52 protein-coding genes, 1 pseudogene and 1 other annotated feature are annotated in these 57,671 nt (G+C 60.1%); of the genes and pseudogenes, 36 read left to right on the top strand and 17 right to left on the bottom strand.

Annotation, left to right across the window (positions count from 1 at the left end):
• Positions 1–152: 152 nt before the first annotated feature.
• The 3 genes from RBR25_RS04455 to RBR25_RS04465 are packed head-to-tail and all read right to left on the bottom strand — an operon-like array spanning position 153 to position 1,798.
• Complete coding sequence (locus RBR25_RS04455) at positions 153–449, bottom strand: YkgJ family cysteine cluster protein (protein WP_432818332.1); 297 nt, start codon at positions 447–449, stop codon at positions 153–155.
• On the bottom strand, positions 446–1,300 hold the full coding sequence (locus tag RBR25_RS04460) for an SPFH domain-containing protein (RefSeq protein WP_432818333.1): 855 nt from the start codon (positions 1,298–1,300) through the stop codon (positions 446–448). The genes RBR25_RS04455 and RBR25_RS04460 overlap by 4 nt, the downstream gene beginning before the upstream one ends.
• Before the next feature lie 54 nt (positions 1,301–1,354).
• Positions 1,355–1,798, bottom strand: coding sequence for an NfeD family protein (locus RBR25_RS04465; protein WP_432818334.1), 444 nt, complete (start codon positions 1,796–1,798; stop codon positions 1,355–1,357).
• Positions 1,799–1,953: 155 nt separating this feature from the next.
• On the opposite strand from RBR25_RS04465, the gene RBR25_RS04470 reads away from it, so the two are divergent.
• Positions 1,954–2,652, top strand: a complete 699-nt coding sequence (locus RBR25_RS04470; protein WP_432818335.1) for an arginyltransferase — start codon at positions 1,954–1,956, stop codon at positions 2,650–2,652.
• A gap of 262 nt (positions 2,653–2,914) precedes the next feature.
• Here the strand turns inward: RBR25_RS04470 and RBR25_RS04475 are convergent, their stop codons facing one another.
• Entirely contained in the window at positions 2,915–4,888 is a 1,974-nt protein-coding gene (locus tag RBR25_RS04475) for a cation:proton antiporter domain-containing protein (protein WP_432818336.1), read from the bottom strand.
• A 266-nt stretch (positions 4,889–5,154) separates the two neighbouring features.
• Here RBR25_RS04475 and RBR25_RS04480 point away from each other — a divergent pair, with 266 nt between their 5' ends.
• Genes RBR25_RS04480 through RBR25_RS04490 form a run of 3 tightly spaced genes read left to right on the top strand, consistent with a single transcriptional unit; the run spans position 5,155 to position 8,155 of the window.
• Entirely contained in the window at positions 5,155–5,532 is a 378-nt protein-coding gene (locus RBR25_RS04480) for a thioredoxin family protein (protein WP_432818337.1), read from the top strand.
• Positions 5,533–5,544: 12 nt separating this feature from the next.
• Positions 5,545–6,207, top strand: coding sequence for a cytochrome c biogenesis CcdA family protein (locus RBR25_RS04485; protein WP_432818338.1), 663 nt, complete (start codon positions 5,545–5,547; stop codon positions 6,205–6,207).
• A 31-nt stretch (positions 6,208–6,238) separates the two neighbouring features.
• Complete coding sequence (locus RBR25_RS04490; protein ID WP_432818339.1) at positions 6,239–8,155, top strand: S8 family serine peptidase; 1,917 nt, start codon at positions 6,239–6,241, stop codon at positions 8,153–8,155.
• A gap of 105 nt (positions 8,156–8,260) precedes the next feature.
• Here the strand turns inward: RBR25_RS04490 and RBR25_RS04495 are convergent, their stop codons facing one another.
• A complete protein-coding gene (locus tag RBR25_RS04495; RefSeq protein ID WP_432818340.1) occupies positions 8,261–9,880 on the bottom strand; it encodes a fumarate hydratase in 1,620 nt (539 codons plus the stop codon).
• Between the two features lie 232 nt (positions 9,881–10,112).
• Between RBR25_RS04495 and ilvA the strand changes: the two genes are divergently transcribed.
• Positions 10,113–11,621 carry a threonine ammonia-lyase, biosynthetic gene (gene ilvA / locus RBR25_RS04500; protein WP_432818341.1) on the top strand — a complete coding sequence of 503 codons (1,509 nt, stop codon included), beginning with the start codon at positions 10,113–10,115 and terminating at the stop codon, positions 11,619–11,621.
• 50 nt (positions 11,622–11,671) lie between these two features.
• Here ilvA and tnpA read toward each other — a convergent pair whose 3' ends face one another.
• On the bottom strand, positions 11,672–12,112 hold the full coding sequence (gene tnpA, locus RBR25_RS04505; RefSeq protein ID WP_432818342.1) for an IS200/IS605 family transposase: 441 nt from the start codon (positions 12,110–12,112) through the stop codon (positions 11,672–11,674).
• Positions 12,113–12,135: 23 nt separating this feature from the next.
• Between tnpA and RBR25_RS04510 the strand changes: the two genes are divergently transcribed.
• The 15 genes from RBR25_RS04510 (at position 12,136) to RBR25_RS04580 (ending at position 25,178) form a co-directional block, all read left to right on the top strand.
• Positions 12,136–13,533 (top strand): RNA-guided endonuclease InsQ/TnpB family protein, encoded by a 1,398-nt coding sequence (locus RBR25_RS04510; protein ID WP_432818343.1) that lies wholly within the window; start codon positions 12,136–12,138, stop codon positions 13,531–13,533.
• A gap of 150 nt (positions 13,534–13,683) precedes the next feature.
• A complete protein-coding gene (locus RBR25_RS04515) occupies positions 13,684–15,744 on the top strand; it encodes an ATP-binding protein (protein WP_432818344.1) in 2,061 nt (686 codons plus the stop codon).
• 126 nt (positions 15,745–15,870) lie between these two features.
• Positions 15,871–16,560, top strand: a complete 690-nt coding sequence (gene cysE / locus RBR25_RS04520; protein ID WP_432818345.1) for a serine O-acetyltransferase — start codon at positions 15,871–15,873, stop codon at positions 16,558–16,560.
• Positions 16,557–17,000: an RrF2 family transcriptional regulator gene (locus tag RBR25_RS04525; RefSeq protein ID WP_432818346.1), complete on the top strand. Its 444-nt coding sequence runs from the start codon at positions 16,557–16,559 to the stop codon at positions 16,998–17,000. Before cysE ends, RBR25_RS04525 begins: the two co-directional genes overlap by 4 nt.
• Before the next feature lie 56 nt (positions 17,001–17,056).
• Complete coding sequence (gene nifS, locus RBR25_RS04530; RefSeq protein WP_432818347.1) at positions 17,057–18,271, top strand: cysteine desulfurase NifS; 1,215 nt, start codon at positions 17,057–17,059, stop codon at positions 18,269–18,271.
• Between the two features lie 62 nt (positions 18,272–18,333).
• Positions 18,334–18,705, top strand: coding sequence for a Fe-S cluster assembly scaffold protein NifU (gene nifU / locus RBR25_RS04535; RefSeq protein WP_432818348.1), 372 nt, complete (start codon positions 18,334–18,336; stop codon positions 18,703–18,705).
• A 148-nt stretch (positions 18,706–18,853) separates the two neighbouring features.
• Positions 18,854–19,086, top strand: a binding site (T-box leader).
• A 174-nt stretch (positions 19,087–19,260) separates the two neighbouring features.
• A complete protein-coding gene (locus tag RBR25_RS04540; RefSeq protein WP_432818349.1) occupies positions 19,261–20,799 on the top strand; it encodes a 2-isopropylmalate synthase in 1,539 nt (512 codons plus the stop codon).
• Between the two features lie 152 nt (positions 20,800–20,951).
• Positions 20,952–22,232 (top strand): 3-isopropylmalate dehydratase large subunit, encoded by a 1,281-nt coding sequence (locus RBR25_RS04545; protein WP_432818350.1) that lies wholly within the window; start codon positions 20,952–20,954, stop codon positions 22,230–22,232.
• A gap of 95 nt (positions 22,233–22,327) precedes the next feature.
• Positions 22,328–22,858 (top strand): 3-isopropylmalate dehydratase small subunit, encoded by a 531-nt coding sequence (locus tag RBR25_RS04550; protein ID WP_432818351.1) that lies wholly within the window; start codon positions 22,328–22,330, stop codon positions 22,856–22,858.
• A gap of 172 nt (positions 22,859–23,030) precedes the next feature.
• Positions 23,031–23,360 carry a CBS domain-containing protein gene (locus RBR25_RS04555; RefSeq protein ID WP_432818352.1) on the top strand — a complete coding sequence of 110 codons (330 nt, stop codon included), beginning with the start codon at positions 23,031–23,033 and terminating at the stop codon, positions 23,358–23,360.
• Complete coding sequence (locus RBR25_RS04560) at positions 23,294–23,605, top strand: putative nucleotidyltransferase substrate binding domain-containing protein (protein WP_432818417.1); 312 nt, start codon at positions 23,294–23,296, stop codon at positions 23,603–23,605. The genes RBR25_RS04555 and RBR25_RS04560 overlap by 67 nt, the downstream gene beginning before the upstream one ends.
• Before the next feature lie 39 nt (positions 23,606–23,644).
• Positions 23,645–23,962, top strand: a complete 318-nt coding sequence (locus RBR25_RS04565; protein WP_432818353.1) for a hypothetical protein — start codon at positions 23,645–23,647, stop codon at positions 23,960–23,962.
• Between the two features lie 74 nt (positions 23,963–24,036).
• The gene (locus RBR25_RS04570; RefSeq protein WP_432818354.1) at positions 24,037–24,261 is read left to right on the top strand and encodes a hypothetical protein; all 225 of its coding nucleotides are present in this window, start codon (positions 24,037–24,039) and stop codon (positions 24,259–24,261) included.
• Positions 24,262–24,270: 9 nt separating this feature from the next.
• Positions 24,271–24,585: a peroxiredoxin family protein gene (locus tag RBR25_RS04575; protein WP_432818355.1), complete on the top strand. Its 315-nt coding sequence runs from the start codon at positions 24,271–24,273 to the stop codon at positions 24,583–24,585.
• Positions 24,582–25,178 carry a hypothetical protein gene (locus RBR25_RS04580; protein WP_432818356.1) on the top strand — a complete coding sequence of 199 codons (597 nt, stop codon included), beginning with the start codon at positions 24,582–24,584 and terminating at the stop codon, positions 25,176–25,178. Before RBR25_RS04575 ends, RBR25_RS04580 begins: the two co-directional genes overlap by 4 nt.
• Positions 25,179–25,307: 129 nt before the next feature.
• Here the strand turns inward: RBR25_RS04580 and purB are convergent, their stop codons facing one another.
• From purB to RBR25_RS04600, 4 genes are all read right to left on the bottom strand, one after another.
• Positions 25,308–26,663 (bottom strand): adenylosuccinate lyase, encoded by a 1,356-nt coding sequence (purB, locus tag RBR25_RS04585; protein ID WP_432818357.1) that lies wholly within the window; start codon positions 26,661–26,663, stop codon positions 25,308–25,310.
• A gap of 97 nt (positions 26,664–26,760) precedes the next feature.
• Positions 26,761–27,660 (bottom strand): DMT family transporter, encoded by a 900-nt coding sequence (locus RBR25_RS04590; RefSeq protein WP_432818358.1) that lies wholly within the window; start codon positions 27,658–27,660, stop codon positions 26,761–26,763.
• 36 nt (positions 27,661–27,696) lie between these two features.
• Complete coding sequence (locus RBR25_RS04595; RefSeq protein ID WP_432818359.1) at positions 27,697–29,940, bottom strand: potassium/proton antiporter; 2,244 nt, start codon at positions 29,938–29,940, stop codon at positions 27,697–27,699.
• Between the two features lie 16 nt (positions 29,941–29,956).
• Positions 29,957–30,835 carry a universal stress protein gene (locus tag RBR25_RS04600; RefSeq protein WP_432818360.1) on the bottom strand — a complete coding sequence of 293 codons (879 nt, stop codon included), beginning with the start codon at positions 30,833–30,835 and terminating at the stop codon, positions 29,957–29,959.
• Between the two features lie 303 nt (positions 30,836–31,138).
• Here RBR25_RS04600 and RBR25_RS04605 point away from each other — a divergent pair, with 303 nt between their 5' ends.
• The 6 genes from RBR25_RS04605 to RBR25_RS04630 all read left to right on the top strand — a co-directional run bounded on the left by RBR25_RS04605 (position 31,139) and on the right by RBR25_RS04630 (position 37,198).
• Positions 31,139–33,082, top strand: a complete 1,944-nt coding sequence (locus RBR25_RS04605; RefSeq protein WP_432818418.1) for a recombinase — start codon at positions 31,139–31,141, stop codon at positions 33,080–33,082.
• Between the two features lie 132 nt (positions 33,083–33,214).
• A complete protein-coding gene (gene rplM / locus RBR25_RS04610) occupies positions 33,215–33,643 on the top strand; it encodes a 50S ribosomal protein L13 (RefSeq protein ID WP_432818361.1) in 429 nt (142 codons plus the stop codon).
• A gap of 25 nt (positions 33,644–33,668) precedes the next feature.
• Positions 33,669–34,061, top strand: a complete 393-nt coding sequence (gene rpsI / locus RBR25_RS04615) for a 30S ribosomal protein S9 (RefSeq protein ID WP_432818362.1) — start codon at positions 33,669–33,671, stop codon at positions 34,059–34,061.
• A 104-nt stretch (positions 34,062–34,165) separates the two neighbouring features.
• A complete protein-coding gene (argC, locus tag RBR25_RS04620) occupies positions 34,166–35,203 on the top strand; it encodes an N-acetyl-gamma-glutamyl-phosphate reductase (protein WP_432818363.1) in 1,038 nt (345 codons plus the stop codon).
• 19 nt (positions 35,204–35,222) lie between these two features.
• Positions 35,223–35,393, top strand: a complete 171-nt coding sequence (locus RBR25_RS04625; protein ID WP_432818364.1) for a hypothetical protein — start codon at positions 35,223–35,225, stop codon at positions 35,391–35,393.
• A 29-nt stretch (positions 35,394–35,422) separates the two neighbouring features.
• Positions 35,423–37,198, top strand: coding sequence for a YgiQ family radical SAM protein (locus RBR25_RS04630; protein WP_432818419.1), 1,776 nt, complete (start codon positions 35,423–35,425; stop codon positions 37,196–37,198).
• Between the two features lies 1 nt (position 37,199).
• On the opposite strand, the gene RBR25_RS04635 is transcribed toward RBR25_RS04630, so the two are convergent.
• Positions 37,200–39,413: a diguanylate cyclase gene (locus tag RBR25_RS04635; RefSeq protein WP_432818365.1), complete on the bottom strand. Its 2,214-nt coding sequence runs from the start codon at positions 39,411–39,413 to the stop codon at positions 37,200–37,202.
• 72 nt (positions 39,414–39,485) lie between these two features.
• Positions 39,486–41,609 (bottom strand): HD domain-containing phosphohydrolase, encoded by a 2,124-nt coding sequence (locus RBR25_RS04640; protein WP_432818420.1) that lies wholly within the window; start codon positions 41,607–41,609, stop codon positions 39,486–39,488.
• Positions 41,610–41,899: 290 nt separating this feature from the next.
• Between RBR25_RS04640 and RBR25_RS04645 the strand changes: the two genes are divergently transcribed.
• The 10 genes from RBR25_RS04645 to RBR25_RS04690 all read left to right on the top strand — a co-directional run bounded on the left by RBR25_RS04645 (position 41,900) and on the right by RBR25_RS04690 (position 50,633).
• On the top strand, positions 41,900–42,085 hold the full coding sequence (locus RBR25_RS04645; protein WP_432818366.1) for a DUF2065 domain-containing protein: 186 nt from the start codon (positions 41,900–41,902) through the stop codon (positions 42,083–42,085).
• Positions 42,086–42,164: 79 nt separating this feature from the next.
• On the top strand, positions 42,165–43,196 hold the full coding sequence (gene queA, locus RBR25_RS04650; RefSeq protein WP_432818367.1) for a tRNA preQ1(34) S-adenosylmethionine ribosyltransferase-isomerase QueA: 1,032 nt from the start codon (positions 42,165–42,167) through the stop codon (positions 43,194–43,196).
• A 51-nt stretch (positions 43,197–43,247) separates the two neighbouring features.
• On the top strand, positions 43,248–44,363 hold the full coding sequence (tgt, locus tag RBR25_RS04655) for a tRNA guanosine(34) transglycosylase Tgt (RefSeq protein WP_432818368.1): 1,116 nt from the start codon (positions 43,248–43,250) through the stop codon (positions 44,361–44,363).
• Between the two features lie 73 nt (positions 44,364–44,436).
• Positions 44,437–44,754, top strand: a complete 318-nt coding sequence (yajC, locus tag RBR25_RS04660) for a preprotein translocase subunit YajC (RefSeq protein ID WP_432818369.1) — start codon at positions 44,437–44,439, stop codon at positions 44,752–44,754.
• 63 nt (positions 44,755–44,817) lie between these two features.
• Complete coding sequence (secD, locus tag RBR25_RS04665) at positions 44,818–46,416, top strand: protein translocase subunit SecD (RefSeq protein WP_432818370.1); 1,599 nt, start codon at positions 44,818–44,820, stop codon at positions 46,414–46,416.
• A 13-nt stretch (positions 46,417–46,429) separates the two neighbouring features.
• Positions 46,430–47,368, top strand: a complete 939-nt coding sequence (secF, locus tag RBR25_RS04670; protein WP_432818371.1) for a protein translocase subunit SecF — start codon at positions 46,430–46,432, stop codon at positions 47,366–47,368.
• On the top strand, positions 47,365–47,931 hold the full coding sequence (locus RBR25_RS04675) for a tetratricopeptide repeat protein (protein WP_432818372.1): 567 nt from the start codon (positions 47,365–47,367) through the stop codon (positions 47,929–47,931). Before secF ends, RBR25_RS04675 begins: the two co-directional genes overlap by 4 nt.
• A 100-nt stretch (positions 47,932–48,031) precedes the next feature.
• The gene (locus RBR25_RS04680; RefSeq protein WP_432818373.1) at positions 48,032–48,247 is read left to right on the top strand and encodes a hypothetical protein; all 216 of its coding nucleotides are present in this window, start codon (positions 48,032–48,034) and stop codon (positions 48,245–48,247) included.
• 14 nt (positions 48,248–48,261) lie between these two features.
• Complete coding sequence (gene recJ / locus RBR25_RS04685; RefSeq protein WP_432818374.1) at positions 48,262–49,971, top strand: single-stranded-DNA-specific exonuclease RecJ; 1,710 nt, start codon at positions 48,262–48,264, stop codon at positions 49,969–49,971.
• Between the two features lie 104 nt (positions 49,972–50,075).
• Positions 50,076–50,633: a thioredoxin family protein gene (locus RBR25_RS04690; RefSeq protein ID WP_432818375.1), complete on the top strand. Its 558-nt coding sequence runs from the start codon at positions 50,076–50,078 to the stop codon at positions 50,631–50,633.
• A 204-nt stretch (positions 50,634–50,837) separates the two neighbouring features.
• Here the strand turns inward: RBR25_RS04690 and RBR25_RS04695 are convergent, their stop codons facing one another.
• From RBR25_RS04695 to RBR25_RS04715, 5 genes and pseudogenes are all read right to left on the bottom strand, one after another.
• On the bottom strand, positions 50,838–52,868 hold the full coding sequence (locus tag RBR25_RS04695) for a diguanylate cyclase domain-containing protein (RefSeq protein ID WP_432818376.1): 2,031 nt from the start codon (positions 52,866–52,868) through the stop codon (positions 50,838–50,840).
• Between the two features lie 234 nt (positions 52,869–53,102).
• A pseudogene (locus tag RBR25_RS04700) lies at positions 53,103–54,980 on the bottom strand (monovalent cation:proton antiporter-2 (CPA2) family protein).
• Complete coding sequence (locus RBR25_RS04705; protein ID WP_432818377.1) at positions 54,977–55,585, bottom strand: NAD(P)H-dependent oxidoreductase; 609 nt, start codon at positions 55,583–55,585, stop codon at positions 54,977–54,979. The pseudogene RBR25_RS04700 and the gene RBR25_RS04705 overlap by 4 nt, the downstream one beginning before the upstream one ends.
• A complete protein-coding gene (locus RBR25_RS04710; RefSeq protein WP_432818378.1) occupies positions 55,582–56,394 on the bottom strand; it encodes a formate/nitrite transporter family protein in 813 nt (270 codons plus the stop codon). Before RBR25_RS04710 ends, RBR25_RS04705 begins: the two co-directional genes overlap by 4 nt.
• Before the next feature lie 6 nt (positions 56,395–56,400).
• Positions 56,401–57,588, bottom strand: a complete 1,188-nt coding sequence (locus RBR25_RS04715; RefSeq protein WP_432818379.1) for a pyridoxal phosphate-dependent aminotransferase — start codon at positions 57,586–57,588, stop codon at positions 56,401–56,403.
• Between the last annotated feature and the right edge of the window lie 83 nt (positions 57,589–57,671).

Raw genomic sequence — 57,671 nt, forward strand, 5'->3', positions numbered from 1 at the left:
ATCATTGCCGCTCCGTCTGTGGTGATAATTCACCCTCTCACGGTTTGGATAGCTGTCAACACGTTAATTTGCGCTTCGCGCAAAAACGCGTTCATCCCGGAATTGAAATCCCGGGAATTCCCGCTTGGTGTCTTAATCGGATACCTAGGAAATCATCTCTTTCCCTGCATCCACCGCACATAGGCACAATCGGGGGGGAGCCACTGCACGGTTTCAACCAACGCGGGGGTCAGTTTGACGCATCCTTCATCCACTTCGAAACGCTTGTGGTAGACCTTGCACTCGCGGGTGACGATGTCGAGAAAGCGGCAGGGGATCGTGGTCGGGCGGATGGTGCCGTCTTCTTCCACCCATTTTTCAAAACAGCATTGCCCGCAACGTTTGCAGAGGGCTTCCCACTCCTCGGGGGAGAGCTCTTCCGGCGTTGCCCCCGACTTTTTGGGCCTCATTTGTTCAGATGCCCCATCAGGCCGCGCACCGCCGCCGGAATGTCGGCGGGGAGCAGGACGATCTTGGCGTTGGGCGCGCCGGAAACGTTCTTTACAGCGTCGATGTATTTTTCGCCGAGCAGATACATGACCGGGAGTTCGTTGGTCTGGATCGCCTCCGTCACCTTGGTGATCGCCCGCTGGCTTGCCTCGGCCAGAACCACCTGGGCCTGGGCGTCACGCCTGGAGGCTTCGAGGCGGCCGTCGGCCTGGAGGATGGCGGCGGATTTTTCTCCTTCGGCACGGGTGACGGTGGCGCGCCGGCCGCGCTCGGCGGCGGCCTGTTCCTCCATGGCCTTCTGCATGGTCGGGGAGGGATTGATATCCTGAATCTCCACGGTCTTCAGGGTAATCCCCCAATCGGCGATGTCGTCGGAAATGGCTTCCTTGAGTTTGGCTTTAATCATGTCGCGGGAGGAAAGGGCGTCATCCAGGTCCATTTCCCCGACGATGGAGCGCAGCGAGGTTTGCACCAGGGTGCGGATAGCGATGCGGTAATCTTCAATGCCGTAGACCGCTTTTTCCGGCGAGACGATATTGATGTAGGCGACGGCGTTGGCGACAATGACGGCGTTGTCCTTGGTGATGACCTCCTGGGAGGGGATGTCGAGAACGATGTCCTTGGTCGTGACCTTGTAGGAAACCGTGTCGATGTAGGGGATAATGATGTTCAAGCCCGGGCCGAGGGTGGCGTGGTATTTGCCGAGGCGTTGCACCACATGCTTGTATCCCTGGGGAACAATGCGTACCCCAAGAGAGATGGTTACGGCCACCAGCACCAGAAAAACGACGACAACCACCAATCCTTCCATACTTTCAATCTCCTTTATTGATTGAAGCGTTTGTGACACAGTTTCCTTCAGCCTTCAGCTTCGCCTCTCTACAATCAACGTATTCCCCGAGACATCCTTGACGAAGACCCGGTCGCCGATGGCGACCGTTTGCTCGCAGATGAAGGGCCATTCGTCGGAACCGAGCAGGGGCTTGGCGAAACGGACCGTGCCCCGTCGTCCTTCTTCCGGGGGGTGAATGACCTGGCCGCTCTCTCCGATAATGGCTTCGCGGGAGAGACCGGCTTTGGTGCGGTCGGTCATGCGCGGTTTGAAAAAGCGGAACCATAAAAAAGTGAAGAGGCAGGAGGCAATGGCCCAGATGAAGATCTGCCAGTTCAAGGCCAACTCGCCGAGAAGCAGGAGCAGCCCGCCGACCAGCAGGGCGCCGAGGCCGAACCAGAAGATGGTGAAGCTGGGGATGAAAAGCTCGGCCAGGATCAGCAGCAGTCCCAGGGTCAGCCAGTGCCAGTAAAGCATCGTATCATCCCTCCTTGTTATGAAAAATGAACCCCTTGCCTAGCGGCGGCGGTTTGGTCTCGGCCGGCATGGTTGACGCGCGGCCGAGACCTGTGCGATGCTGACCGCCCTCATCAAAATGACCAATCTTTGGGTTTCTGTCAAGGCGGCCGTCGATGCGTTTAATCCAACCTCCGCAGCTCGAAGAGCCGAGTGACTGCCCCTATCTTCCGGGGCGGAAAAAACGCTATGAATTCTTCCTTGCCGGTCGGCTCGACGGGGTCGAACTTTCCCGCTATCTGGCCGCAGGCTGGCGCAAGTTTGGGCTCTACTATTTCCGTCCCGCCTGCCCCGACTGCCGCGCCTGCACCCCTTTAAGGATCCCCGTCGCGGAATTCACCCCTAGCCGGGAACAGCGCCGGGTACTGAAAAAAGCCGCCGCCCTTTCGGTACGCTTTGGCCCCCTGAAGCTGAGTGACCGCGCTTTCACCATTTACCGGGAACATGCTCGGCAACGCTTCGGGCTGGAGGCTCAGTCCGAGGATTTCCTCCTTAATTTCTACATGCCTTCCTGCCCCGCCATGCAGTCGGAACTTTTCGTGGAAGAAGAACAGGCCGGAATCGGTATCCTCGATGTCGGCGCCGACTGTCTGAGCAGCGTCTATTTTGCCTTCGATCCCGCCTATGCCGCCTTCAATCCGGGAACCTTCAGCATTCTCAAGGAGATCGAGCAGGCCCGCGCACTCGGTTTGACCTGGTATTATCTCGGCTATTATGTGGCCGAATGTCGTTCCCTGGCCTACAAGGATCGGTTCCGTCCTCGTCAGCATCTGGACTGGCGGACGGGGCAGTGGCGGACGATCGGCGATCCTTAAGCTTCCATTCGCCGTTACACGTGGCCATCCGCTCTTTGCCCCAGCCCGGAGCCTCCCCAACTGCGGGTCGGGGAAGCCCTCAGCGGGAAAATCCTCCGTTGCGATGCGAGATTCGGGAGGTATCGGCTACCGACGGAGCTGATATAGAGGGGACCATGAACAGGAGCGGTCTTGACGGTGGCCAAGAGTCGGCGAAAGAATGCCTGAGCCTGTTCACGATCTCTGGTAGCAAAGGGGTTGTTCATGGATGACCGTCGTTGTATCAAGGGGTTAAAGGTCGTCCTTCAGCCAGATTCTGAAAGGCGGTCAGCTGTTCCGGCTCGCCCATGACGCCGACCAGGTCGCTGGCGGCGAAGCGGAAATCGGGGGAGGGATTGGTCTGCATCTCCCCCCGACGCAGGATACCGACGATGGAGGCGCCGGTCTGGCTGCGAATCCGCAGTTCGCCGATGTTCTTGCCGAGCAGGGGGCTGTCGCCGTCCAGAGCCACCCAGGACAGTTCCAAGAGGCGGGTGGCATCCTGTAACTGGGTGATCGCCTCGTAACCCAATTCCCCTTCGTAGAGGGGGGAGTAGAGTTCGCGGCGCACGGCGTCGGTATACCATTGGATTTTGTTGACCGGCATGTTTAGGTAGAGCAGGGCCTGGCGGGTGAATTCGAGGCTGGCTTCGAATTCCGGCTGGACCACCTGATAGACCCCTTCCTCATGGAGCAGTTGCATCTCCTCGATGCTGGAAGCGCGGGCGATAATGCGCAGATCCGGGTTCAACGTATGCACCTGGGTGGCGACCGCCGACGCGGTCACCGCCACCGGGGTGGTGATGAGCATCAGCTTGGCCCGATGGATTTCCGCCGCTTCCAGCACCACGGCGTGGGTGGCGTCGCCGAAGACGGTGGGAAAGCCGTCGTCCTTGGCCTGCTCGACCCGCCAATGGTTGAGTTCGATGATGACGAAAGGGATATCGAGGCGTTGCAGAACGTTGGCCAGATAACGTCCGACGCGGCCGCCGCCGGCCAGCACCACATGGTCGCGCAGACCCTGATCGGGAATGTTCATGGTCTGCAGGGGTTCATGCTTGAAGCGACTCTTGCGCAAAGCGTAGAGCGGGGCGGTGAGGGAGGAGAGCAGGGGAGTGAGGAGCATGGTGACCACCGCCACCGTCAGGGTCAGGGAATAGAGTTCCTGGGAGATCGAGTCGGTGGCGACCCCGACCCGGGCGAGGACGAAAGAGAACTCCCCGACCTGAAAGAGGCCGAGACCGGCGGCCAAGGGGACGACGTTGACGTAGCCGAAGGCGCGGGTGATGGTGGCGAAGATGCCGGCCTTGGCGACGATGACCAGAAAGACGATGGTCAGAACCTGGCCGATGTGCGAGAGCAGAAAGGCGGGATCGAGGAGCATGCCCACCGAGGTGAAGAAGAGCAGGCCAAAAATATCGCGCAGGGGGATGATATCGCTTAAGGCCTGATGACCGTAATCTGATTCACTCAGGATCATCCCGGCGACGAAGGCGCCGAAGGCGAAGGACAAGCCGAAGAGGAAGGTGCCATAGCCGATACCCAGCCCCATGGCGGTGATTGCCAGGGTGAAAAGTTCCCGCGAGTTCCAGCCGGCGACCCGCTTCATCAGCCAGGGGATCAGGCGGGTGCCGACGACGACCATCAGCACCAGAAAGATCGTCGCCTTGACCGCCGCGACCCCGAGAATCGGCAGTCCCGCCGCCGGATTTTTCAGCTGCGGCAGCACGATCATCATCGGCACGATGGCCAGATCCTGGACGATGAGCATGCCGATCATCACCCGGCTCGACAGGGTGCCGAGAATCCCCTGGTTCATCAGGGTCTTGAGCACGACCATGGTGCTCGACAGGGAAATCAGTCCGCCGAACCAGAGGGCGGCATTCCGTTCCCAGCCGAAAAGGAGGCCGATGGCATAACCAAAGGCCATGGTCAGCAGAATCTGGATCGGCGTGCCGATAAGGGCGACCTTGCGTACCGGTTGCAGCTCTTTCAGGGAGAATTCCAGGCCGAGGGCGAAGAGGAGCAACGCCACACCGATTTCGGCGAGCAGTTCGATGTCGTGGGAGTCGGAAATGGAGATGCCCCCGGTATGGGGACCGACCAGCACCCCGGCGAGAATGTAACCGAGAATCAGCGGCTGCTTGAGGCGCTGGGCGACGAGGCCGCCGGCCAGGGCGGCAACGACGATGATGACGATATCTGCGGCAATGCCCATAACAATTCAGGATCTCATAGAAAATTAGCGGGATTTGGAAGCCGTGACTTGTCGGTGCGACGGCATCGCATTTCGTGATGCTAGCATTTTTTCTACCCGGAAGCACCCCGGTTTTAGCCTTAATTCTTGCCGGTGGCCGTCCTGTCCTTTCCGGGCACTCAAAGTGTGGATGACGCAGGATCGGCCCTGATTAACCGGCTGATCGTCAATCTTGACATGGAATATGATAATTAATATATTCAAGAAAATTTTTTCGGAGGTTGTTCATGCTCAAAAACGTATTCGGTTTTTTTCTGCTCATGTTCCTTCTGGGTTGTTCCGAAGGGGAAAAAGTTACCGCGGACACGGCCATTTTGGGCCAGGACGGCACTCCCCAACTGCTCTTTTTCCTTGATCCGAACGGCGGGCCTTGTATGATGCAAGGGCGCATTCTGGCGGGGATGGCGGATGAATTGCGTGGCCGGGTCGGCATTCGTGAAATTCGTACGACGCTCCCCGAGGATCGTCCGCTCTTCGGGCAATTCGGCATACGTGGCTTGCCGTCGCTGATTCTTGTCGACGGCGGCGGCAAGGAGATTCGTCGCCTGACTCCCGGGGTGAAGAATGTCGAAGAAATTCGTTTTCTGCTCAACGAGCTGAAGTAGGGGAGAATTTCCATGCCTCTCCTGGATTTATCCCTGTCTTCCGTCTTGCTGGCGACGGCGGCCGGACTCGCCAGCGTCGCCTCCCCTTGCGTCCTGCCGGTCGTGCCCATTCTCGTGACCGGCAGCGCCGAGGACCATCGCCATCGCCCGTTGCTCATCGTTCTCGGCCTGAGCGCCGGATTCATGGCCATGGGCGCGTTGACCGCCCTCTTCGGCGGAGCCATGGCCTCGGTCATGCCCCTCTTCGAGAAGATCTCCGGTGTCACCATCATCCTCTTCGGCATTCTGCTGCTATTCGGCGTGAATCTGTTCAAGAACATCCATGTTTTCAACCGCATCCAGTCGAAAAGCGGGGGCCGCTGGTCGGGGCTGATTCTTGGGCTGACCTTGGGTCTGGTCTGGATCCCCTGCGTTGGTCCCATGCTTTCGGGGGTGCTGACTCTGGTGGCGACCCAGGGAAAAATCATCACAGGGCTGGTGCTGCTCGCTTTCTATTCCCTGGGTTTCGCTATTCCCATGCTGCTGGCCGGTTATGCCTCCCAGTCCGTGCGTCAGAAGATTCGCCTCGTCAACGCCTATCCCCTGGCGGTGCGTATCGTCAGCGGCCTGGTACTGGTGGCCTTCGGTATCGCCATTCTTAATTCCGGCATGCTGGTGATCGGCATGTCTTCCTGAGTCAACCCGCAAACAAGGACAGGGGGGTATTATGAGGCGCTTTCGACTTCATTGGCTGCTTTTGACGGCTGTCTGCGTTTCTTTGCTGGGATTTTCGCTCCCGGCAACGGGTGCGACCCTCAACCCCCGACTCCAGTCCCTGATCGACTCTTCCTCACCGGATGAGATGATTTCCGTCATTGTCACCTTCCGGGGCGGGGTCGAACCGATGGCCTTGCGCGACCAAGCGGGGCAGCGCCGGCCGCGACTGGCGAGCCTGCTCAAGGAGCGGGCTGCTTCTTCGCAAAAGGCGGCCCGGGATTTCCTGCGCTCGCGCAATGTTCCCAACATTAAGGATCTCTACATAATTAACGGTCTGGCCTTTACCGCCAGTGCCGATACCTTGCGTGAACTAGCCGCCCGTTCCGACGTCGTCGCCATGACCTACGACGAGGTACTCTACCCCCCGGAAATAGTCCCTGCCCTTACGGCCGGTCCGGCCGAATCGAATATCAGGCTGATCAAGGCTCCTGAGCTTTGGAACCTGGGTTACGCCGGCCAGGGGGTTACCGTTGCCACCATGGATACCGGCGTCGATATCATCCACCCCGACCTCGGCTCCCGCTGGCGCGGAGGGACCAACAGTTGGTTCGATCCCAACGGTGAGCATCTCACGCCTGTCGATGTGGACGGACACGGCACCAGTGCGATGGGGGTGATTCTCGGCGGCAACGCCGACGGTTCCTATATCGGGGTGGCGCCGGAAGCCCGCTGGATCGCCGTAAAGATTTTCAACGATACCGGCGAGGCTCCCACTTCTTCCATCCTGGCGGGTTTCGACTGGCTGCTCGATCCCGACGGCGACCCGGCCACCGACGATGCGCCCCATGTGGTGAACAATTCCTGGGGTTTCGAGGAGGCCCCGAACATTTGCGACGAGACGGTAACGCATCTACGCCAAGCGGTGGCGATGCTCAAGGCGGCGGGCATCGCCGTTCTCTTCCCCGCCGGTAATATTGATCTTGATCCCATGACGGGTGAAGCCCCCTTTTACAGTAGTGTCGCCCCCGCCAGTTACGCCGAATCCTTCGCCGTCGGTTCGGTCGGAACCATGACCTCGGAAACGACCATCTCCGATTTCAGCGGTCGCGGCCCTTCGGCCTGCGACGGAACGATTTATCCTGAACTGGTGGCCCCGGGGTTTTATGTCAAGACCACGGGACTGACCGCCGCGGCCCCCTACTATTATGTTACCGGAACCTCGATCGCCGTTCCCCATGGGGCCGGCGCCATGGCTCTACTTCTGAGTGCTTTTCCCGATACCCGGATCGACGAACTGGAAGCGGCCTTAAAAAACTCGGCGACCGACTTGGGGCCGGTGGGCGCCGATAACAGCTACGGCTATGGGTTGTTGAATGTGCGCAGCGCCTACGATCTACTGAACGTCAATACCCCACCACCGGCGCCACAACCCCTAGCTCCGGCCGACGGCGCCATCGGCGTTGCCCTCCCTGTCACCTTGCGCTGGGATATTCTGCCTGACGCCGACGGGGATTCGGTCACCAGCGAAGTGCGCATTTCCACCTATGCCGACTTTCGCGACAGCACGCCGATCACCGTCGCGTTCTCGGGGATTCCCGCAAACGGAATGCTTTTCGCGGGCGCGGGAGGAATTTTCATCCCCTTCTTTTTCGCTGTGCGCCGCCGCAACACCCGTCGTTGGCTTTTTGCTGCGCTTCTCGCTTCCGCTCTGTTGCTGCTGCTCTCCTGTGGTGGGGGCGGGAGCGGGGGATCGGCACCGGCACAAGCGCCAGTATCAGCACCTGAGCCTGAGCCATTCGAGACGGAACGAAGCCTGACCCCGTCCGGGCTGACCCCGCAGACCACCTATTATTGGCAGGTGACGGTCGTGGACGAACGGGGTGAGCGCACCGAGGGACCGGTACAGAGTTTCACCACCGGCCTGTAAGTTACCCGTCTTTTTTCGTCTCCAAGAAATCTGGGCATAAAAAAACCGCCCCAGGCCAAGAAGGCCGGGGCGGTTTTTTCATCTTAACGAATGTTCAACCGGCGCTTACAGGCCCAGCTGCTTGAAGAAATCGTTCCCTTTGTCATCGACCAGGATGAAGGCCGGGAAGTTGACGACTTCGATCTGCCAGACCGCTTCCATGCCGAGTTCGGGGAAGTCGATGCACTCGACCTTCTTGATGTTCTCTTCGGCCAGAACGGCTGCCGGGCCACCGATGGAGCCGAGGTAGAAGCCGCCGTGCTTCTTGCAGGCGTCGGTGACTTCTTGGCTGCGGTTGCCCTTGGCGATCATGATCATCGAGCCGCCGTTGGACTGGAGCAGATCGACATAGGAATCCATGCGGCCGGCGGTAGTGGGACCGAAGGAGCCGGAGGGCTTGCCTTTCGGGGTCTTGGCCGGGCCGGCGTAGTAGATCGGGTGGTTCTTAAGATAATCAGGGAGCGGCTTGCCGCTGTCGAGAATTTCTTTGAACTTGGAGTGTGCGATGTCGCGACCGACGACGATGGTGCCGTCGAGGAGCAGCGCGTCGCCAACCTTGAGCTTGGTCAGGTCGGCCAGAACTTCCTTCATTGGCCGGTTGAGGTTGATGCGGGTGCCGCGCTCTTGTCTGCCGCGATATTTTTCCGGGATCAGGCGGCCGGGGTTGCGGTCCAGTTCCTCGATAAAGAGGCCTTCTCTGGTAATTTTCGCCCTGGCGTTGCGGTCGGCGGAGCAGGAGACGGCCATGCCGACGGGGCAGGAGGCGCCGTGGCGGGGAAGACGAATGACGCGTACGTCATGGGCGAAGTATTTGCCGCCGAACTGGGCGCCGATACCGAGTTTCTGGGCGGCTTTGAGCAGTTTTTCTTCCATCTCCAGATCGCGGAAGGCCTGACCGTATTCGTTGCCGACTGTCGGCAGTCCATCGAGTTCTTTCGTGGAGGCCAGTTTGACGATTTTCAGGCAGGCGTCGGCGGAGGTTCCGCCGATGGCAAAGGCGATGTGGTAGGGAGGACAGGCGGCGGTGCCGAGGTACTTCATCTTTTCGACCAGGAATTTTTCCAGGTTGGCGGGAGTGAGCAGTGCCTTGGTTTCCTGATAGAGCATGGTCTTGTTGGCGCTACCGCCGCCTTTGGTGATGAAGAGGAATTTGTAGGCGTCGCCTTCGGTTGCCATGATGTCGATTTGCGCCGGCAGGTTGGTACCGGTGTTCTTCTCAGTGTACATGTCGAGAGCGGCGGTTTGGCTGTAGCGCAGGTTTTCCTCGGTGTAGGTCTTGTAAACGCCTTTGGAGAGGAATTCCTCATCCTTCGCGCCGGTCCAGACCTGCTGGCCTTTCTTGGCGACGATGGTGGCGGTGCCGGTATCCTGGCAGAGGGGAAGTTCAAAATTGGCGGAGATTTCGGCGTTGCGCAAAAAGGCCATGGCTACGCCGCGATCATTGGGGGAGGCTTCGGGATCGGTCAGAATCTTGGCAACCTGCTCATTGTGCTCCGGCCGGAGCAGGAAGGAGACGTCACGGAATGCCTGGTTGGCGAGGACGGTGAGCGCTTCGGGATCGACCTTGACGATATCCTTCCCGTCGAACTTGACGACCGAGACATACTTTTCCGATCCGGGGATCTTGTAGTACTTGGTTTCGTCCTTGGCCAGCGGGAAGGGATCCTGGTACTTGAATTCCGGCATGGTGTTCTCTCCTTTTCGGTATTGAATGAGCGGCGAACCCACTTTCGCCGCGCCCGTAAACAATCGATCCGAAAGTATATAGAAGTCCTGTTCATTTGTCGACACTAAGATGATGCTTGCCGGGCATAGGGGAAATTTCCTGTGGATTTTATCGTCCTGTGGGTATAGTAAAACCTTTGCGTTTATTTGCCGCATCGCTGAAACCGGCGACCGGTTTGACAGGAGGAATCGCATGCAGAAACTGCTGAAATGGATATTGACCTCGCGGGTTTACGAAGCGGCCGTGGAAACGCCTCTCGACGAGGCGCCGGTTCTTTCGGCTCAGCTCAATAACCGCATTCTGCTCAAGCGTGAGGATTTGCAGGCGGTCTTTTCCTTTAAACTGCGAGGCGCCTACAACCGCATCGCGCATCTTTCCGAAGAGGAACGTCGGCGCGGCGTGATCGCCGCCTCGGCCGGCAATCATGCCCAGGGGGTCGCTTTTTCCGCCCGTAAGTTGGGCATCCGTGCGGTCATCGTCATGCCCCGTACGACTCCGCTGATCAAGGTGGAGGCCGTGCGGCGTCTGGGCGGCGAGGTTCTGCTTCATGGTGACAGCTACTCGGAGGCGCAGGATTACTGTGATCATCTCATCGATGAAACGGGTATGGTCTTTATCCATCCCTTCGATGATGACTTGGTGATTGCCGGTCAGGGAACGGTGGCGGTGGAGCTTCTTCGCCAGAGCGCCGGCAGGATGGATGCGGTCTTTGTCCCGGTCGGCGGCGGCGGTCTGATCGCCGGCATCGCCGGCTATCTCAAAGCGCTCTGCCCCGAGATCCGAATTGTCGGCGTTGAACCGGAGGACAGCGATGCCATGTACCGCTCCCTTCAGGCCGGTCGTCGGGTGCGTCTCGATTCGGTGGGAATTTTTGCCGACGGCGTGGCGGTGCGGGAGGTCGGCAAGCTGACGTTCGATTACTGCCGGCGCTGTGTCGATGAAATCATTCGCGTCGATACCGACGAACTCTGCGGCGCTATCAAGAGCATCTACCAGAGTACCCGTTCCATCGTCGAACCGGCCGGCGCCCTGGGGGTAGCCGGACTGAAGAAATACATCCGGGAACGCAAGGTGAATGGCCAGACCCTGATCGCCATCAACTCCGGGGCGAACATGAATTTCGAGCGGTTGCGCTATGTCGCCGAGCGTACGCAGATCGGCGAGAAGCAGGAGGCGCTCTTCGCCGTCACCATTCCCGAAGAGCCCGGCGCTCTCAAGCGTTTCTGCGCGGAAATCGGCGAGGAACGGAGTATCACCGAATTCAACTATCGCCTGTCCGGCCGGGAGCGGGCGCATATCTTTGTCGGCCTGTCGATCCGCGACGAGCGGGAACGCATCGACTTCGGCCGTCAGCTTGAAAGTAAGGGCTTCGTCAATCTTGATCTCACCGACAACGACCTCGCCAAGACCCATGTCCGCTACATGGTCGGCGGCAAATCCGCCGAAGTTGGGCGCGAGGTCCTCTACCGTTTCTGGTTTCCCGAGCGGCCGGGCGCCCTGACCCGCTTCCTGGGTTCCATGGGGGAAAACTGGAATATTTCCCTCTTTCATTACCGCATGCAGGGCGGGGATTACGGCCGAGTGCTGATCGGTCTGGAGATTCCGAAGGGGGAAGAAGGGGACTTTCGCTCCTTTCTGAAGGATTTGGGTTATCGTTACACGGAGGAGAGCAACAACGCGGCCTATCGTCTTTTCCTTTGAACAAGACCGAGCGCATTCCCCCTGCTAGGCGCGCAGCGCCAGGAGGCGGGTCAAGCGAGGGGTTTTGATTTTCGCGGTTTTTCCTTCGTGCCTTGGGATTCGATGTATCGCTGGATCGTTTCCAGCGAGACTTCTCCGACGCTTCCGACGAAGTAAGCCCTGTGCCAGAAAACCGGCTTCCAATAAAATTGAGAGACATGCTCCGCGAAACGGTTCCGGGTCCGTCGAGCCGAAGCGGTTTTGAGATTGTTGACCAAAACCGAGATGTCCAGCGCCGGATGGATGGATACCAGCAGATGGACATGGTCGACCTCGCCGCCGAACTCGATCAATTCGCATCGCCAGTCGTCCAGAATCTCGGAGAACGCCGTCTTGAGATAGTCGAGAATCGGCGGGGAGAGCACTCGCCGCCGATATTTGGTGACGAAAACAATATGCAGCCTAATCGAATAGACGGCATGACTTAGCGATTTTGTTGTTTGATTTCCCATGCGGCTTAATGTATCATAACCCTATGCAAACCGGCAACAAATTCCGCATCTACCCGACACCCGAGCAGCAGCAGATCCTTTTGCGCTGGATCGGCTGCCAACGGTTCATCTACAACGCCAAGGTCGGCGAGGACCGCTATTTCCGCCGGTTCTCCCGCAAGGCCCCGGCGTTGTGCGGAGTGCCGATTCCACGGGATCAGCAGTATGCCCATTTCATCACCGAACAGACCGCGTTTCTGCGGGAAGTCCCTGCCGTCGTATTGCGAAACGGAGCCTACCGCTGGCGGCAGGCGTACCAGCGGTTCTTCTCCGAGGCCTGCCAGGGCCGCCCGAAGATCAAATCCCGCCAGGGCCGGCAATCGGTCCTACTCACCCGCGAGCTGTTCGAGTTGGCCCCTTACGAAGACGGAATCCGCTTGGCGGTCGGAACCAAAAAGTTCCCCCTGGGCGAGATTCCGGTAAGAGCGCACCGCCCGGTCGAGAAGACACCCGCGTCGATTATTCTCAGCGTCGAATCGGGACAATGGCATCTGTCCTTTGCCGTCGAGGACGGAGCGCCGGAACAGACCGAAGCCCAGATCGCCGCCGAGCTTCAACGGCTGGGCGAAGCGGCTCTGCTTCAGGTGACCCGGGGCATCGACCGGGGTGTGGCAATCCCGGCGGCGGTCTGCGACGGCAGCCGGTTCGATTTCTCTTCCATCCAGAAAAAGCGGTTGGCCGGAGCCGAGCGCCACCGCAAACGCTGGCAGAAGATCGCCGCCCGGCGGGAAAAGGGTTCGCGCCGGAGAACCAAGGCCCATCAGCGGGCGGCCCGGTACGCTCTCTACGAGGCCCGGGTCCGTTCCGACATGGCTCACAAAGCCAGTCGAGCCCTGGTGGACGATCTTCAGGCCCGGCTGTTCGTCTTCGAGGATCTGCGGACAAAGAACATGACCCGCTCGGCCAAGGGCACCGTCGACAAACCGGGGCGCAACGTCCGCCAGAAAGCCGGACTCAACCGGGCGATTCTGCACAGCGCCTGGGGCCGGATTCATCAGTTCACCCGTTACAAGGCCCGGCGCATGGGCAAGCTCGCCATCGTCGTGCCGCCTCACCACAGTTCGCAGGAATGCCGCCTCTGCGGCTTCACTTCCCCGGGCAATCGGCTGTCGCAAGCCGAGTTCGCCTGCCAACGCTGCGGACATGCCGAGAACGCCGATTTTAATGCCGCCGGAGTCGTCAAACTCCGGGGCGTGCGGTTACTTCTCGCGGGTGAGATCGAGTTCAAAACGCCGCGCCGCAGCGGCATACGGAAACAACTAGGGCCGGAACGGTCCGAAGTCACGCCCGGGGAGAAGGTGTCAGCCGTTCGGGAGCCAACGCCCCGAACGCCGTCTTCACGGAACCGGGAAACCCCCATTACAACGCCGGCAGGTGTTTAGTGGCGGGAGAGTTCATTGTGTAGAGGTTTCTCTGGATTGACAAGGTTTGATTTTCACGGGAGAATAAACAAATTTTTCATGCCGAAGCGGTCGCCCATGTCGGAAGAGGCTCCGTTTCTTGTGGTATGAGCCGTTTTTCCCCGGAGGATTATGCGCCCAACGGTTTTGGTCATTGATGATGACCGCGTGACCCGTGAAATACTCTCCGACCTGTTGCGGGATGCCGGATTGCATGTGGTTCTGGCGTCCGGGGGAGAGGAGGGCTGCCGCCTTGCCTGTGCCGATCCCCCTGACGTGGTTCTTGTCGATCTCTGTATGCCCGACCGCGACGGCTTGGAAGTCTGCCGTTTTCTGCGCTCACAGCCCGGCTTGAAAGAGATTTCGATCCTGCTCATGACGGCGCATCCGGATCGGGACAGTCTGGTCAATCCCTTCCGTGACGGTTTCGACGATTATATCGCCAAGCCCTTCGACTTCGATGAGCTTCTCGCCCGCATTCAGGGCGCTCTTCTGAAAAAGCAGGCCTTCGCCGGCTGCGACAAGAAAGCCCGCCATTACGACGCGCTGCTGAAAATTTCCGAAACCCTGAGCGAAAACGGCGATGCCGGCGCCGCCCTTAAGGAGATTGCCCGGCAGATTTCCACCCATCTGGAGTCGGTGGATCGCTGTTCCATCGCCCTGGTGCGGGACGCGGAGGGCTGCGCTTATGTCGTGGCGACGACAGCGGATATCCGTCGCCCGACGTTCCGCATCGATTTGAAAAATTATCCGGAGATCCGCCAGGTGATGGCCACCGGGCGGCCGCTGCTGGTCGAGAATGTGGCGGAAAATCCCCTCCTCGCCGAGATTTTGCCCGCGTTTGAAGGGCGGGATATCAGCGCAGTTCTGGTCTTTCCTGTGATCGATGCCCGCCGTGTCATCGGCGCTATGATCATCCGCATCGCCCGTCCCGGAGAGGGGGTGGATCGGGATGAGGTCGGCTTTTGCCGGCTGGTTTCCAATGTGGTGGTGACGGCGTTCAAATCCAGCGACTTCTTCCGCTTGGTCTGGGAGGAGGCGGAAGTGCTGCGTGTCGCCAAAAAACGCCTGGAGGCGGATCTGCGCATCAAGCAGGCCTATGAAGAGCTCTTCGAGAATGCTTCGGAAGGGCTCATGGCTTTTTCCGCCGCCGGCACGATCGCCTATGCCAACCGCTGTCTGGTCGACATGGTTGGTGGATCTTCTACCAGCCTCTGCGGTGTGTCCCTGGCGGAACTCTTCGGCATGGATGTGCAGGAGCGCTTTCTGACCCGTCGCATCGCCACTGATGACTCGATCGGCGTCGATGGCCGTTTCGACATCGAATTTGTGCCTAAAGACGGCGAGCCGCGCACCTTTTCGGTGAGTATCGGCGCCCGTCCGGTGCTTGACGGCCTGCGGGTCGCGGCACTGCGCGACGTCACCGACCAGCGCCGCATCGAAGAGGATCTGCTACGGGTCAAGGAACTTCTTGAGACGGCCAATGCGGCTCTGGTTCGGGCCGATCAGGCCCGGACCGAGTTTCTCCATACCGCCGTCCACGAACTGCGCACCCCGCTTACCATTGTCAGTGGCTATTGTTCCTTGCTTGCCGAAACCGATCAGGCGCGGTTATCGGACGAACAGCGGGTCTATGTGGAGGAAGCGGTCGCGGCAGCGGACCGGCTGGCCGATCTGATCAACAACCTGCTCGACCTATCCCGCCTCGAATCGGGGAGTATGCCGCTGGTGGTGGAACGCTGCGATCTGATTGCGACTATCCGCGAATTTCTATATGATTGCCGCCCGCTGCTGGAAACGAGTCAGTTGATCCTGAAAACCACCTTCCCCGAAAGCGCCGTTGCTCTCTACGACGAGGAACGGATCTATCGCGTGTTGGTCAACCTTTTTGGCAATGCCGTCAAGTTCACTCCGATCGGCGGCACTATTCACCTTTTTGTCGACGAGACCAGCGATGCCGTGCGCTTTGCCATCGAAGATACGGGCAAGGGGATTCCCGAGGAGGCTTTGCCCCGCCTCTTTGAACAGTTCTATCAGGTCGAGCGGGGCGATTCCCGTCAGGGGAGCGGCCTGGGGCTCTATATCTGCAAGAAGATCATCGAATCCCACCACGGCGAAATCCAGGTCGAGAGCCGAATCGGCCGCGGCAGTCGTTTTTCTTTCACCCTGCCCAAAGTGGATCCCAATTACTAAGAAAAGCCCCATCCCCGACCCGCCGATTTTCCCCGTGCAAAGGGCGGTCGAAATAGTTGACAGTTTCAATCAGGTATGTTATCGGTGGTTCAAAAGTGCTGATCTCGTAAGAGAGGAGACCCGCAAGTGTTTTCAACGATAAAAGAAGATTTCAAAGTTGTCTTCGAACGTGACCCGGCTGTGCGCAGCAAACTGGAGATTTGTTTCTGTTACCCCGGTTTTCATGCCGTGCTCACGCATCGTGTGGCCCATGCCCTGTGGCGGCGCAAGTTCTATTTTCTCGGGAGGCTTGTTTCCCATGCCGGACGTTTTCTGACCGGCATCGAAATTCATCCCGGCGCCAGAATCGGCAGGGGCTTTTTTATCGATCACGGCATGGGCGTGGTGATCGGTGAAACGGCGGAAATCGGTGACAACTGCACCCTCTACCACGGCGTCACCCTTGGTGGGACCTCTTGGGCCAAAGAGAAGCGCCATCCGACCCTGGGCAATAATGTTGTGGTCGGCTCGGGAGCCAAGATTCTCGGTCCTTTCACCGTCGGCGACAACAGCAAGATCGGCTCCAATTCGGTGGTGGTCAAGGAAGTACCGCCCAATTCCACCGTCGTCGGCGTCCCCGGGCGGATTGTTTTGTCTGACGGCGTCAATCCGGAAAGCCGAGCCGATCTTGAACATGGGCGCTTGCCGGACCCGGAAGCCAAGGCGATCTCCTGTCTCTTCGATCAGTTGCGCGCCCTCGAAGAGAAGGTCAACCGCCTTTCCGGCGCCGCAGCCGGGGAGACTCCCGAGGGGGATTCCGCGGGGAAAAGAGCATGAGACTCTCGACCAAGGCCCAGTATGCAGTGCGGGCCATGGTCAGCCTCCATCTCCACGGGGAGAACGCTCCCGTCAGCCTGAAGGATATCGCCACCCGCGAGGAGATCTCCCAGACCTACTTGGAGCAGTTGTTTGTCAAGCTCCGACGCCGGGGGATTGTGGAGAGCGTGCGCGGCCCTGGCGGCGGCTATGTCCTTGGCCGGCCCGCTTCGCGTATTCGCGTCGACGAGATTATCGAAAGTGTTGAGGAGTCACTGGTCCCCCTTGCCTGCATGGATGAGGATGGCCGCTGTTCCTGCGATTCCCAGTGTGTGACGCACAGCGTCTGGCAGGGGCTGGCGGAGAAAATCCGTGGATTCCTGGCGTCCATGACCCTGGACGACCTGACCGGGGAAGCGCGGCGGAAGCGGGAAGCGGTGCCGGCGTCCGAAGTTCGTTAGAAGACCCTGTTCCCTGGCCCTTGAGCCGGATAGAAGTGATTTTTGGAGGAAAAATCGTGAAACGCATCTACATGGATAATAACGCTACCACGGCGGTTCGCCCTGAAGTTCTTGAAGCCATGCTGCCCTTTTACCGCGAACAGTTCGGCAACCCTTCCAGTGTTCATTGGGCCGGACGGGCGGTAGGCGGTGCGGTGGAAAAGGCTCGCGAGCAGGTGGCGCAGCTGATCAACTGTTCGCCGGCCGAGATCGTCTTTACCTCCTGCGGCAGCGAGGGGGACAATATGGCCCTGAAGGGGACGGTCGATGCCTTGCGCGAAAAAGGGAATCACATCATTACCACCGCCGTGGAGCATCCAGCCGTGCTCGAAACCTGCAAAGCCCTGGAAAAACAGGGAGTGAAGGTGACCTATCTGCCCGTCGACCACAACGGCATGCTCAACCTGACCGATCTGGAAGCGGCGATCACCGATAAAACCATCCTCATTTCGGTGATGTGGGCGAACAATGAAACGGGTAATCTTTATCCTATCGAGGAAATCGGCGCCATTGCCCGCAAGTATAAGGTCCGTTTTCATACCGATGCGGTGCAGGCCGTGGGGAAGATTCCCGTCGATGTGCAGAAGGCCAATGTCGATCTGCTCGTTCTTTCCGGTCACAAGCTCGGGGCGGCCAAGGGGGTGGGAGCAACCTACATCCGGCGCGGCACCCGTCTGACCCCCTTTATACATGGTGGCCATCAGGAACGCGGCCGGCGCGCCGGTACCCACAACGTCGCCGGGATTGTCGGTTTCGGCGTCGCCTGTGAACTGGCGGGCGCCCATCTCGAAACCGAGGGCGTCCGCATTCGTGCTCTGCGCGACCGGCTCGAACGGGGGATTCTCGAAGGGATTCCGGATGTCAAGCTCAACGGTCACCCCGACCCGAATCTGCGCTTGCCCAACACCCTCAACGTGAGTTTCGCCTATATCGAAGGGGAGTCGCTGCTGCTCAACTTCGATATGAAAGGCATCGCCGCCTCCTCCGGTTCGGCCTGTACCTCGGGATCGCTGGAACCCTCCCATGTCATGGGGGCCATGTGCGTCGACGTGATTCTGGCTCATTCGAGTACCCGCTTCAGTTTGGGCACGGACAATACCGAGGCGGATGTTGATTACGTTCTCGAGGTTTTGCCGCCCATCGTGCAGCGTCTGCGAGAAATGAGTCCCTTGTACAACCGGGACGAACCGCTCTCTTGCATGGAATGCCAGGTTATCAGAAAAGTGCTTTAGAACCAGATGGTTATCCGTTAAACTTGAACCGTTATATAAAGGCCGGATGAAGGAGATTTCTTATGTATTCCGATAAAGTGATGGATCACTTCTCCAACCCCCGCAACGTCGGCGAGATCGAAGACGCCGACGGCGTCGGCGAGGTCGGAAACGCCTCCTGCGGCGATATCATGAAGATCTTTCTCAAAGTCGAGGACAATGTCATCAAGGACATCAAGTTCAAGACTTTTGGCTGTGGCGCGGCCATCGCCACCTCGTCAATGGTGACGGAAATGGCTATCGGCAAGACCCTCGACGAGGCATTGGAACTGACCAACGCCGCCGTCGCCGAGGCCCTCGACGGACTGCCCGCGCAGAAGATGCATTGTTCCAACCTGGCCGCCGATGCCCTGCACGAGGCGATCAAGGACTACCAGTCCAAGCATCCCGCCTGAGCCCGGCGCCCACGGCGTTGAAGCGGAGGGTATTTTGCTTTATCAAATCGGGTATGGGGATGTTGAAAAAAGCCGTTTTCGCGGTCTTTCAGGTGGAAAGCGGCTTGACATCCCGCCCCCGACTCTGTTTTATAGTAAAGCACATGGATTAAAGACGTGGATGAGGAGTAGTAGGCGCTCCTTTCCGTTACAGAGAGCCGGCGGTCGCTGCGAGCCGGTACGGAAACCGCCGAACTCGCCTCGGAGTCGCCTGGGTGAAGCCGTTAGCGGTTAGCTTGGGACGTGAGCCTGCGTAAAGGGAGAAACAAGGTTCGCAACAGCCCCTTGGCGAAGGCGGACGAATCAGGGTGGTACCGCGAAGCAAAGGCTCTCGCCCCTGTTTTTAGGGGCGGGAGTTTTTTATTTGACGAAAGGGGGTGGTCGGATGGAATCGGACCTGGGCGAGCCGGCCCTTGAACGGTCGGCGAGTCAGCACGGCAAGCAAAGCGGAATATTCGACCTGAACCCCCGAATTCTTAGGGAATGCCGGGCGGGGAACCTAATCTGGAGGAAACCATGAGTCAGACCAAGAAGATCAAGATTTTCGACACCACGTTGCGTGACGGCGAACAGTCTCCCGGCGCGAGCATGAACATCGAAGAAAAACTGCGCATCGCCCATCTCCTTGAAAAGATGAATGTCGATGTCATCGAGGCCGGTTTTCCCATCGCCTCGGAAGGGGATTTCGAGGCGGTGCGGCGGGTAGCCAAGGCGATCAAGGGGCCGCAGATCGCCGGCCTCTCCCGGGCCAATAACATGGATATCGACCGCGCTTGGGAGGCGCTCAAGTACGCCGGGGAGCGGGGTCGTATCCATACGTTCATCGCCACCAGCGACATTCACATGAAGTACAAGCTCAAGATGAGTGAGGAACAGGTCATCGAGACGGCCGTAAAGGCGGTGAAACGGGCCGCCGGATACACGCCCAATGTCGAGTTTTCCGCCGAGGACGCGGTCCGCACCCGGCTTCCCTTTCTCGCCAAGGTGGTCGAGGCGGTCATTGCTGCCGGAGCCAAGACGGTGAATATTCCCGACACCGTCGGCTACACCATTCCCTCGGAGTATTTCAACATCATCAAGTATCTTAAGGATCATGTTCCAAATATCGAGAAAACCGTACTTTCTGTGCACTGTCACAACGATCTCGGGCTGGCCGTGGCCAACTCCCTGGCGGCGGTGCAGGCCGGTGCCGAGCAGGTGGAGTGCACCATCAACGGTATCGGTGAACGGGCCGGCAACTGCTCTCTTGAAGAGGTGGTCATGACCCTGCGCACCCGTCATGACATCCTCCCTTTTCATACCGATATCGTTACCGAGCACATCTATGCCGCCAGCAAGTTGCTTTCGACCATCACCGGCATCGTTGTCCAGCCCAACAAGGCTATTGTCGGCGCCAACGCTTTCGCCCACGAGGCGGGGATTCATCAGCACGGCGTGCTCATGGAGAAGTCGACCTATGAGATCATGACTCCCGAGTCCATCGGCCTCAACCAGAACAAGCTCGTTCTCGGCAAACATTCCGGGCGCCATGCCTTCATCCAGCGCTTGGAGCAGCTGGGTTACGATCTGGGCAAGGAGGATATCGAAAAGGCCTTTGTTCGTTTTAAGGCCCTGGCCGATCAGAAAAAGGAGATCTTCGACGAGGATATCGACGCCATCGTCGCTGACGAGATCATTCGCATCCCTGAAACCTACAAGCTGCTGCAGATGAGCGTTTCCTCCGGTTCCTTCACCGCGCCCACTGCCACGGTGGAGATGGAAGTGGACGGCAAGGTGAAGAAGGGCGCCCGGCTGGGGGACGGGCCGGTCGATGCCACCTTCAAGACGATCAAGAAGCTCACCGGCAGCAATGCCCGGCTGCTTCATTTCGCCATCGGCGCGATTACCGGCGGTACCGACGCTCAGGGGGAATGCACCGTGCGTCTCGAAGAAGACGGTCGTGAAGTTCTCGGCCAGGGCGCTCATCCCGACATCATCGTGGCCAGTGCCAAAGCCTATATCAATGCGCTCAACAAGCTGGTCAGCGCCCCCAAACGCAACACCATCACCGTCTGAGGCGTTTGATCGACAAAGGGCTCCCGGGCGGAACGGCGGCACGGCTGTTCCGCCCGCTTTGCGCGAGCGGGCCGGTCAACACTTGCCTGTTCCCGGCCCTTGGGATAGAATCGCCGCGCTTCGCCATCGAATTAGCCAGCCAAGGAGAGATTATGGGAAAGACCATTGCCGAAAAAATCTTCGCCGCCCATCTGCGCGACGAGCCCTTCCCCGGCACCAAGGTGCTCAATCTTGACCGGGTTCTCTGCCATGAAATCACCACGCCGGTCGCCATCGCCGACCTGGAAGCACGGGGCAAGGACCGGATCTTCGATCCCGACAAAATTAAGGCGGTCATCGACCACGTTACCCCATCGAAAGACAGCAAGACCGCTTTGCAGGCGAAAATGCTGCGGGATTGGGCGCGCCGTCACCAGATCAAGGACTTCTTCGACATCGGCCATAACGGCGTCTGCCACGCCATCTTCCCCGAAAAGGGCTACATCCGCCCCGGTTTCACGGTCATCATGGGGGACAGCCACACCTGCACCCACGGCGCTTTCGGCGCCTTCGCCGCCGGTGTCGGCACCACCGATCTGGAAGTCGGCATCTTGAAGGGGGTCTGCGCCTTTCGCGAGCCGGCCACCATTCGCGTCAATCTCACCGGCACCCTGCCGCAAGGGGTTTACGCCAAGGATGCCATCCTTTTCATCATCGGCCAGGTCGGCGTCAATGGCGCCACCGACCGGGTTCTCGAATTCCAAGGACCGATCATCGATGCCATGAGCATGGATGCGCGTATGACCCTGTGCAACATGGCCATCGAGGCCGGTGCTACCTGCGGCATCTGCATGCCGGACATGACCACCGTCAATTATCTCTGGCCTTTCATTCAGGGGGAGTTCAAGAGCAAAGAAGCGGCGCTGGAGGAATACCGCAAGTGGATCTCCGACGATGACGCCGTCTATGACAAGGTGCTCGACTTCGATCTGTCGACCCTCGAACCCCAGGTCACCTACGACTATAAGCCCGACTGCGTCAAATCCGTGGGGGAGATGGCCGGAACGAAGGTTGATCAGATTTACATCGGGACTTGCACCAACGGCCGTATCGAGGATTTGCGCGTGGTCGCCGCAATTCTCAAAGGGAGAAAGATCGCCGAGACGGTACGCGGCATCGTCTCTCCGGCCACCCCGAAAATCTTCAGCGACGCCCTCGCCGAGGGGATCATTCAGATCTTCATGGAAGCCGGTTTCTGCGTTACCAACCCGACCTGTGGCGCCTGCCTGGGGATGAGCAACGGCGTTCTCGCCGAAGGGGAGGTCTGCGCCTCGACCAGTAACCGCAACTTCAGAGGTCGCATGGGCAAGGGAGGGATGGTCCATCTCATGAGTCCGGCCACCGCCGCCGCCACCGCGATCAAGGGCGTCATCACCGATGCGCGGACGCTGTAATTTTGTCGTAACCTGATGAAGGGGCGCATGCGGTGTGCTTAAGGCGTATGGCCATCCCCCCCCCTACATGGAAATTTCACATGGAGAGACCGACCATGAAAAAAACCTTCGGCGGACCGGCGATTTTTCTCGACCGTTCCGACATCAATACCGACGAAATCATTCCGGCCAAATATCTGACCGAGGTGACCAAGGAAGCCCTCAAGCCCTACATACTTGAAGACCTCAAACTTGACGGCTTCGATCCCAAGGGCGAGAAGCTGAAAAAGGCCCGGGTTGTGGTCAGCCGCGAGAACTTCGGCTGCGGCTCTTCCCGCGAGCATGCTCCCTGGGTCTTCGAGGTCAATGACGTGCATACCATCATTGCCCAGAGTTACGCTCGCATCTTCCGCCAAAACACCTTCAACGGCGGGATGCTCGCCATCGAGTTGCCCAAGGCTGATCTCGACCGACTCTTCGCTTTGGAAAAGGAGGGCGAGGTCACGATCAGCGTCGATCTTGACGGACAGAAGGTGACTGCCGTCGCCGGCGGCAAAACCGAAACCTTCAGCTTCGAGATCAGCCCCTTCGACAAAGCACTGGTCCAGGCCGGCGGTTGGGTGGAGTTCGCCGACGCCCGCTATTGATCCAACCCCGTTTTCGCAGATGAATAAAGGAGCCCGCTTGTTGCATGAGCGGGCTCCGTGCTTTTCGTGCCCCGGATGAATGGTACTGTTTGACAGCTTTGCTAAACTGTTGTAACAAACTTTTGAGGCTGAGTTTGTTCATCCTCATTCCGGGGTTTCGAGAGGTGCGGAGTTGACTGAAGAGAATGTCTTTTTCTTCCCGGTCGGAGATTTTTGCCGGCGCGATCTGATTACCTGCTCGGGGGACACGACTGTGGTCGACCTGGCCGTGATCATGCAGAAGAAAAATGTCTCCAGCATCATCGTCCGCGAGGAAGAGACCCCGGTCGGTATCATCACCGACCGCGATCTGCGCAACAAGGTTGTCTCCCGGGGGGCGACCCGGCCGGACTCATCGATCTTAAAAAGGCCGGAATTTTCGCAATCGCCGAAGGGATCAAGGTTCTTTGTCTGGAACGGGGTCGGCTCGGCGGCTGTACTCGGGATAAGATCCAGTGGCTGAAAGAGCAGGGGGTGTTGCCGCCTCAGCAGGCCGAGGATCTGGACGCGACTTTCAGCCTGCTGGTCTTCTTCCGACTACGCGGACAGGTCGAGGCGATTCGCGCCGGACGCGAGCCGACCAACTACATCAATCCGGAAGAACTCAACCGGCTGGAGCTGGGACGTTTGAAGCTCAGCCTGAAGGTGGTCAAGGCCTTCCAGAACACCCTGTTCAGTCATTTCCGCCTGAACATGCTGCGGAACTAAACCCGCCCGTTACCCCCATGATTCCAGCAGGAGGTCGTCTTGTCCGAAAATGAAGATTACAGTCAATATGCTGAGGGTTTGAGCAAGGTGCGCCGGCGGCGCTGGTGCCTGTGGGGAGTGATCCTCATTTATGTCCCGCTCATCTGGACAACACTGACCATCACCCAGTCGGATCGGGCCACGGCCAAGGTTTTCGCTGTCTGGTTCGTCTTCGCCTGTATCGCCAGTTGTCTTGCGGCTTTTGTCAAATGCCCACGCTGCGGCAACCTGTTTCACGTCAACGGCCTGATCCCCATGTATTTCCGTCGTTGCCTGCATTGTGGGCTGCCGCTCAAGGCCGACAAGAAAAAACAGTAGATCGAAGGGAACTTGTTAATAAGTGAGTGGTACGGTAAGCTTAGTGCCACATCTTCACTCATTCAGGAGGCCCCATGCATCGAAGTCGATCCCTTTTCAGCCTTTTGTTGTTATGTTGTCTCGTCCTGGCCTGCGCCCCGGTCAGTCAACAGGATGTCATGCTGAAGTCCGTCGGCGACCGCGCCCCGATCTTTTCCGCCGCGACCAGTCAGGGCAAACTCTTCAACTACGATCTGGAGTACTACGGCAAGCATCATCTGGTCATGACCTTTTTCCCGGCGGCTTACACCCCCATCTGAACGGGGGAAATGGAGGGTCATCAGAGAAATCTCTATCTCTATGACCGCTTCAACGCCCGCGTGGTGGGCGTCAGCCGCAACGATGTCAATACCCTGAAATTCTGGTCTGATGAACTGGAACTGACCTTCCCCATCCTCTCCAACCCGGTGGGACATATCGGCATGTGGTTCGGCTCCCTGCCTCCCGGCTATCCGATGTTCAGCCGTAAGACGGTGATCATCGATCGGCAGGGGGTTATCCGCTACATGCGTAACGGCACTCCGGATTTCCATGACATCCTCCGAACGCTGAAAAAACTCAACGCCGAGGAGGTGAAATCATGATGCGCTCCTTGTTGCTTGGTATGGTTGTTCTGCTTCTGGGGGCCTGTGCCGGGCCTGCGCCGACAACGGTCGACCCTCTGGCTGCCCTGCGCCGGGCCGATGGGACGGTCGTCTGGCAGGAAGAATACCTCTTTTTGACGCCCCCGGCCCCCTGGTCGCTGGTTTCGATCGAGGAGGACGACTACAGCATTGCCTTCGCCAAGGAATGCAGCGATTATTTTCCCTGCCAGTCGGCCATGGCCTATGCCGAGGAACCCTTCGGTTATTCCAGGGATTTCTACAAGCGCGTGCCGGAGTTTTTCAAGCGTTTCCTTTGGGCCGGCCGGGTCGTCTTCGGTGAACCCCAACTGGAACCCGCCACCTTCGACGGAAGGCCGGCGCTGGTGGCCCGGGTTGAAGGGAAGGAGCGGGTAAAGCAGCAGAAAGTCTCGGCAAAGGTCGTCTTCGCCCGCCGGGGCGAGCGGGTGGTGGGTTTTTACTACACCCAATGGCGGCCCGAGCATGTTGCCTATGATCCGCTGGACGAACAGGCCTTCGACGATTTTGTTGCTTCCTTCAAATTCGTGAAACCGTCTTTTTACGAGCAGTTGTAGGATGGAAGCCCTTTCAATTCCCCCTTGTCAGGGGGGATTGAGGGGGGCATCGGTTAAAACGCAAAAAGGACCGCATTATTGCGGTCCTTTTTGCGTTTCGAAGGATTCTTGGATGCGGGTCGCCGGTGGCTATTCCAGCCAGTCGACGATTTTGGGCGCTAGGCCGATATAGCTCGCCGGAGTCATCTCTAGCAGCCGCGCTTTGTCCTCGGCGGCCAGGTCCAAACCGTTGATGAAAGCGCGGAGGGTGGCGCGGTCGATGACGTTGCCGCGGGTCAGTTCTTTGAGCTTTTCGTAGGGCTTGTCAATTCCCGCCTTGCGCATCACCGTCTGGATCGGCTCGGCCAGCACCTCCCATGCCTGGTCGAGATCCTGGGCCAGTTTCTGCTCGTTGAGCTTGAGTTTGCTCATCCCTTTAAGGGTTGAGCGGTAGGCGAGGAGGCTGTAGCCGAAACCGACCCCCATGTTGCGCAGCACCGTCGAGTCGGTGAGATCCCGCTGCAGGCGCGAGATCGGCAGCTTCTGCGACAGATGGGTGAAGATGGCGTTAGCCAGGCCGCAGTTGCCTTCCGAGTTCTCGAAGTCGATGGGATTGACCTTGTGCGGCATGGTCGAGGAGCCGACCTCCCCCTTGACCGTCTTCTGGCCGAAGTAGGCCATGGAGATGTAGGTCCAGATATCGCGGTTGAAGTCGATGAGGATGGTGTGCCAGCGAGTCAAAGCGTCGAAAAGCTCGGCCATGTAGTCGTGGGGCTCGATCTGGGTGGTGAAGAGGTTCTGGGTCAGCCCCAGTTCCTGCTCGATCACCCCCTTGGTCAGTTTCACCCAATCGACATTGGGATAGGCGGAAAGGTGGGCGTTGAAGTTGCCGACGGCGCCGTTGAGTTTGCCGAGCAGTTCGACGTTAGCGATGTTGGCGCTCTGCTTGCGCAGGCGCGCGGCGAAGACCGCCAGCTCCTTGCCGATGGTGGTCGGTGAAGCGGTCTGCCCGTGGGTGCGGGCAAGCATCGGCACATCCTTGAAGTCGGCGGCCAGTTTTGCGATGCCGGTGATGATCTCCTCCTGCACCGGCAGCAGCGCCGCCAGACCGTCCTTGAGCATCAGGGCGTGGGAAAGGTTGTTGATGTCCTCCGAGGTGCAGGCGAAGTGGATGAACTCGGAAAGCTCCTCGAGGCTGGTGCCGGCGATCTGCTCTTTCAGATAATATTCGACCGCCTTGACGTCGTGGTTGGTCACCGCCTCGATGGCCTTGATTTTCTCGGCCTCGGCCGGGGTGAAATCGGCGACGACGGCGCGCAGCCGGGCCTCCTCCTCGGCGCTGACCGGGCGGCATTGGGGGATGCCCGGCTCGGCGCAGAGGGCAAGCAGCCACAGCACCTCGACCTTCACCCGGTTGCGCAGCAGGGCGTATTCGGAAAAACACTCTCCCAGTTCGGAAACTTTCGATGCATAGCGCCCGTCCAGCGGGCTGATAGCGGTAATCATAGGGATTCTCCTTGGAATTTAATGCGTCGGGAATATATAGCCCAGCCCGAACCTGAGCGCAAGCCTTGAGGGGAGGATAGGGGAGAGGGAGATGGTTTTATCCTGCTTTCTCTTTCTGCTCTCCCCCTTTCTTTATCGCCATAAAGACCCCGCCGACGATCAGGGTGCCGCCGATGAGGATGTTCGGGGTCAGGGGTTCGCCGAGGGCGAGGACGCCGGTGAGGGCGCCGACCAGGGGGATGCCGTAGAGAAGGTGGTTGGTGAGGCCGACGCCGAGGGCGGGGATGGCCTGGTTCCACAGATGATAGGCCAGGGCCGAGCAGGAGGCGCCGAGAAAGAGGACGCCGCCCCAGGCGGCGAGGGAAGGGCGGGGCAGGGGTTGGATGAGGATTTCAAACAGGGCGCCAGGGAGCAACGTCATCGTGCCGACGGTCATGATACGGAAGGTCAAAAGTAGATTCGGATAGCGGGCGGTGAGCCGGTCGGCGAGAAAGGTGTAGCCGACCCAACTGGTGACGGCGGCGAACATGAGCAGATCGCCCAGCAGGGTCGCCTCGCCCTTGTCGGGTCCGACCAGCAGGCCGACCCCGGCCAGGGCGACGAGGAGCCCGGCGATCACCGCCATGCGCGGGCGGCGGCGGTGGCGGATGGCGTTGACCGCCTCGGTGGTCAGGGGGATGGTGGCGACGATGAGGGCGCCGTGGGTGGCGGTGGTGTATTTGAGGCCGAAGTTTTCAAAGCCGAAGTAGACGGTGACGCCGATGAAGCCGAGCAGGAAGAGGGCGCCGCGATCCTCGCGGTCGATGCGCGTATGGCGATGACGGCGGGCCAGGGGCCAGATCAGCAGACTCGCCAGCGCGAAGCGCAGAAAGGCGAGGGTGAAGGGCGGGATCTCCTGCACGGTCACGCGGGTGACGGCGAAGGACATCCCCCAAACGCAAACGACGAAGAGCGCCGGCAGAAAATGACGCGAGGAGAAGGAGGGGGCTCTATTCACGGCGCGACGCACTGACCGGTTGGATTCCGATTTCACTCACGAGGCATCGGCCGGTGACGGGAGAACCAGCTGTTCGATACGACGGGCCGCTTCCGTATCCGCCAGCACCAGCAGGGCGTCATCGGCGAGGATTTCCGTCTGGCCGTTGGGCACGACGAACTCATCGTTGCGGGAGATGGTGATCAACAGCGTTCCCCGCGGCAGCCCCAGCTCGGAAAGCTTCTTGCCAATCGCCGGTGACGTAGCCGGCACGTGGATTTCGGTAATGCGGGTGCGGGGGATGCCCGGACCGCTCTGATCGCGGCGGGCGTCCATGAGAATCGCTTCGGCCTCGATGACGCTGACGCCCGAGGCGAGCAACATGAGGCGAGCCATCGCGTAGGCGATCTCCATCTCGCCGTAGATGCATTGCGTCTGGGGAATGGCGGATAGCTGATTGAACTCGGCGGGTTGGTGGACGCGGATGACGATTTCGATCGCCGGATTCACCTGGCGTGCGTACTCGACGGCGCGACGCACGGTAACGGGCTCCGCCGAGGTAATGAGCAGAAGCCGCGCGTCGGCGATCCCCGCGCTTTCAAGGACCGCCGGCTTACCGCCTTCGCCGTGGATCACCGGCACTCCCGCGCGGCGCAACCCGTCAACGGTTGTCAAGTCCTGCTCGATCACGATGAACGGCAGCCGGCGCCGGCGCAGGAAGTCGGCCAGCACGGCTCCGACGCGGCCGTGGCCGAGCAGGATCGTCTTCCTTGGCCCGGCGTCGGCCGCTCGCGGCGAAAGGGTCGGTTCGACATCGAGGACCCGGGTGGTGGGCTCCTCGGGTTCGACCGGACGCTCGAAGGGTTGCAGCAGGGCCGCGCGCACCTCCTCTTCATCCTCGGCGCGGGCAAGAACGGTCACCTGATCCCATCCGAGCAGGCGGGTGTGACCGGTCGGAGCGACGACCTCGCGGCCCCGCGTGACCAGGGTGATCAAGGCGCGGGGGGGGAGAGCCAGGTCGCGAATCCTTTGGCCCGGCCGGCCTTGCGGACCGGGCAGGTCGATGACGAAGAGATCGAGGTCGCTATGAGCCATCGCCACCAGTTCGAGGCCGTAACGCGGCTGCGGCCGCGCCGGTTCCGACAGGCCGAGGCGACGGGCCAGGGTGCCGAGTGTCGACCCCTGCATGGAAATCGAGAGCAGGACCGCGAAGAAGACGAGATTGAACACCTCTTCGCCGATGGGCAGGCCGGCGGCCATGGGGTAGGTCGCGAGGACGATGGGAACCGCGCCGCGCAGGCCGGCCCAGCACATGAAGTGCCGTTCGCGGGTCCCGAGCTTCATGCCGAAGGTGCCGAGCCACACGGCGGCGGGGCGGGCGATGAACGTCAGCACCAGAAACAGGATGATCCCGTTGATCCACAAGGTCGACCATTGGCTGGGAAAGACCAGCAGGCCCATCATCACGAAGACGCCGATGTTGGCGATCATCGACAGCGCGGCCGAAAAATTGCGAATGCCCTGCTTGTAGATGAAATGCCGGTTTCCCATGACGAAACCGGCGGTGAATACCGCCAGCATGCCGCTCGCCCGGGCAAGCTCGGAGACGCCGTAGGTCAAAAGAACGACCGCGAGCAGAAGCACGTAGTAATAGCCGCGCTCCTGCGGGTTGAGCCGGTTGAAGATCGCCAGCGCGCCCCGCGCCATCAACCAGCCGATCAGCGGACCGGCCAGGAACTTCCACAGGAACAAGGGCACGATCAGCAACCCGCCGCTGGAACCGGACGACAGTCCCTCCACGACGACGAGGGTCAGCAGGATGGCCATCGGGTCGTTCGCCGCGCTTTCGATCTCGATGGTCGAGGACAGCTTGGAGGGGAGGGACTGACGGCGCAGGATGGAAAAGGTCGCGGCCGCGTCGGTTGACGAGATAAGTACGCCGAGCAGTAGGGACATCGACGTCTCCCACCCCAGCACGAAGTGGAGAAATGCGGAGGTGGTCGCGGCGGTGAGGATGACGCCCCAGGTCGCCATCCCTCCGGCCGGCAGGGCGACTGCCTTGAAGTCGGTTTGCTTGGTCGCGAGCCCGCCATGAAAGAGGATGAAGACCAGGGCGGCATTGGCCAGGTTGTTGGCCGCTTCGACGTTGTCGAAGTGCCAGATGCCGAGGACATCGCTGCCGACGACAATACCGACGCCGAGGGCGACCAGAATTACCGGGACGCTCCAGCGATCGAGCCAGACCGCCGCGAGCACCACGCCGAGGAGGAGAAGGGGGACGACGAGATAAAGAAAATCCATACTTTCCATGCGGGAATCAGGCCTTGTGGCCGCGAATCACCAGAGCGTCGCAGGGAAGGGCGGAAACGACGCGCTTGGCGACGCTGCCGACGAAGGCTTCGGGCAAGAGGCCCCGCATGCGGGAGCCGAGAACGACCAGGTCGATGGAGGAACTTTCGACCAGATCCTGCAACAATTCGGTGAGATTGCCACCCTCGATCAGCACTTCGAAACGCGCGCGCTGCTCTTCGGGAAGGTTGACGGTGTCGAGAAAGGCCAGATATTCCCGCCGGGAGGCCAGACGCATCTGCTCGCGGTAGCTCTCCACATCCTCCACCGCGTAGGAACCGGGAGCGCCGTGGGCGTGAAGAATGCGCAGGGTCCGGTCGGGGAAGAAGGCGGCGGCGGCTTCCAGCGCCTGGCGCGAGGCGTCGGAATAATCCGAGGCGACGACGATGTTGTTGTAGGGGCCATGGACCCGGTCGGTGACGATGAGCAAAGGGATCGGGGAGTCGCGCATGAGTTCGTCCACGGTCTCGCCGAGGGTGAAGCGCCCGAGCATTTCGTTGCGGGCGACGCCGGTGACGATGAGATCGCAGCCCTCTTCCCGGGCGATGCGTAAAACCGTCTTCGAGGGATGCCCTTCTTCGATGCGCACGGCGACCCGGTTTCCGCCTTGCACCAGGGCATTGAGAAGCTGCCGTTTGGCGCTTTCGATAAGGCGGTTGTCGGGCCGGGACTGAGGGGAGAAACGGGTGCGCCGAGCCAGGCGTGTCTTGGGTTGCCGCTCGAGGACATGCACAACCAGTAATTTACAATCGTATTGATGAGCCAAGGCCAGGGCGCGGGCCTCGGCCCGGTCGCTGCGGGCGCTGAAATCGGTGGCCAGAAGGATTTTGCGGGGGGGGATGGACATGACTTCTCCTCGGATTTTTCACGGCGGTAAAAGTGCTGCAACTATAGCAGAGAGGAACGGCAGGCGGAAGGGTTTTCCGTCCAGCGGGTCGGGTCGCTTGCTTCTCGAAGATTTATTGCTTGGCCTTTGCCCGGCAAGCTCTTTACAATAGCCGCCGCTTATCCGAACCTCTCTCTACTAATCCCTGGGAGTTTGCCTTTGTCCGAGCTCTTGCCCACGAACACCGTTTCAGAAGAGGATTTTCAGGGACTGTTGCACCGCCTCGCTGGCAACGAGAGTGGTGATGGCCTGGAAACCCTGGTCATGGTTGTCGATTGGCTGCGCCCGAAAACCCCGGAACGGCGGGATTGGGCCGAGGAACGTATCGATTATCTTGCGGTCGCCCTGGAAACGTCTGATTTTTTTCCTCCCGCAGTGTTCGACGGCCTTCGCCTCTGGCTAACGCAGACGCAGTTTTTCAACGCCTTCGCCGGCCTCGGGGTCTTTTCCCGTCGCGGATTCGTGCGGGAATTCGCCGAGCGCTGTCACGAACATTTCAGCCCCACTCCACCCGTTCGCAACTATCTGCGCGATGTCCTGCCCCTGATCTTTCATCAGGAGATGGACCCTCCCTGGGTTGCCGCCGTTCCCGACGACGCCTGGAGCCGGCTCTTTTCGACGGCCCGTCGCGTCCTGATCCTGCCGGAAGATCGTGACCCATCGCTGGCTCCAGTGGAGGCCGCGCTTTATGCCTTGGAAATGCTCTCCATCTGGGGGGCTGCCGAGGAGCTCGAGCCGGAGCTGATGCGTCTTGATCCCGCTCTCTCGCAAAGCGATTCGGCCTTTGTCGCCCTGCAGCGGGAAATTGCTCTTTATGTAGAACAAGCCCGCGCTCATTTGAATCATCCTGAACTTCCGGAAAGCGACGATTGTCACGCCCGGGTGCTGCTCGAGCAATGCCGCGAACAGATCTACCGGTTCCGCAAGAAAATCCTGACCCGGGGGACAACCATCTCTCTGGCACACCTGCTCGAACGCCTGGATCAAACCTTTTCGCGGATCGAGGATTTGCTCGATGTCCTCTCGTCCGACCCCGCCGTCGGCGGCGCGGCTCGGGGCCGCCTTTTCAAGCGTCTGGTTCAGGCCAGTGCCGAGCGCCACAGCCCGCGTCTTCTCTGGCAGCGCAATGTGCGGCTTTTGGCCCGCAACATCACGGAAAGTGCCAGCAACCACGGTGAACACTACATCACCCGTGACGGCCGCGAATATCTGGCCATGCTGCGTTCGGCGGCGGGAGCGGGGGTAATCATTGCCCTGATGGCTCTGCTCAAGCTGTGGATCGTCGAGTTGCCGCTGAAGCCGGTGGCCGAAACCTTTCTCGTCAGTCTGAACTACGGTCTCGGCTTTGTCTTCATCCACATGCTGCATTTTACCGTGGCGACCAAGCAGCCGGCGATGACCGCCGCCTGCTTTGCCGGTGCGGTGGAGCGGGAGGAGCAGGGGCGGGCTAACCAGAGAAAGCTGGCGGCTTTGCTTATTCAGGTTTCCCGTTCCCAGTTCGCTGCCGTCATCGGCAATGTCTCCGTTGCCGTGGCCGTGGCGCTGCTGATCGGCGGGCTCTATCGTTATTTCAGCGGTGCCCCACTTCTTCCGGCAGAGGCGGCTACTTATCAGCTGCGTGCTTTGCACCCCTTGTTGAGCCTGGCCTTGCTCCATGCCGCCATCGCCGGGGTCTGGCTCTTTTTTTCCGGTCTCGTCGCGGGCTTCTTCGACAATCGCGCCGCCTATCTCGACGTACGCCAACGCCTGCGGCGCAATCCGTTGGTCCAGGCCCTGCTGCCGCCCGCCCTGCAAGCACGCTTCGCCGATTATCTGCACGATAATTACGGATCGCTGGCCGGAAACTTTATTTTCGGACTCCTTCTCGGCGTGACCGGCTATCTCGGCAAACTGGTCGGCCTGCCCCTGGATATCCGTCATATCGCTTTTTCCTCGGCCAACCTCGGCTATGTCATGTCCGGAGATGAACTGCCCCTGGCGGCGTTTCTGCTTAATCTGGTCTTCGTTCTGCTGATCGGGGTAGTCAATCTGCTCGTCAGTTTTTTCCTCGCCCTGTGGGTGGCGCTCAAGTCCCGGGGGACGCGGATGGGACGCCTTACTGCCCTGTGGCGCGCCTTTGTCGACCGGGTTCGGGAGGATCCTCTGGTGCTGGTTTTGCCACCCCGGGTGCTGTCGCAGATCAAGGCGGGGGAAAACCCGATGAAATAATCCTGTCTACGTGGGGGGAATGCGGGATTCCCCATAAAAAATCCTTGACATTCGACCTTGCCTTCTTTATTTTCAGCTCTTCTGTGAGTCCCCGTTACCCAAATTCACAGTTTACGCATAGAGAGGAATTTCATGAGTACGCAAGTCGCCAAAGAATCGGATATCAAAAGAGTATGGTTCGTCGTCGATCTGGAAGGTAAGGTTCTGGGTCGGGCGGCTACCGAAATTGCCCGGGTTTTGCGGGGCAAGCACAAAGCTATTTACAGCCCGAGCGTTGACACCGGCGATTTCGTCGTTGTTCTCAATGCCGACAAGGTCAGGCTGACCGGCACCAAGATGGCCGAGAAGGTCTACTACAGCCACAGCGGCTTCCCCGGCGGCATCCGCGCGATCAACGCTGAAAAGCTGATCGCGAAGAAGCCCGAAGACCTGATCAAGAAGGCGGTCAAAGGTATGCTGCCCAAGAACAAACTGGGCCGGCAGATGTTTCGCAAGATGAAGGTCTATGCCGGTGGCGAGCATCCCCATGCCGCCCAGCAGCCCAAGGAACTGGTTTTTTAGGATCGATACGAGGAGATAAGATAGAATGGCCGAGCAGAAATTATACGCGACCGGTAAAAGAAAAACCTCCATCGCCCGGGTCTGGATGAAGCCCGGCGCGGGGAACATCGTGGTGAACAACCGTTCCCTGGATGAGTTTTTCGGTCGGGAAACCTCCAAGATGGTTGTCCGCCAACCGCTGGAGTTGACCGACAACATCGGTAAATTCGATATTTCCGTCAATGTCTGCGGCGGTGGTCCCTCGGGGCAGGCCGGCGCCATCAAGCACGGCATCACCAAGGCCCTGCTCGACGCTGATCCTGAACTGCGCGCGGTGCTGAAAAAAGCCGGGTTCATCACCCGCGACAGCCGTGCGAAAGAGCGGAAGAAATACGGCAAGCGCGCCGCCCGCCGCAGCTTCCAGTTCTCCAAGCGTTAATCGTCGCGATTTCTCGCGGGGGTTCATTCCCGCCGGGAATGCGGTCAATTCCATCGGAAAAGGGAAACCCTCGGGTTTCCCTTTTCCCGTTCGAGGAGTCTGCCATGATCCGGGTCGCCATTGTCGGCGCCAGCGGCTATACGGGGGTTGAACTCTACCGTTTGCTGGCCAATCATCCGCATGTCAAAATTACCTGCGTCACCTCCCGGCAGAATGCCGGCGAGCCTTTTGAGCAGGTTTTCCCCTCCCTGCGCGGACGCACCGATCTGGTCTGCGACCCGGTAGAGATCGGAATCGTTGCCGACAAGGCCGATTTCGTCTTTACCGCACTCCCCCATAAGACCGCCATGGAATTCGTTCCCGGATTGCTGGCGGCGGGGATGAAGGTCGTCGACCTCTCCGCTGACTATCGGCTGAAAGATGCCGCTCTTTACGAAGCCTGGTATCAGCCCCACACCAGTCCGGAACTGCTGGCCGAAGCGGCCTATGGGCTGCCCGAGCTTTACCGGGACCGCATCCGTCCGGCGCGTCTGGTGGCCAATCCCGGCTGCTATCCAACCAGCGTGGCCCTGGCGTTGGCCCCGCTTTTGAAAGAGCGGCTGATCGATCCGGCAACCCTGATTATCGACAGCAAGTCGAGCGCCAGCGGCGCCGGGCGTGCGGCCAAGGTCGACAGTCTCTTCTGTGAAGTCAACGAAGGCTTCAAGGCCTACGGTGTGACCAAGCACCGGCACACCCCGGAGATCGAACAGACCCTGAGTGATCTTGCCGGCGCGCCGGTCGTGGTCAATTTCACCCCGCACCTCTTGCCGATCAATCGCGGCATTCTCTCGACCTGTTACGCCGACCTTCGGGAAAAGACCGACACCGCCCGGCTGGTCGCGCTTTTTGCCGAATACTATCGCGGCGAGCCTTTTGTTCGCGTCCAGCCCCAGGGGAGTCTGCCCAATGTCGCCTGGGTGCGCGGCGGCAACCAATGCGATCTCGGTGTTGTCGCCGACCCCCGCACCCACCGGGTGATCGTTGTTTCCGCCATCGACAATCTGGTCAAGGGGGCGGCCGGACAGGCGCTGCAGAACATGAACCTGATGTTCGGCTTCCCCGAAACGGCAGGGCTGGACGTCGTTCCCCTCTATCCCTGATCTTTTTCGGGAGCTTTTCATGGAAAGTGTTTCGCGCCGTTCCAAGGCCTATAACACCCGCACCTGCACCGCTTGCGACAAACACGGCATCGGTTCTAAGAGCGTCGTCTTTCACCGCGAGCGGGGTTATTTCTTCACTTGGGCGAGCGAACGCTCGGTGGCGGCATTCGTGAAGGATCAGGGCTTCTGAAACGCCATACGGAACATGCCTTCATCCCCATGACCAAGGCGGAAATGACCGCTCGGGGGTGGGACGAGCTGGATGTGCTCTTGGTCTCCGGCGACGCCTATGTCGATCATCCCTCCTTCGGCGTGGCGCTGCTCGCCCGGTTGCTGGAAGCGGAAGGCTACCGGGTGGGAATCCTTGCCCAGCCGGACTGGCGGAATCCGGAGGCTTTACGGGTGATGGGCCGTCCCCGGCTTTTTGCTGGGGTCTCGGCTGGGGCTATGGATTCCATGGTCAACCATTACACGGCGGCGAAAAAGATTCGCCGGGACGATGCCTACACTCCCGGAGGGCGGGCCGGCGCTCGTCCCAACCGGGCGGTGATCGCCTACACGGCGGCACTCAAAGGTGCCTTCAAGGGATTGCCGGTTCTCATCGGCGGCATCGAGGCGAGCCTGCGGCGGCTGGCCCATTATGACTACTGGGATGACGCCGTGCGCCGCTCGGTACTGGTCGACAGCAAGGCCGATCTGCTTCTTTACGGCATGGCTGAGGCGGCCCTCCTGGAAGTGACGCGGCGAGCCGCCGCCGGCGAGGCGCTCAAGGCGATGACCGACATTCGCGGCACTGCTTGGCTGACTTCCGAAGTTCCGGAGCATTGCCTGCGTCTGCCTTCTTTCGAGGAGGTCGCCGCCGATCCCGCCGCTTTCGGTGAAGCCTTCCGCCTCGCCGAGCGCGAACAGAACCCCGCCAACGCCCGCCCCCTGTCTCAGGGTCACGGCACACGGACCTTGGTGGTCAATCCTCCGGCGTTCCCCCTCTCCGAGGAACAGCTCGATCGCCTTTATTCCTTGCCCTTTCGGAAAACGCCCCATCCGAGCTACGATCAGCCGATTCCCGCCTATGAGCAAATCCGCTTCTCCATTACCAGCCATCGCGGCTGTTTCGGTGGCTGTGCCTTCTGCGCCATTACCCATCATCAGGGCAAGCTGATCCAATCCCGCTCCGAGTCTTCGATTTTGGCCGAAGTCGATGCCTTGACCGAACATCCCGACTTTCGCGGGACCATCACCGATATCGGTGGCCCCACCGCCAATATGTATGGTCTCGACTGCGGCGACGAGCAGGCAAAACAGGTCTGTCGCCGTTCCGGCTGCCTCTTCCCGAAGCCCTGCAAACATCTGCGCGTCGACGATCGGCGGGCCGTGCGGCTTCTCGACCGGGTCCGTCGCCATGCTCGGGTCAAGCATGTTTTCGTCGCTTCGGGGGTGCGTTACGATCTGCTGGAGCGACAGCCCGACTATTTCGATGCCCTCCTTTCCCGTTACATCGGCGGTCTGCTCAAGGTCGCCCCCGAGTCGACCAGCGCAGCGGTGACGAAGGTGATGCGCAAGCCCGGTCCGCAAATTTTCATCAATTTCCTCCAGCGTTTCCGCGAGCGCAGCGCGGCGGCCGGATTGCGTCAGGCGGTGGTTCCCTATCTGATTGCCGGGCACCCCGGCGCCACCCTTTCCGATACGGTCGATGTCGCCCTCTTCCTGCGCGAACACCATTTGCGGGTTGAACAGGTTCAGGAGTTTACGCCGACCCCCGGGACGCTTTCAACCTGCATCTACCACACCGGGCGCGATCCCCTGACCGGAGAGAAGCTGTATGTGGCGCGTACCGAAAAGGAGAGGAAGTTGCAAAAAGCGCTGCTTCTTTGGCATCTGCCGGAGCAGCGCGCCTTGGTCGCGGAGGCGCTGCGTCTGGCTGGACGGGAACGGGAGGGGCGGGTTCTACTCGAAGGGGGCGTTTCAAGGAAGCCGGGACGCCGGTCCCGACGCTGATTTACTCCTCTTCGAGGTTTAAGGGGAGAACGTTGAGATAGGGGAGGGGCGGGGCGACCGAGTTCCAGGCGACCGTCCGGTTACGACCGTTTTTCTTGGCTTGATACAGGGCCTGGTCGGTCCGTTCTTGGAGCGCTTCCAGGCTGTCGGCGTCCTCGGGGAACTCGGCGATTCCCAGGGAAAGGGTAAGCCGCCCTTTGGGCTGGCTCAGGACCGCTCCCGGAAAATCCCGCTCGTACACGCACCGGCGCAGTTTTTCGGCGGCGGCGCGGGCCCCCTCTTTGCTGGTTCTGGGCATGAGGATGATGAATTCCTCGCCGCCGAATCGCCCCGCCAGATCGATCTCCCGGATATTCTCCTTAAGAATCTGCGCCACGTCCCGCAGAACCCTGTCCCCCTGCAGATGTCCGTGGGTGTCGTTGTAACATTTGAAGTGATCGATATCGATCATGATCAGGCTGAAATTCGTGCCATAACGCCGGGCTTGGGCGAATTCCTTCTCCAGGACGATCTGGAAGAACCGGCGGTTGGCCAACCGGGTCAGGGTGTCGGTATTGGAAAGATCCCGGGTCTGCTGGTAAAGGCGGGCATTTTCGATGGCAATGGCGGCCTGGGCGGTGATTGCCTGAACCAGTCGGATCTCCCGTTCGCTGAAGCCGCCGTTCTCTTTCTTGTGCAGATTAACGATGCCGAGAAGCTGATCCTTGAGGATCATCGGCACTCCGAGCAGGGAACGGGTCTCGGGATAGTCATCGAGATAGTCCTCCAAAAACCGGTTCTGCTCTTTCCCGAGATCGCGGACATGCAGGCATTCCCGCCGACGGATGAGCTCTCCCATGAAACCGTCGTGCGCGTGAAACATCTTCCGGTGCTTGCCCTCCGGGTCGAGTCCGAGGGTTCGGCGGACCTCCAGGTCTTCCTTTTCTTCCCGGTAAAGCAGCAGCAACAGTTCGTCGCAGGGGACGACATCCTTGATGATCTGAAGCATTCGGCCGAAAAGAATATCGAGATCGAGGGAACCAATCATCTCCTGGATCAGGCTGAAGAGGGCCGAAAGGTCGTTGACGTGGGCTGTGAGTTCGGTGTTGGCCTCTTCGATCTGGCGATTTTTTTCGCTGAGTAGCGACTGATAGCGCAGCTCTTCCTCGGCCGCCGCCAGCTCTGTTTCCTGGCGCAGGCGGTCGGCGTAGAGAGCGCGCAGTTTCTCCGCCATGAGGTTAAAGGAACGGGCTACCTGCCCGAATTCGTCCGTTCGGTTCTGTTCGATGCGGAAATCGAAATTCCCCCAGCTCAGGGTCTGGGTCGCTTTCAGCAGGGACTGGACGGGGGTCATGATCTGCCGTTGCAGGAGCTGGTAATAGAGGAAGCCGCCGAGGAGCACGAAGAAGGCCAGGGTAGCGACCCCTTTCAGGATGAGATTGTTGACCAGGGCGTCAAGGCCGGCCATGGGGATTTCGATGACCGCAAGCACCAGCTCGGAGGTGCCGAGGGGAATGGCGCTGTAGAGATACTTGCCGGTATCGACCACCCGGATCAGGGAATCCCCGGCGATGACTTTTGCCAATTCGTCGGGGGAAAGACCGGGGGGAGGGTGGGCGGGATCGCTGGCGGTGAGGACTTCCCCGGACAGGTTCAGCAGTGACGTTCGCGCCCCGAAGCCGATGGAATGGGTGCTCAGAAACGAGGTTTTGACCGGCGTGCGCAGGATCAGCACCTGGGCTTTCCGTACGTCCTGAGGGAGGAGACTGGCAACGGTTAGCGTCGGCGGCAGCGACGGGGTGCTGAGAAAGCGAAAACGGGGGCGGGAGCTGCGGATGGCGTGATCGACCAACTCGCGCAGGTCGGTGTCGGGAAGTTCCCGCCACTGAGCGACGGGCAGGAATTCCGCCTCGATGTCGCTGCGCGCCAGGCTGGCCAGAAGCGGCTCGTGCTCCCGGGGAAAGGCTTGGGGGATTGCGCCGCCGGGCGGGATCCGGTAGGCATAGGCGATCAGTTCGGCATAGTTCTGTAGAAGGAATTCCTGGTTTTTGATTTCCCGGAAAATGGCGTCGCGCCCCGAGGTTAGCCGGTCATCGACGGTTTCGTGGATGGCCCCGTTCATCAGCAGGATGAAGTTTCCGGTCGCCACGCCGCCGAGCAACAGGAGGATTGCGAAGAAGGGCAGCATGATTTTATGGCGCAGGGACCAGGTTCGGTGCTGGGGAAAATCTCCCATTCAGGTTCCTCGGGGGCGGGAAAAAGCCGATCATGGCTCCCGTGTCGGGGCGTTCTTCCTCTTCGGGAGGAATCAGTGACCGGTTGAAGCGTTTACGTCCAGGGAAACGACAGGGTCGCCGATGACCTGTTGGGGGGCTCCGGAACGGACCGGTATGTGCTGATGCCATCCCCCTTTTTGCACCATTTTCAGAAACGTCTCCGCCACCACGGGGTCGAACTGGGTACCCGTGTTGTTGCGAATCTCCTCGACCGCTGCTGCGAAGGAGAGGGCCTCGCGGTAAGGGCGGTCGGAAATCATCGCGTCGAAGGTATCGGCAACGGTCAGAATCCGCGCCTCCATGAGAATTTCATCCCCCTTGAGATGGTTTGGGTAGCCCTTGCCGTCATAGCGTTCGTGGTGCTGGGCGATGATTTTGCGCACATCCTTGAGGAACTGGATCGGTTCCAGAATCTTGACGCCGATCAGGGGGTGCTGATGCAGGGCCTGAACGTTCTGATCGGTCAGATCCCCCTTTTTGTGGAGGAGTTCCCGGTCGATGCCGATTTTGCCGATGTCGTGCAGGATCGCCGCCTGTTCCAGGCGCTTGAGCCGTTCGGGGGGGAGGCTGAGACGGCGGCCGAGGGCCAGGCTGATGCGCGTAACCCGCTCCGAGTGGCCGTGGGTGTAGGCGTCGCTCGCTTCGATGGCGGAAACCAGGGCTTGTACCGTATTCAGGTAGGTGTTCTGCTGCTCTTCGTAGAGCTGGGCATTTTTGATGGCGATGCTGGCCTGGGCGGCGATGGTGGAGAGGAGTTCCAGGTCTTCGGTATAGAAAGACGAGCCGTCACGGCGGTTGGCCATGGTGATGGTGCCGATCGGTTCGCCGTTGACCATCAGTGGAGCGCAAATCACCGTCTCGCGGGTGAATCCGAGCCGGCTCACCTTGTTGAAATGACCGGCGTCGTTGATGTTCTGGATCAGAAGCGGCTTGCGGTTTTCGATTACCCAGTGGGAGACGCCGCCGGTTTCCAGGGGGATGCGCATGCCGGACGTGGGAGGGGTGGGTAGTCCGAAGGAACCGTCGATGGTCAGCTCGTGGGTTTCCCGGTCGAAAAGCAGGATGTAGCCGGCGCTGGCCTTGAGAGTATCGACGGTGGCTTCGATGAGCAGGTGGAAGAGCTTGCTCTGGTTCATCGTCGAGTTGATCGCCAGACCCATGTTGTAAAGGGCGGAGAGGCGGGTGACCGCCTGCTGCAGAGTCGTATTTTTGCTCTCCAGCTCGCCGGCGAGGTCGGCGATACGGTAGTTGGCTTCCTCGATCTCGCCGATGCGCTGTTCCAGCGAGGTATTGAGGTATTCGATCTCTTTGAGGCGCTCCTCCAGGGTGCTGTTCATCGTTTCGATCTGTTCCTGATGGGCGAGCTTCTCCTTGCTGATGGCGATTTCCCGTTCCTGGCGGACCATCTCCTGAATCTGGCCGCGGAGCCGCTCGACCATGCGATTGAATTTATCGGAGAGCTGTGACATTTCCTTCGAGTTGGTGAGCGAGACCGTCGCCTGATCGAACTCTCCCCGTTCCAGATGGTTCATGGCTCCGACCAGGCTGCGCAGGGGTTTTTCCACATAGTAGAGGACAAAGCCGGTGATGGCCAGGATCAGAAAGAGGATCATCGGGATGGAGGAAGCCATGGCCCGGAAATTGAGGTCTTTGTGCATACTCGCCAGATCGTCGATGGCGATGTGGATACTGAGAATGCCGAGAACCCGTTCGCTGGGATCATGGCAGGAGTGGCAGTCGGGTTCGTTGAAGATGGGGAGGATGCGGGCCTGATAGAGCCGGCCGTTGTGCTCGTGACGACTGGAGAACTGCTGCGAGCGGTAGGCGATCAGGTCGATGGCGGGCACCAGATCGCCGACACTCTCCGGGTTGCCGGCGCGCAGGATGCGTCCCGACTCGTCGAAGATCTGGACCAGTTCCAGGCTCGGTTCCGTCTGAATCTCTTTGAGGATCTGCGCGACCCGGTCGTTTTCGCCGCTGCGCATAAAGGTGATGACGCTGTTGCGGATGGTATCGCCGAGAATCCGGCTGTGCTGCAGGGCCAGCTGGTTCAGGGTCTCGCGCTGGGCGCTCAGGTGGTGCCAGATGCTCAGAGACACCACCATCAGGGCGATCAGTGTCGACAGTATGAGAAATTTCGTCTTGAGAGAAAGCATCTGCACCCGAAACTTCCGAAAGAGGGTTGGTGAAAGCACCGACTGCTTCGTCAAAACCCTGAAAAAGGTCTGTGAAAAGTGAGGTGGTTAGTTAGGGGAGTGGCGAGTCCGTGCGCCGGCCAATTCAAACACCATACCCTTGAGCGCGTCCCGTCGGCAACGGCTTTTTCAGGGTGCGATGCCGCCCTTGACGGAAAGGCGGCAAATCTTTAAGATGAGCCCGAAAGTTCACTGCATTATGCAAATATTCTGCCAGATTGTAGGCAGTTTGCCGGAAAGGTTGGGCGGGCATGGAATTTTTTCTTTCCCTTCTGGGTGTCTGGATGATTATTGAGGGTATCCCGTGGTTTCTTTCCCCCGGCGGGATGAAAAATGCCCTGCGCCGGATGCTTGTCCTTCCGGACCAAAGCCTGCGGCTCATGGGGGCTTTCCTGATGTTCGCAGGGCTTCTTACCGTTTATCTGGTGCGCGGCTAGAAGACCGAAAGGAATTGACTTTTGGTCCTGCTTTGTGATTGATTGAGTTCCCGATTCGGCCCTTTCGACGTAGGTTTTAATGCTCCTTGACGATTTTGATTTCGCGCTCCCCGAAGGCCTGATTGCCCAGTATCCCAGGCCCGAACGGGAGGATGCCCGGCTGCTTGTTCTGCGGCGGGAGAGCCGGGAGATCCGCTCGGCCGCCTTTCGTGACTTGGGCTCCTGTTTCCGACCCGGTGATCTGCTTGTTCTCAATGATACACGCGTCATTCCGGCCCGGCTTCTGGGGGAAAAGGAGAGCGGCGGACGCATCGAGGTCTTTCTCGTACGCCGCCTGGCTTCCGCCGGCGAGGAATGGGCTTGTCTGACCAAGTGCTCCAAGCCCCCCCGTCCCGGCTCCCGTCTATGTCTCGGCGCCAGTATCGAAGGGGTTGTCCTGCCCGGCGGGGAACCCCCTTACCGGCATATCCGGTTTACCTGCCCGGGGGATTTTACCGATGTCCTGGAACGGGAGGGTCGCATTCCCCTGCCGCCCTACATCCGCCGCGAAGCCGATGACGCCGATCGTGCCCGCTACCAGACGGTTTTCGCCCGCGCCGGCGGCGCGGTGGCCGCACCCACCGCCGGTCTGCATTTCACCGAGCGCACGCTCGAAGACCTCCGTGGGCGGGGGGTAGAGATTCATCCCCTGACCCTGCATGTCGGTCTTGGCACCTTTCTGCCGGTACGGGTGGACAATATTCGTGAACACCGCATGCATCAGGAACCCTATGTGGTGCCGGAGGAAACCGCCGTCGCGGTCAACCGCGCCAAAGAGGAAGGGCGCCGGGTCTTCGCTCTCGGTACCACCACCACCCGGGCCCTGGAGCACGCGGTGGATGCCAATGGGCGCCTGCGCGCCGGGGAAGGGAGCAGCGATCTCTTCATTTATCCCGGCTTTCGCTTCCAAATCGTCGATGCCTTGATTACCAATTTCCATCTGCCGAAATCGACCCTGCTCATGCTCGTCTCCGCTTTGGCCGGTCGGGAATTTGTTTTGGAGGCTTATCGCATGGCGGTGCGCGAGGAGTTTCACTTTTTCAGCTACGGCGACTGCATGCTGATTCTGTAATCCGATTCTTTGACGCTCAGTTAGACACCCACTCTTTCAGTTCGGTATGATGTGAATTCTTTCGGTTTTGATCTGCTGCACGAGGACGGACGCGCCCGGCGCGGACGTCTGCATACCCGGCGCGGCGACGTTGAGACGCCGGTCTTCATGCCGGTGGGAACCCAGGCGACGGTGAAGGCCATGTACCCCGAAACCCTCAAGGAGATCGGGGCGCAGATGATTTTGGCCAATACCTACCACCTGCTTCTGCGCCCGGGCCACGAGCGGGTTCGGGCCCTAGGCGGCCTGCATCGTTTTATGAACTGGGATCGTCCGATTCTCACCGACAGCGGCGGATTCCAGGTTTTCAGCCTCGGCGAGCTGCGCAAGATTGATGAGCAGGGAGTTCGCTTCCAGTCGCATCTGGACGGCGCCGCCCATGTCCTGACTCCCGAGTCCTCCATCGCTATCCAGGAAGCGCTGGGCAGCGATATCATCATGGCTTTCGATGAATGCATCCCTTATCCGGCCAGTCGTGAATATGTGGCCGAGTCGACGGCCCGTTCCAGTCGTTGGGCCGCTCGCTGCCGCCAGGCGCGTCGGTTCGACGACGGCGCGGCTCTGTTCGGCATTGTCCAGGGGGGAATGCATCGTGATCTGCGCGCGCAAAGCGTCGCCGATCTGCTCGAACTCGGCTTCGAGGGTTACGCCGTCGGCGGCCTTTCCGTCGGCGAGTCGGCAGAGCTGATGTATGAGGTGATGGACTGGACGATGCCCCTTCTCCCTCGGGATCGTCCCCGTTATGTCATGGGGGTGGGGACTCCGGAAAATCTGGTGGAAGGGGTAAGACGCGGGGTGGATATGTTCGATTGCGTGATGCCGACCCGCAATGCCCGCAACGGCGTGCTTTTCACCAGCTTCGGCAGAATCAGCATCAAGCAGGCCCGCTATCTCGACGACGCGCGCCCCATCGATCCGGATTGCGACTGCTATGTCTGTCGCCATTACAGCCGGGCCTATCTGCGGCATCTCTATCAGAGCAACGAAATTCTCTCATCGATGTTGAACACCCACCACAATCTGCATTACTATCAGCGGCTGATGGCGCGGATGCGCGACGCTATCGCCGCAGACGCATTCGAGGAGTTCCGGGTCGATTTTCTCGCCCGGCGCGACAACGAATCGTGAACGCCGATGCCCGGGTTCGCGATGTTTCTTCAGATGGTTCCCAGCAAAATTTCATGACAAGGAGGTTCAAAAGATGATTTCCCAGGCTTACGCAATGGCCCCCCCCGCGGGCGGACAGGCGGGGGGCGCCCCCGGTTACGAAGGCATTATCATGCTGGTGGTGATGTTCGCCATCTTCTATTTTCTGCTTATTCGTCCGCAACAGAAACGGGCCAAGCAGCACAAGCAGCTCATCGAAAACCTGAAGGTCGGGGACCAGGTGGTGACCGCCGGCGGTCTCCACGGCAAGGTGGCCGCCCTGCAGGATACCGTGATCATGGTCGAGGTCGCTACCGGCGTCAAGATCAAGGTCAGCCGCAGTTCCATCGTCGCGACCCGCCAGGAGCAGTAGTCCCGGCCGGGACCGTGCGTCCCGCCGGTTCAGTCCAACGGACCAAAGGAGATTATTTCTACCATGGCCAGAAGCCTCAAGTTGCGGGGGGGGCTGGTGCTGCTCTGCCTCCTCCTGTCGTTTATTTCCCTGGCTCCCACCTTTTGGGGCGGCAGTCTGCCCGGCTGGTGGGCCAGGTCATTCGATCCCATTCACCTCGGGCTCGACCTTCAGGGGGGCATGCATCTGGTGCTGGGGGTGGATGTGGACAAGGCGGTGGAAAGTCGTCTGGACAGCACCCTCGACCAGGTCGAAAGCCTGCTTGCCGAGAAGGACGTGATTTTCAAACGGGCCGAGCGTTTGCCCGGGGAGCGTTTGGCGGTCACCGTCTACGACGAGGATTCAGGCAAGGCCGTCGATGCCCTGATGCAGGAAAACTTCCCGACCCTTGAGGCCATGACCCTCTCCCAAGAGGGCGGCTACATTCAGAAGAACTATCGTCTGAGCGATCAGGAAATCGTCAACATTCGCGATTACGCCATCCGCCAGGCTCTGGAGACCCTGCGTAACCGCGTCGACCAGTTCGGGGTGAGCGAGCCGACCTTACAGATGCAGAGCGACGATCGCATCCTGATTCAGCTCCCCGGTATTCAGGATCCGGATCGGGCCATCGCCCTGCTCGGCAAGACCGCCCGTCTTGAATTCAAGATGGTGGCTGAGGACGCCAATCCCGAGGACGCCGTCAATGGGATGCTTCCCCCCGGCACCCAGCTTCTCTACGAGCGTGATGTCAACCGCCAGACCGGCGAGGTCAGGGAAACGCCCCTGGTCGTTTATGAGAAAACCGCCTTGACCGGCGATCTGCTCGCCGATGCCCAGGTGCGTATCGACACCCGTTTCAACGAGCCCTATGTCGGCATCGATTTCAACCCGGTGGGCGCCAAGCGCTTCGATCAGATCACCGCCGCCAACGTCGGCAAGCGCATGGCCATCGTCCTCGACGATACCGTCTACTCGGCGCCGGTCATCCGCGAGCGCATCTCCGGCGGCAGCGCCCAGATCAGCGGCGCTTTCAACGAGCAGGAGGCGACCGACCTGGCCATCGTTCTACGCGCCGGTTCCCTGCCGGCGCCGGTGAAGATTCTCGAAAACCGTACCGTCGGACCTTCCCTGGGGCGTGACTCCATCAATCAGGGGATCGTTTCCGTCGTCGTCGGCGGCCTGCTGGTGGTGCTCGGCATGGCGATCTATTATCGCCTTTCCGGCTTGGTCGCCAATATCGTTCTGGTGCTCAACGTCTTCTTCATCCTGGCGCTTCTCTCCCTCTTCAAGGCGACCCTGACCTTGCCCGGCATCGCCGGCATCGTTCTCACCATCGGCATGGCGGTCGATGCCAACGTCCTGATTTTCGAGCGGATCCGCGAGGAACTCCGGCTCGGCAAGACGGTCCGCAACGCGATAGATGCCGGTTATGCCAAAGCATTTCTGACCATCATCGACGCCAACGTGACGACCCTGATCGCGGCCCTGGTTCTCTTCCAGTTCGGCACCGGACCGGTCAAGGGCTTTGCCGTCACCCTTTCGGTGGGCATCGTCTCCTCGCTCTTCACGGCGATTTTCGTTTCCCGGTTGATTTTCGACCTGTTCCTCGGTAACCGGCACATCAAGCGGATGAGCATATAAAAAGGAGATCTCCGTGGAACTTATCAAACCCAATATCAATATCGATTTCGTCGGTCGCCGGAAGATGGCGATCTGTTTCTCGCTGCTGCTCATCCTCGTCGGACTTGCCTCGCTGATTTTCAAGGGCGGACCGAGTTACGGCATCGATTTCGCCGGCGGCACGCTGGTGCAGATCAAATTCACCGAGGCCACCGATGCCGCCGCCATCCGCGAAGCCCTCGGTGGGGTGGATCTCGGCAGTTTCGCGGTGCAGCGTTTCGGCGAAGAAGGGGACGAATTCCTCATCCGCGCGCAGAACACCAGCGCCGAACTGGAAGGGTTGTCCCATGCCATGACCGCCGCCCTGGAAGGCAAATACGGTGCCGGAAGCGTGGAGGTTCGCCGGGCCGAGATGGTCGGCCCCCAGGTCGGCAAGGACCTACGCGAAAAGGGGTTGATGGCCGTTCTTTACGCCATGATCGGCATCCTCGTCTACGTCAGCTGGCGCTTCGAGTTCCGTTACGCCGTTGGTGCCGTCATCGCGCTGCTGCACGACGTCGTCATTACCCTGGGCGCTTTTTCCCTTTTCAACATGGAAATCGACCTGCCGGTCATCGCCGCCTTTCTGGCGATCATCGGTTACTCCCTCAACGATACCATCATCGTTTATGACCGGATTCGCGAGAATCTGGGCAAGCATTCCAAGGAAGGGTTGGCTTCGGTCATCAATCACTCCATCAACGAAACCCTCTCCCGCACCATTCTCACTTCCGGCACAACCTTGCTGGTGGTGGCCGCGCTCTTCATTTTCGGCGGCGGCGTGATTCACACCTTCGCTTTCGCGCTTCTGGTGGGGATTGTGATCGGCACCTATTCCTCCATTTTTGTCGCCAGCCCGCTGTTGCTCTTCTGGGAAAACCGCAAGGGCGGCCAGGGTGCCGGCAAGATCGCGACGGCCGGAGGGAAGGCATGAAAAAGGAAACGCTCTTTTTTATCGCCGTCGCTCTGATTGTCGGGGTGCTGGTCGGTGTCCTGGTCAGCAAGGGGGGGCATGCTCCGGCACCGGTCCAAGGAGGCGCGCTGGCGGTGCCGGCCTCTAATGTGCAACAGAATATCCAGATGATAGAAAAGATGGTGGCCGCCGATCCCGGTAATCGCGCAGCCTGGGTTCAGCTCGGTCACGCCTATTTCGATAGCCGGCAGGCGGTGAAGGCCGTTGAAGCGTACAACAAGGCGCTGGAGCTCGACCCCAACGACCCCGACGTGCTCACCGACCAAGGGGTGATGTTTCGCGATCTGGGCTGGTTCGATCGCGCCGAAGAAAATTTCATCAAGGCCAACGAGCTCAACCCCGCTCATGCCCAGAGCCTTTACAATCTCGGTGTGGTCTACCGTTACGACATGAACGATGCCAATCGCGCCCGCGAGGTCTGGACTCGCTATCTGCAGGTCAATCCGAGCGGTCCCGGCTCCGATAATATCCGCCATGAACTGGAATTCTTAGGCGGCGCATCGACCCTGGAGTTGCCCCGCTAGGCGGGGGGCTGGCTCCTTTGGCCTGCGGAGCTGTTGCGAAGAATTGTCTAAAATTACAAGCCGAAAGCGATGCTTTCGGCTTGTTTTTCAGGGGAATCGGATGTCCGGCCCGCGGAGAACTTCGATTGCCGTCGTTCTCGGCGAAGAGGTGTCCGTGGATGTCCTGATGCCTGGAAATGATCGGCGTGAGCAGGACGATGAGGCGTTGGCGGCCTCTTTCTACGATGGCCGGATCACCATTTATCTCGGTAGGGCGCGTTTCGCAACCTGTCTCTTTGTACCGCCGCCGCATGTGGGGATTTCATGGAACCAGTAAAGAGGCGCCATTGGGTGCCGCGATATGTCGAGTCGGTTCTTGAGCGGGAAGGGGAGTTGGCCCGGATTCTCGAACTGACCCCGCTGACGGCGCGCATTCTGCTTGCCCGGGGGATTGAAAGTCCGGATCAGGCGCGCTTTTTCATCGACGGAAAACTGGCGGATCTCCCTGATCCCTTTTCCCTGCTCGGCATGGAACGGGGGGTGGCGCGGCTGCTTCACGCCTGGCGATGCGGGGAGCGGGTGCGCATTCATGGCGATTACGACGTCGACGGCATTACCGCCACCGTACTGCTGGTGGAGGGTTTCACCCAGTTTGGACTGAAGGTCGATTATCACATCCCCTTGCGCCTCAAAGACGGCTACGGTCTTTCCGTCGAAGCCCTGGAAGGGGCCGCGGCAGAGGGGATTTCCGTGGTGGTTTCCGTCGATTGCGGCGTTTCCGCCGTGGCCGAGGCACAGCGCGCCCGGGAACTGGGACTCGATCTCATCGTCACCGATCATCATCAGGCTCCTGCCGAAATACCCCGCGCCCACGCCCTGATCAATCCCCATCAGCCCGGTTGCCCCTTTCCTTTCAAGGATCTCGCCGGGGTCGGCGTCGCCTTCTTTTTGCTGGTTGCCCTGCGCAAGGCGCTGCGCGAAGCCGGAGCTTTTTCCGGAGGGAAGGAGCCGGATCTGCGCCGACTCCTCGATCTGGTGGCTCTCGGCACTATCGCCGACCTGGTTCCCCTGACCGGCCTGAACCGCTTGTTGACCCGCATCGGCCTGCAACTGCTGGACAAGCAGCCGCGCCCGGGGATTCAGGCCCTGCGTCAGGTGGCGGCCGTGGATAAGGTAAGCTGCGGAACCGTCGGCTTTCGCCTCGCCCCCCGTCTCAACGCCGCCGGCCGCCTGGAAGACGCCGCTCTGGGCGTTGAGTTGCTTCTGGGTTGCGAGTCCGTTGCCTGTCGGGAACTGGCTGAACTTCTCGACGGCTTCAATCGGGAGCGCCAGGCGATCGAAAAAGAAACTCTGGAGCAGGCGGTGACCTCTCTGGAAAGCGGCGTTGATGATACTCCCTCTTCCATTGTTCTTGCCGATACGCGCTGGCATCCCGGCGTCATCGGCATTGTCGCCAGCCGCTTGGTGGAACGCTATCACCGGCCGACGGTGTTGATCTCCCTTGATGGCGAGCAGGGCAAGGGTTCAGCCCGTTCCATTCGGGGATTTCATCTCTATCAGGCCCTGGAACTGTGCCGTGAACGCCTGCTCGGTTTCGGCGGCCATGCCTATGCCGCCGGACTCTCCATTGCCGAAGGGGAAGTGACCGAGTTTGCTCGCGTTTTTGAGCAAGTAGCCCGCGAGTCTCTCTCTCCTGACGACCTTCTCCCCCGCCTCGGTCACGACGGCGAGGTGTTGCTGGAAGATCTCGATCCGGCCACGGTCGGAGAACTGGGGCGGCTTGCCCCCTTCGGCATGGGCAATCCCGAGCCAGCTTTTGTTGTGCGCAGTGTGCGCATTCAGCAGGCGACCGTGGTCGGCGGTGATCATCTGCGTTTTGTCGCCCGCCAGGACGGTTACAGCCTGCCCTGCATCGCTTTCGGCATGGCCGCGCGCCAGGGGGAGCTGAGCGGGCCGATGGATCTGCTCTTTTCTCCGACCATCAATGAATGGAAAGGGCGCTTTGACGTGCAGTTGCAGATCCGGGATTTTCGCCCTTCCGCCCAGATGCCGGGAGACTGATCAAGTTTCTTGAATTTCCTGTTCGGTCGGCTAATATATCCGGCATGGTTAACAATTCCGGAACGACCGGAAATTACCCTTTAAATCGTGAAGGAGTTTCTGTCATGAGCCTTGTGGAATCGATCGACGTCCCGCTGGGATGGAAGATGAAGCGTTTCATTCTGCAGGATGCCAAAGACCGCAGCCACGACTGCGACGATATTTTCGGCGAATTGGGATTGCTGGTGGTCTTTACCTGCAATCACTGCCCCTATGCCGACGCCCAGTGGTCCCGGCTCATCGAGTTGGCCCGCTACGGTCGTGAGTATGGGATTGCTACCGTGGCGATCAATCCTAACATTCATCCCAATTACCCTGCGGATGCTCCCGAGGCCATGCTCGACAAGATCCGTGAACTCGGGATCGATTTCCCTTATCTGGTGGATGAGAGTCAATCGATAGCACGGTCGTTCAAGGCTCAGTGCACCCCAGACCCCTATCTCTTCGACCGCAAATGGCGCTTGGTCTATCATGGGCGCATCGATGACTGTTGGGAAGACCCGGCCAAAGTCACCCGCCAGGAGCTTAAGGAAGCCATGGATCGCCTTATCGCCGGCAAGCCGCCCTTGGAGGTCCAACACCCGGCCATGGGCTGTTCCATCAAATGGCGGCCGGAAGACTGAGCCGTGTGCGAAGAGCGAAACTGCGGCGGAAGTATTTGCTTCAGGAAAGATAAAACGAACAGGCCGGAGGAAATTCCTCCGGCCTGTTCGTTTGTTGGCAAGGAAATAAATCTGTCCTCTTTCCCTTGTGGCAAGAGCCCTTAAACTAGCGCCATTCGAATCCGTTCTCTTTTTTCGGCGGTCGGGAAACAAAGAAAGTGGGTCTCAAACGCGAGCGGCCAGATTGGAGCGCCTTTGCTGCTTGTCGCGATACATGCGCTTGTCGGCCAGTTTGAGCAGCTCGGCTTCCGTCAGGCCATCGTCGGGGTAACAGGCGTAGCCGATGCTGGCCGACAGCGCGATGCTGCGGCCTTCAACGTTGAAGGGCGACTCGAACAGGGCCAAAAGCCGCTGGCGCAGGGCTTCGGTCGGCTTGTTGCCGGTCTGGTCGAGGAGCACGACAAATTCGTCGCCACCCCAGCGGCAGGCCAGATCGCCGGTTCGCAGTACCTGCTGCAGGCGCTGCGCCACCAGCATCAGCACCTGGTCGCCGAAGGTATGACCATACTGATCATTAACGGGCTTGAACTGGTCGAGGTCAACGACCAGCAGGCAAAAGGCAACCGGCTGTGGCGCATGCACCAGCTGATCAAGGCGGCGGCTGAGAAACAAACGATTGGCCAGACCGGTGAGGGCATCGGTCTGGGCCAGGCTGCGCACCTGTTCCTCCTGCCGCTTGCGGTCGGTGATGTCGATGGCGAAATGCAGATACAGATCGTTTTCGCTGTCATTGACCGGCCGCCAGCAAACCATTTCCCAGCGGCCGTCGGGGCTCTGCAACTCCTGGGTCAGAGGGGTGTCCCCCTCGGTCGGCGGCGCCTTCTGACAGCAGGGACTCGGTTTTCCGATACGCACCCCCATTTCCAGGGCCTGGCGGTTGGCGCTGACCACTTGGCGGCTGGAATAGCGCGCCAAGATGGCCGGATAGGGCAAGGCATCGAGCAGCACCTGCTGGAATCGCTGCGATTCCTGCAGCTGGCGTTGGGCCTCGGCCTCGCGCTGCTTGCGTTCGACCAGATCAAGGGCGAAGGCCAGATCGTCACGCAGCTGTTCGAGCAGGAGTACCCGCTCGGTAGTGAAGTAACCGATCCGATCGGCGTAAACCTTCAGCGCGCCCAGGGGGCGGCCATCACAGAGAATCGGCAGGGCGGCCGAAGCGCGAATGCCGGCCTCGCGCGCCGCCACCACCCAAGGCGAATCGGCCAGATCGCGCAGAAAATCGTTGGTCACTACCGTGCGCTGCTCGCGGATGGCGAGACTGGTGGGGCCACGCCCCTCGGCGTAATCGGGATCGACACTGACACGAATGTGATCGAGGTACTGCTGGCAGCCAGCGTCACCGGCACGCGCCACCGGCTGCAGCTGCCGGCTGTCCTCATCGAGCCGGGCCACGCTGGCCATCTGGAACTGACCATAGTCCACCACGATATTACAGATCTGCTCAAACAGCTGCTGCGGCGTGGCGATACGCATCATGACCTGGTTGGCTGCGCTCAGGGCGCTGTAGAGATTATTGCTGTGGTGCAGTTCGTGGCGGGCCTGTTGGCAGGCTGTCACCTGGGAAAGCAACTGTCGACCGCCGATCCGCAACCCCCAGGCACCCAGAGCCCAGATGCCGACACAGGCCAGATTGAAGGCGATGGCCTTGGTGGCCAGCAGATTCTCGATGGGCCGCAGAGGCACCTGAATGCTCAGCGCCGCCGGCACGGCCGCGTCGGCGTAGCCGGCGTGACAGCCTTGGCAGCGTTCGGAAACCTCCATGCGATGCAGCTCGCGGTAGAGCGCCCCCGGCTGTTCATCGCGCACTAGCTCCTCCAGCCTTTCTGCAGCAGACAGCGCCACCAGAGCCTGACGTTCCCAGCTGTCGGGCGCATTGGCGGCATTGAGCGGCACCGGGCTGACCAGGCGGCTGTGCACCCCTTCGCGCGGCAGCAACGCCTGCACCTGACTGAGCACTTGGGCCGGCGACATAATAACACCATCGGCCAGCTGCAGCGAACCGTGCTGCAACGCCCACTTGCGCACGGTATCACTGCGTTCCTTTTCCAGAGCCGCGGCCTGATGCGCCAGCATTTCTACCTCGCGTTGCCCCTGCAACGCATTGAAGATCAACCCCAGCAGGGCCAGCAGCAGCCAACCCAGCTGCAGGCAAAGCAGAAAGCGACGGCTAAAACGCAGTTCCTTGACACCATCCATCGGATAATCATCCCTTTTCCGCAGGGTGTAACCTAAGGTTTAAACCGCCTCAATACAGCACTAAATGAGCCTCTTGAAAAAATATATGCCGCTTTTTAGATATAACTAAAAAAACGGTAAAAAGCTGCAAAAAAAGGTCGGATTAATTTTTGCCTTTTCTCATTCGCCCTTGCTTCTCATTTCCAACCGCCGTTTGATTGCTACCAAACTAAGGAAAATGGAGTTCCCCTTATTTCAGAGCTTCTCCGTCGCCGCCGTGACCGGGGTATCGGTGTCCCAGGCGTGGTCGTTGAGGTTGTGGATGACGGCGCGGTCCTTGGCGAGGATCTGTTCCTGCAGGCGGATGAGTTCTCGGGCGTTGGAGATGTAGACCCCCTGATCGTGACGGTGGGGGGCGAGTTGATTCATGGCGGCTTCGTCGTATTTTATGAAATACTGGGCGGCGCGGATGGCACTGTAGCGGCGATAGCCGAGGTTGGCCAGAACGTCCACCCCGGCGCGCAGAGAGGTGTCGAGAAACTCCCGATAGACCTGATCGGCTCCGATTTCGATGAAATCATGGGCGTCGAGGGTGCTGCCGGCGCGGGCCATGATTCTAAGGTGGGGAAAGTGCTTTTTCGCCGTCGATACCAGCGTGTCGACGGTCGCCGGGTCATCAATGGCGATAAACAGGATGCGGGCGCTGTCGGCCCCGGCCGAGTGGAGAATGTCGAGACGGGTAGCGTCGCCGTAGAAGACCTTGAAGCCCATGCGCCGCAGCAGGTCGACCTGGTCCGAGTCGTTGTCGAGAATCGTCGCCGCAACGCCGTTGGCGCGCAGGAAGCGGCCCAGGGTGCTGCCGAAGGAGCCGAAGCCGGCGATGATGATCGGATGTTCCGTGTCGATTGTATCCGCTTCGCGCTCCTCGGTGCGCCGGGTGCCGAAACGGGGGAGCACCAGTCGATCGTTGAGCAGCAGCAGGAGCGGAGTCAGGGTCATGCTTAAGGCGGTGACGGCCATCAGGGTGTCGACCCAGTTGCCGCCGGCGATTTTCAGCCGCTGGATGAAGGCGAGCAGGACGAAGGCGAACTCGCCGACCTGCGACAGGCCAAGGGCGAAGATGCTGTTCTGGTCGAAGGAGAGGCGGAAGAGACGTCCCGCCCCGGCCAGTACCGCCGCCTTGACAATGACGATGGCAAGCACCAGGGAGAAGATGATGCCGGGGCTGTCGGCAATCAGCTGGAAGTTGATCGACGCGCCGACGGCGATGAAGAAGAGGCCGAGGAGCAGCCCCTTGAAGGGTTCGACGTCGCTTTCCAGTTCATGGCGGAATTCGCTGTTGGCCAAAAGCACCCCGGCGAGAAAGGCCCCCAGCGCCGGGCTCAGCCCGACCAGCTGCATCAGGTAGGCGATGGCGACGATGATGAGCAACGCGGCGGCGACGGAGAGCTCGCGGACGCTCGTTTTGGTGACGATGCGCAGGAAAGGGACAACGACATAGCGCCCGGCGACGATCACCGCGATTAGGGCGAAGAGGACTGACCCGGCTTTGAGCCAGACCGGCAGCCCCGTCAGCAGTCCCGGCGCTTCGCCGTGGGCGGCGCCGGTGGCGGACTGGAGGGCGAGGAAGGGGAGGAGGGCGAGGATTGGGATGACGGCGACATCCTGAAAGAGAAGAACGGCGAAGGAGCTCGTCCCCGCCTAGGAATTGCCCAAGCCCTTCTCCTTGAGGGATTGCAGGACGATAGCGGTGGAGGACATGGTCAGGGCCAGGCCGCAGGCAAGCGCCCCCCGCCAGCCGAGGCCCAAGAGCAGCAGTCCGCTGCCGAGGAACAGGGTGGTCAGAGCCAGCTGCAGGGTGCCGAGGCCGAGAATCTGGGAGCGCATCCGCCAGAAATGGGCCGGCTCCAGCTCAAGGCCGATGAGAAAGAGCATCATCACCACGCCGAATTCGGCGAAGTGCATGATGTCCTGCCCCTCGCGGCCGACAAAGCCGAGGGCGAAGGGGCCGATGAGAATGCCGGCCAGCAGGTAGCCGAGGACCGAGCCCATCCCCAGGCGTTTGGCGATGGGGACGCAGATCAGGGCGGCGGCCAGGTAGACGATGGCCTGGCCCATCAACGTATCGCTCATGGCTGCTCCTTGCGGATAAGATCGGCGACCCAGTCGTTGAGCAGTTCCACCTTTTTGATTCCTTCAAAATCGCAGGTTTCCGCCAAGGCCGTCAACAGGCGGCGGTAACGCCCGGCGTAATCGGCGAGCAGGGCATCGCTCAGGCGGTAGGTTCCCTGCACGGCGAAAGGCGGAAGCCAGAGCATCCGGCAGAGGCGGGTCGCCTGTTCAAGCGGCCGCAGCAGTTCCGTCAAGGTAAAATGGTTGAAGCCGTCGTGGGAGAAGCTGGCGCGGGTGCCGCCGCTGGTAATGACGTTGAAGATCACTTTGCCGGCGAGGTGGTTCCCGCCTTCGCCGTGGGCCCAGCCGTGTTCCAGCACCAGATCCATCCACTGCTTGATGATCGCCGGGGGACCGTAGAGATAGAGGGGATAGTGCCAGACGATGATATCGTGGGCGCGCAGCAATTTCTGTTCGCGGGGTACATCGATATCGAACTGGGGATATTCCTCGTAGAGATCGTGAACGGTGACGTTTTCGAGACCGGTAAGGCCGCGCAGCAGGGCGCGGTTAGCCCGGGACTTTTCGTAACGGGGATGGGCAAAGAGAATCAGAATCTTTTTCATGGACCGACCTTGCCGCCACGCAGATGAATGAACCAGTAGGCGAAGGCGACGAAGACCACGCCGCCGATGATGTTGCCGAGGGTGACGGGGAGCAGATTGCCGATGAAAAAATTGCCCCAGGTCAGAGAAGGGTCCGTCCCCGGGAACTCGTGGGCTAGGAGCAATCCGGTGGGGATGAAGTACATGTTGGCGATGGAGTGCTCGAAGCCGCTGGCGACGAAGGCCATGATCGGACCAAAACAGGCGAGCATCTTGCCGGGGATGTCGCGGGCCGCTGTCGCCATGAAGACCGCCAGGCAGACCAGCCAGTTGCAGAGGATCCCCCGGACCAGGGCGACGTCGAAGGGGAGCTGGGTTTTGGCTGTGGCGATGGCGATGGCCTGTTCGGCGATGAGCGGCGCCTGCCAGAGGTTGGAGCGATACATCAGCCAGGCGAAGAAGAGCGAACCGACGAAGTTGCCGAGCAGCACGACGGTCCAGTTCTCCAGCAGTTTTCCCCAGGTGATTTCCCCCAGCAGGGCGGTTTTGGTGAGCAGGCTGTTGCCGGTGAAGAGTTCCGCCCCGCAGATCACCACCAGCATCAGCCCCAGGGAAAAGACGCTGCCGGCAAGCAGGCGCGAGACGCCTTGGCCGAGTTTCTCGGCCGTTCCGGCGCCGACCACCGTTGCCAGTTCGGCGCCGAAGGCGATGTAGAAACCGGCCAGCAGGCTGAGGACGACGGTCCGGGAGAGGGGCTGAACGGCCACCCGCTTGCCGTTCTCCATGATCGTCCGCACCGTTTCGGCGGGGGTGAGGAAGTTTTTGTCCATCCGAATTTACAGCCCCACGTCCTTGGCCAGCTTCTCCCACGCAGGCAAGCTGCGCTCGATGATCCCCTGATCAATACAATAGGCGATGCGGAAGAAGCCGGGGGCGCCGAAGCCGACGCCGGGAACGAGCAGGATGTTGTGCTTTTGCGCCTGGGTGACGAATTCGACGTCGTCGGCCAGCGGCGATTTGGGAAAGAGGTAGAAAGCGCCGCCCGGCTTGACCATGGTAAAGCCCAGGGTGGTCAGGTTGTCGTAGAGCAGGTCGCGCTTGCGCTGGTATTCGTCGATGTCGACGCTTTCCCGCTGGATGTTAGTGACCAGACGTTGCATCAGGGCCGGGGCGTTGACGAAGCCGAGCACCCGGTTGCAGAAGACCGCCCCTTCCATGAAGAGTTCGACCTCATCCATGGCCGGGTTGGCCGCCAAGTAGCCGATGCGCTCGCCGGGCAGGGCCAGATCCTTGGAATGGGAGGTGACGATGATCGAATTTTTCACGCAGCCGAAGATGCCGGGAACCTTTTGGCCGTCGTAGGCGATGCGGGCGTAGGGTTCGTCGGAGATGACGTAAAGCGTCCGGTCCAACTCCTTTTCCTTGCGGGCCAGCAGGTCACCCAAGGCCTTGAGGTCGGCTTCGGGGTAGATGACGCCGGTGGGGTTGTTGGGGTTGTTGACGATGAGTGCCCGGGTCTGCGGACCGATGGCCGCTTCGATGGCGTTGAGGTCGAGATGGAAGGTTTCCCGGTCGGTCCAGGCCTCTTTCGGTACGCCGCCGTGGTTGTCGATGTAGAACTTGTATTCGACGAAATAGGGGGCGAGGATGATGACTTCCTCGCCGGGATTGAGGATGGTCTTGAGGACTACGTTGAGAGCGCCGCCGGCGCCGCAGGTCATGACCACTTGGGCGGCCGTCACCGGTAGCGGTGACTTGTCGGAAAGGACCGCGGCGACGGCGGCCCGGGTCTCTTCGTAACCGGCATTGTTCATGTAACGGTGCATGCCCGGCAGGGGATGGTTGGCCAACTCGCGTAACTGGTCGCGGAAGGCTTGCGGCGGTTCCACCGAGGGGTTGCCGATAGTGAAGTCGAAGACGTTTTCGGCGCCGTGCAGCTTGCTCAGGCGTGCGCCTTCCTCGAACATTTTGCGGATCCACGACGAGCGCTCGATGGCGCTCTGGATTTTGGCGGCGATGGTCATGGTCATTCTCCAAAGAGTGATTTTAATATAATGGATCAGGGAGTTTAACCGGCCGTCGCGAAGTGGTCAAGAATTAACCGGAT

The sequence above is a fragment of the Trichloromonas sp. genome, assembly GCF_034006665.1.
Classification (GTDB): Bacteria; Desulfobacterota; Desulfuromonadia; order Desulfuromonadales; family Trichloromonadaceae; genus Trichloromonas.

Coding starts and splice junctions, on each gene's coding strand:
- RBR25_RS04690 (WP_432818375.1), top strand. CDS start 50,076: ATGAGCCTTGTGGAATCGATCGACGTCCCGCTGGGATGGAAGATGAAG.
- RBR25_RS04680 (WP_432818373.1), top strand. CDS start 48,032: ATGTCCGGCCCGCGGAGAACTTCGATTGCCGTCGTTCTCGGCGAAGAG.
- RBR25_RS04570 (WP_432818354.1), top strand. CDS start 24,037: ATGCATCGAAGTCGATCCCTTTTCAGCCTTTTGTTGTTATGTTGTCTC.
- RBR25_RS04460 (WP_432818333.1), bottom strand. CDS start 1,300: ATGGAAGGATTGGTGGTTGTCGTCGTTTTTCTGGTGCTGGTGGCCGTA.
- RBR25_RS04595 (WP_432818359.1), bottom strand. CDS start 29,940: ATGGATTTTCTTTATCTCGTCGTCCCCCTTCTCCTCCTCGGCGTGGTG.
- RBR25_RS04635 (WP_432818365.1), bottom strand. CDS start 39,413: ATGGGAGATTTTCCCCAGCACCGAACCTGGTCCCTGCGCCATAAAATC.
- RBR25_RS04715 (WP_432818379.1), bottom strand. CDS start 57,588: ATGACCATCGCCGCCAAAATCCAGAGCGCCATCGAGCGCTCGTCGTGG.
- RBR25_RS04580 (WP_432818356.1), top strand. CDS start 24,582: ATGATGCGCTCCTTGTTGCTTGGTATGGTTGTTCTGCTTCTGGGGGCC.
- argC (WP_432818363.1), top strand. CDS start 34,166: ATGATCCGGGTCGCCATTGTCGGCGCCAGCGGCTATACGGGGGTTGAA.
- queA (WP_432818367.1), top strand. CDS start 42,165: ATGCTCCTTGACGATTTTGATTTCGCGCTCCCCGAAGGCCTGATTGCC.
- RBR25_RS04525 (WP_432818346.1), top strand. CDS start 16,557: ATGAGACTCTCGACCAAGGCCCAGTATGCAGTGCGGGCCATGGTCAGC.
- RBR25_RS04600 (WP_432818360.1), bottom strand. CDS start 30,835: ATGTCCATCCCCCCCCGCAAAATCCTTCTGGCCACCGATTTCAGCGCC.
- RBR25_RS04510 (WP_432818343.1), top strand. CDS start 12,136: ATGCAAACCGGCAACAAATTCCGCATCTACCCGACACCCGAGCAGCAG.
- rplM (WP_432818361.1), top strand. CDS start 33,215: ATGAGTACGCAAGTCGCCAAAGAATCGGATATCAAAAGAGTATGGTTC.
- RBR25_RS04710 (WP_432818378.1), bottom strand. CDS start 56,394: ATGGACAAAAACTTCCTCACCCCCGCCGAAACGGTGCGGACGATCATG.
- RBR25_RS04490 (WP_432818339.1), top strand. CDS start 6,239: ATGAGGCGCTTTCGACTTCATTGGCTGCTTTTGACGGCTGTCTGCGTT.
- RBR25_RS04575 (WP_432818355.1), top strand. CDS start 24,271: ATGGAGGGTCATCAGAGAAATCTCTATCTCTATGACCGCTTCAACGCC.
- nifU (WP_432818348.1), top strand. CDS start 18,334: ATGTATTCCGATAAAGTGATGGATCACTTCTCCAACCCCCGCAACGTC.
- RBR25_RS04495 (WP_432818340.1), bottom strand. CDS start 9,880: ATGCCGGAATTCAAGTACCAGGATCCCTTCCCGCTGGCCAAGGACGAA.
- RBR25_RS04540 (WP_432818349.1), top strand. CDS start 19,261: ATGAGTCAGACCAAGAAGATCAAGATTTTCGACACCACGTTGCGTGAC.
- RBR25_RS04470 (WP_432818335.1), top strand. CDS start 1,954: ATGCGTTTAATCCAACCTCCGCAGCTCGAAGAGCCGAGTGACTGCCCC.
- RBR25_RS04455 (WP_432818332.1), bottom strand. CDS start 449: ATGAGGCCCAAAAAGTCGGGGGCAACGCCGGAAGAGCTCTCCCCCGAG.
- RBR25_RS04630 (WP_432818419.1), top strand. CDS start 35,423: ATGACCAAGGCGGAAATGACCGCTCGGGGGTGGGACGAGCTGGATGTG.
- RBR25_RS04675 (WP_432818372.1), top strand. CDS start 47,365: ATGAAAAAGGAAACGCTCTTTTTTATCGCCGTCGCTCTGATTGTCGGG.
- RBR25_RS04475 (WP_432818336.1), bottom strand. CDS start 4,888: ATGGGCATTGCCGCAGATATCGTCATCATCGTCGTTGCCGCCCTGGCC.
- ilvA (WP_432818341.1), top strand. CDS start 10,113: ATGCAGAAACTGCTGAAATGGATATTGACCTCGCGGGTTTACGAAGCG.
- RBR25_RS04480 (WP_432818337.1), top strand. CDS start 5,155: ATGCTCAAAAACGTATTCGGTTTTTTTCTGCTCATGTTCCTTCTGGGT.
- rpsI (WP_432818362.1), top strand. CDS start 33,669: ATGGCCGAGCAGAAATTATACGCGACCGGTAAAAGAAAAACCTCCATC.
- secD (WP_432818370.1), top strand. CDS start 44,818: ATGGCCAGAAGCCTCAAGTTGCGGGGGGGGCTGGTGCTGCTCTGCCTC.
- tnpA (WP_432818342.1), bottom strand. CDS start 12,112: ATGGGAAATCAAACAACAAAATCGCTAAGTCATGCCGTCTATTCGATT.
- RBR25_RS04625 (WP_432818364.1), top strand. CDS start 35,223: ATGGAAAGTGTTTCGCGCCGTTCCAAGGCCTATAACACCCGCACCTGC.
- purB (WP_432818357.1), bottom strand. CDS start 26,663: ATGATTACCGCTATCAGCCCGCTGGACGGGCGCTATGCATCGAAAGTT.
- RBR25_RS04695 (WP_432818376.1), bottom strand. CDS start 52,868: ATGGATGGTGTCAAGGAACTGCGTTTTAGCCGTCGCTTTCTGCTTTGC.
- yajC (WP_432818369.1), top strand. CDS start 44,437: ATGATTTCCCAGGCTTACGCAATGGCCCCCCCCGCGGGCGGACAGGCG.
- RBR25_RS04465 (WP_432818334.1), bottom strand. CDS start 1,798: ATGCTTTACTGGCACTGGCTGACCCTGGGACTGCTGCTGATCCTGGCC.
- RBR25_RS04705 (WP_432818377.1), bottom strand. CDS start 55,585: ATGAAAAAGATTCTGATTCTCTTTGCCCATCCCCGTTACGAAAAGTCC.
- RBR25_RS04645 (WP_432818366.1), top strand. CDS start 41,900: ATGGAATTTTTTCTTTCCCTTCTGGGTGTCTGGATGATTATTGAGGGT.
- RBR25_RS04550 (WP_432818351.1), top strand. CDS start 22,328: ATGAAAAAAACCTTCGGCGGACCGGCGATTTTTCTCGACCGTTCCGAC.
- RBR25_RS04640 (WP_432818420.1), bottom strand. CDS start 41,609: ATGCTTTCTCTCAAGACGAAATTTCTCATACTGTCGACACTGATCGCC.
- RBR25_RS04545 (WP_432818350.1), top strand. CDS start 20,952: ATGGGAAAGACCATTGCCGAAAAAATCTTCGCCGCCCATCTGCGCGAC.
- RBR25_RS04605 (WP_432818418.1), top strand. CDS start 31,139: ATGGTTGTCGATTGGCTGCGCCCGAAAACCCCGGAACGGCGGGATTGG.
- RBR25_RS04515 (WP_432818344.1), top strand. CDS start 13,684: ATGCGCCCAACGGTTTTGGTCATTGATGATGACCGCGTGACCCGTGAA.
- RBR25_RS04485 (WP_432818338.1), top strand. CDS start 5,545: ATGCCTCTCCTGGATTTATCCCTGTCTTCCGTCTTGCTGGCGACGGCG.